Source organism: Sunxiuqinia sp. sy24, assembly GCF_052677165.1.
On record NZ_JBQYLH010000019.1, the window covers coordinates 1 to 57,671 of the forward strand.

Annotated in this window: 47 protein-coding genes and 1 tRNA gene (1 of these 48 running past the window's edge); 30 read left to right on the forward strand and 18 right to left on the reverse strand. The window is 42.1% G+C overall.

The annotated features are described in order from the left end of the window. Positions 1-140 precede the first annotated feature (140 nt). From ACUNWA_RS15585 to ACUNWA_RS15605, 5 genes are all read left to right on the forward strand, one after another. Complete coding sequence (locus ACUNWA_RS15585; protein WP_445592850.1) at positions 141-1,718, forward strand: O-antigen ligase family protein; 1,578 nt, start codon at positions 141-143, stop codon at positions 1,716-1,718. A 199-nt stretch (positions 1,719-1,917) separates the two neighbouring features. Next, the gene (locus ACUNWA_RS15590; protein WP_445592851.1) at positions 1,918-2,688 is read left to right on the forward strand and encodes a Rossmann-like and DUF2520 domain-containing protein; all 771 of its coding nucleotides are present in this window, start codon (positions 1,918-1,920) and stop codon (positions 2,686-2,688) included. A gap of 4 nt (positions 2,689-2,692) precedes the next feature. Beyond that, entirely contained in the window at positions 2,693-3,223 is a 531-nt protein-coding gene (locus ACUNWA_RS15595; RefSeq protein WP_445592852.1) for a KdsC family phosphatase, read from the forward strand. Further along, positions 3,223-3,804 carry a Maf family nucleotide pyrophosphatase gene (locus ACUNWA_RS15600; protein WP_445592853.1) on the forward strand — a complete coding sequence of 194 codons (582 nt, stop codon included), beginning with the start codon at positions 3,223-3,225 and terminating at the stop codon, positions 3,802-3,804. Before ACUNWA_RS15595 ends, ACUNWA_RS15600 begins: the two co-directional genes overlap by 1 nt. An 86-nt stretch (positions 3,805-3,890) precedes the next feature. Then, positions 3,891-6,038 carry a S46 family peptidase gene (locus tag ACUNWA_RS15605; protein ID WP_445592854.1) on the forward strand — a complete coding sequence of 716 codons (2,148 nt, stop codon included), beginning with the start codon at positions 3,891-3,893 and terminating at the stop codon, positions 6,036-6,038. 129 nt (positions 6,039-6,167) lie between these two features. Here ACUNWA_RS15605 and ACUNWA_RS15610 read toward each other — a convergent pair whose 3' ends face one another. The 3 genes from ACUNWA_RS15610 to ACUNWA_RS15620 all read right to left on the reverse strand — a co-directional run bounded on the left by ACUNWA_RS15610 (position 6,168) and on the right by ACUNWA_RS15620 (position 10,456). Further along, positions 6,168-7,151, reverse strand: a complete 984-nt coding sequence (locus ACUNWA_RS15610; RefSeq protein ID WP_445592855.1) for a hypothetical protein — start codon at positions 7,149-7,151, stop codon at positions 6,168-6,170. A 93-nt stretch (positions 7,152-7,244) separates the two neighbouring features. After that, positions 7,245-8,060 (reverse strand): hypothetical protein, encoded by an 816-nt coding sequence (locus tag ACUNWA_RS15615; protein WP_445592856.1) that lies wholly within the window; start codon positions 8,058-8,060, stop codon positions 7,245-7,247. 161 nt (positions 8,061-8,221) lie between these two features. Continuing rightward, positions 8,222-10,456 carry a hypothetical protein gene (locus ACUNWA_RS15620; protein WP_445592857.1) on the reverse strand — a complete coding sequence of 745 codons (2,235 nt, stop codon included), beginning with the start codon at positions 10,454-10,456 and terminating at the stop codon, positions 8,222-8,224. Between the two features lie 488 nt (positions 10,457-10,944). Between ACUNWA_RS15620 and ACUNWA_RS15625 the strand changes: the two genes are divergently transcribed. The 10 genes from ACUNWA_RS15625 to hutH all read left to right on the forward strand — a co-directional run bounded on the left by ACUNWA_RS15625 (position 10,945) and on the right by hutH (position 21,593). After that, positions 10,945-11,142: a hypothetical protein gene (locus ACUNWA_RS15625; RefSeq protein ID WP_445592858.1), complete on the forward strand. Its 198-nt coding sequence runs from the start codon at positions 10,945-10,947 to the stop codon at positions 11,140-11,142. Between the two features lie 25 nt (positions 11,143-11,167). Further along, positions 11,168-12,475: a glycosyltransferase family 4 protein gene (locus tag ACUNWA_RS15630; RefSeq protein ID WP_445592859.1), complete on the forward strand. Its 1,308-nt coding sequence runs from the start codon at positions 11,168-11,170 to the stop codon at positions 12,473-12,475. 22 nt (positions 12,476-12,497) lie between these two features. Further along, complete coding sequence (locus tag ACUNWA_RS15635; protein WP_445592860.1) at positions 12,498-13,739, forward strand: glycoside hydrolase family 57 protein; 1,242 nt, start codon at positions 12,498-12,500, stop codon at positions 13,737-13,739. Positions 13,740-13,783: 44 nt separating this feature from the next. Beyond that, positions 13,784-14,092, forward strand: a complete 309-nt coding sequence (locus tag ACUNWA_RS15640; protein WP_445592861.1) for an isoamylase early set domain-containing protein — start codon at positions 13,784-13,786, stop codon at positions 14,090-14,092. An 89-nt stretch (positions 14,093-14,181) separates the two neighbouring features. After that, on the forward strand, positions 14,182-15,042 hold the full coding sequence (locus tag ACUNWA_RS15645) for a sigma-70 family RNA polymerase sigma factor (RefSeq protein ID WP_445592862.1): 861 nt from the start codon (positions 14,182-14,184) through the stop codon (positions 15,040-15,042). A gap of 22 nt (positions 15,043-15,064) precedes the next feature. After that, positions 15,065-15,835, forward strand: coding sequence for a sensor histidine kinase (locus ACUNWA_RS15650; protein WP_445592863.1), 771 nt, complete (start codon positions 15,065-15,067; stop codon positions 15,833-15,835). A 137-nt stretch (positions 15,836-15,972) separates the two neighbouring features. Beyond that, a complete protein-coding gene (locus tag ACUNWA_RS15655; RefSeq protein WP_445592864.1) occupies positions 15,973-18,033 on the forward strand; it encodes an acetate--CoA ligase family protein in 2,061 nt (686 codons plus the stop codon). 84 nt (positions 18,034-18,117) lie between these two features. Beyond that, a complete protein-coding gene (locus tag ACUNWA_RS15660) occupies positions 18,118-18,474 on the forward strand; it encodes a DUF4870 domain-containing protein (RefSeq protein WP_445592865.1) in 357 nt (118 codons plus the stop codon). Positions 18,475-18,566: 92 nt separating this feature from the next. Continuing rightward, the gene (gene hisS, locus ACUNWA_RS15665) at positions 18,567-19,931 is read left to right on the forward strand and encodes a histidine--tRNA ligase (RefSeq protein ID WP_445592866.1); all 1,365 of its coding nucleotides are present in this window, start codon (positions 18,567-18,569) and stop codon (positions 19,929-19,931) included. A 165-nt stretch (positions 19,932-20,096) separates the two neighbouring features. Beyond that, a complete protein-coding gene (gene hutH, locus ACUNWA_RS15670) occupies positions 20,097-21,593 on the forward strand; it encodes a histidine ammonia-lyase (protein WP_445592867.1) in 1,497 nt (498 codons plus the stop codon). A gap of 34 nt (positions 21,594-21,627) precedes the next feature. Here hutH and ACUNWA_RS15675 read toward each other — a convergent pair whose 3' ends face one another. Genes ACUNWA_RS15675 through ACUNWA_RS15685 form a run of 3 tightly spaced genes read right to left on the reverse strand, consistent with a single transcriptional unit; the run spans position 21,628 to position 23,175 of the window. Beyond that, positions 21,628-22,092 (reverse strand): hypothetical protein, encoded by a 465-nt coding sequence (locus ACUNWA_RS15675; RefSeq protein WP_445592868.1) that lies wholly within the window; start codon positions 22,090-22,092, stop codon positions 21,628-21,630. A gap of 19 nt (positions 22,093-22,111) precedes the next feature. After that, positions 22,112-22,573 carry a hypothetical protein gene (locus ACUNWA_RS15680; RefSeq protein ID WP_445592869.1) on the reverse strand — a complete coding sequence of 154 codons (462 nt, stop codon included), beginning with the start codon at positions 22,571-22,573 and terminating at the stop codon, positions 22,112-22,114. A gap of 56 nt (positions 22,574-22,629) precedes the next feature. Then, on the reverse strand, positions 22,630-23,175 hold the full coding sequence (locus ACUNWA_RS15685; RefSeq protein ID WP_445592870.1) for an RNA polymerase sigma factor: 546 nt from the start codon (positions 23,173-23,175) through the stop codon (positions 22,630-22,632). 254 nt (positions 23,176-23,429) lie between these two features. Here ACUNWA_RS15685 and ychF point away from each other — a divergent pair, with 254 nt between their 5' ends. The 3 genes from ychF to asnB all read left to right on the forward strand — a co-directional run bounded on the left by ychF (position 23,430) and on the right by asnB (position 28,123). Beyond that, entirely contained in the window at positions 23,430-24,530 is a 1,101-nt protein-coding gene (ychF, locus tag ACUNWA_RS15690) for a redox-regulated ATPase YchF (RefSeq protein WP_445592871.1), read from the forward strand. 204 nt (positions 24,531-24,734) lie between these two features. Then, positions 24,735-26,045 (forward strand): sodium:proton antiporter, encoded by a 1,311-nt coding sequence (locus tag ACUNWA_RS15695; RefSeq protein ID WP_445592872.1) that lies wholly within the window; start codon positions 24,735-24,737, stop codon positions 26,043-26,045. A gap of 401 nt (positions 26,046-26,446) precedes the next feature. Continuing rightward, a complete protein-coding gene (gene asnB, locus ACUNWA_RS15700; RefSeq protein ID WP_445592873.1) occupies positions 26,447-28,123 on the forward strand; it encodes an asparagine synthase B in 1,677 nt (558 codons plus the stop codon). A gap of 303 nt (positions 28,124-28,426) precedes the next feature. Here the strand turns inward: asnB and ACUNWA_RS15705 are convergent, their stop codons facing one another. After that, the gene (locus tag ACUNWA_RS15705; RefSeq protein ID WP_445592874.1) at positions 28,427-28,999 is read right to left on the reverse strand and encodes a type 1 glutamine amidotransferase; all 573 of its coding nucleotides are present in this window, start codon (positions 28,997-28,999) and stop codon (positions 28,427-28,429) included. Between the two features lie 67 nt (positions 29,000-29,066). Between ACUNWA_RS15705 and ACUNWA_RS15710 the strand changes: the two genes are divergently transcribed. Then, on the forward strand, positions 29,067-30,125 hold the full coding sequence (locus ACUNWA_RS15710) for a DMT family transporter (RefSeq protein ID WP_445592875.1): 1,059 nt from the start codon (positions 29,067-29,069) through the stop codon (positions 30,123-30,125). A gap of 4 nt (positions 30,126-30,129) precedes the next feature. Here the strand turns inward: ACUNWA_RS15710 and ACUNWA_RS15715 are convergent, their stop codons facing one another. The 9 genes from ACUNWA_RS15715 to ACUNWA_RS15755 all read right to left on the reverse strand — a co-directional run bounded on the left by ACUNWA_RS15715 (position 30,130) and on the right by ACUNWA_RS15755 (position 41,068). After that, complete coding sequence (locus ACUNWA_RS15715) at positions 30,130-31,914, reverse strand: ABC transporter ATP-binding protein (protein WP_445592876.1); 1,785 nt, start codon at positions 31,912-31,914, stop codon at positions 30,130-30,132. Positions 31,915-31,937: 23 nt separating this feature from the next. Continuing rightward, on the reverse strand, positions 31,938-33,683 hold the full coding sequence (locus ACUNWA_RS15720; RefSeq protein WP_445592877.1) for an ABC transporter ATP-binding protein: 1,746 nt from the start codon (positions 33,681-33,683) through the stop codon (positions 31,938-31,940). A 74-nt stretch (positions 33,684-33,757) separates the two neighbouring features. Next, positions 33,758-35,128, reverse strand: coding sequence for a glutamate--cysteine ligase (locus ACUNWA_RS15725; RefSeq protein ID WP_445592878.1), 1,371 nt, complete (start codon positions 35,126-35,128; stop codon positions 33,758-33,760). Between the two features lie 95 nt (positions 35,129-35,223). Beyond that, positions 35,224-36,225: a glutamate ligase gene (locus ACUNWA_RS15730; RefSeq protein ID WP_445592879.1), complete on the reverse strand. Its 1,002-nt coding sequence runs from the start codon at positions 36,223-36,225 to the stop codon at positions 35,224-35,226. Between the two features lie 224 nt (positions 36,226-36,449). Beyond that, positions 36,450-36,523: transfer RNA gene (locus ACUNWA_RS15735), tRNA-His, on the reverse strand. A 494-nt stretch (positions 36,524-37,017) separates the two neighbouring features. After that, complete coding sequence (locus tag ACUNWA_RS15740) at positions 37,018-38,214, reverse strand: YeeE/YedE thiosulfate transporter family protein (RefSeq protein ID WP_445592880.1); 1,197 nt, start codon at positions 38,212-38,214, stop codon at positions 37,018-37,020. Between the two features lie 42 nt (positions 38,215-38,256). After that, on the reverse strand, positions 38,257-38,772 hold the full coding sequence (locus tag ACUNWA_RS15745; protein WP_445592881.1) for a YeeE/YedE thiosulfate transporter family protein: 516 nt from the start codon (positions 38,770-38,772) through the stop codon (positions 38,257-38,259). Between the two features lies 1 nt (position 38,773). Further along, positions 38,774-39,415, reverse strand: a complete 642-nt coding sequence (locus ACUNWA_RS15750; RefSeq protein WP_445592882.1) for a cytochrome b/b6 domain-containing protein — start codon at positions 39,413-39,415, stop codon at positions 38,774-38,776. 42 nt (positions 39,416-39,457) lie between these two features. Further along, entirely contained in the window at positions 39,458-41,068 is a 1,611-nt protein-coding gene (locus ACUNWA_RS15755; RefSeq protein ID WP_445592883.1) for a tetrathionate reductase family octaheme c-type cytochrome, read from the reverse strand. Between the two features lie 743 nt (positions 41,069-41,811). Between ACUNWA_RS15755 and ACUNWA_RS15760 the strand changes: the two genes are divergently transcribed. The 8 genes from ACUNWA_RS15760 to lon all read left to right on the forward strand — a co-directional run bounded on the left by ACUNWA_RS15760 (position 41,812) and on the right by lon (position 51,462). Then, positions 41,812-43,152 carry a hypothetical protein gene (locus tag ACUNWA_RS15760; RefSeq protein WP_445592884.1) on the forward strand — a complete coding sequence of 447 codons (1,341 nt, stop codon included), beginning with the start codon at positions 41,812-41,814 and terminating at the stop codon, positions 43,150-43,152. 116 nt (positions 43,153-43,268) lie between these two features. Continuing rightward, entirely contained in the window at positions 43,269-43,949 is a 681-nt protein-coding gene (locus ACUNWA_RS15765; RefSeq protein ID WP_445592885.1) for a DNA alkylation repair protein, read from the forward strand. Between the two features lie 97 nt (positions 43,950-44,046). Next, a complete protein-coding gene (locus tag ACUNWA_RS15770; protein ID WP_445592886.1) occupies positions 44,047-44,820 on the forward strand; it encodes a Bax inhibitor-1/YccA family protein in 774 nt (257 codons plus the stop codon). A 100-nt stretch (positions 44,821-44,920) separates the two neighbouring features. Beyond that, positions 44,921-46,087 carry a GNAT family N-acetyltransferase gene (locus tag ACUNWA_RS15775; RefSeq protein WP_445592887.1) on the forward strand — a complete coding sequence of 389 codons (1,167 nt, stop codon included), beginning with the start codon at positions 44,921-44,923 and terminating at the stop codon, positions 46,085-46,087. Positions 46,088-46,149: 62 nt separating this feature from the next. Continuing rightward, positions 46,150-47,325 (forward strand): GNAT family N-acetyltransferase, encoded by a 1,176-nt coding sequence (locus ACUNWA_RS15780; protein ID WP_445592888.1) that lies wholly within the window; start codon positions 46,150-46,152, stop codon positions 47,323-47,325. A gap of 81 nt (positions 47,326-47,406) precedes the next feature. After that, positions 47,407-47,670, forward strand: a complete 264-nt coding sequence (locus ACUNWA_RS15785; RefSeq protein ID WP_445592889.1) for a type B 50S ribosomal protein L31 — start codon at positions 47,407-47,409, stop codon at positions 47,668-47,670. A 76-nt stretch (positions 47,671-47,746) separates the two neighbouring features. Next, positions 47,747-48,931, forward strand: coding sequence for a GlmU family protein (locus ACUNWA_RS15790; protein WP_445592890.1), 1,185 nt, complete (start codon positions 47,747-47,749; stop codon positions 48,929-48,931). A 101-nt stretch (positions 48,932-49,032) separates the two neighbouring features. Next, the gene (lon, locus tag ACUNWA_RS15795) at positions 49,033-51,462 is read left to right on the forward strand and encodes an endopeptidase La (protein ID WP_445592891.1); all 2,430 of its coding nucleotides are present in this window, start codon (positions 49,033-49,035) and stop codon (positions 51,460-51,462) included. A 215-nt stretch (positions 51,463-51,677) separates the two neighbouring features. Here the strand turns inward: lon and ACUNWA_RS15800 are convergent, their stop codons facing one another. Together ACUNWA_RS15800 and ACUNWA_RS15805 are read right to left on the reverse strand one after the other, a co-directional pair. Next, positions 51,678-52,442, reverse strand: a complete 765-nt coding sequence (locus ACUNWA_RS15800; protein ID WP_445592892.1) for a LytR/AlgR family response regulator transcription factor — start codon at positions 52,440-52,442, stop codon at positions 51,678-51,680. Beyond that, positions 52,442-53,188, reverse strand: a complete 747-nt coding sequence (locus ACUNWA_RS15805; RefSeq protein ID WP_445592893.1) for a LytR/AlgR family response regulator transcription factor — start codon at positions 53,186-53,188, stop codon at positions 52,442-52,444. The genes ACUNWA_RS15800 and ACUNWA_RS15805 overlap by 1 nt, the downstream gene beginning before the upstream one ends. Before the next feature lie 202 nt (positions 53,189-53,390). On the opposite strand from ACUNWA_RS15805, the gene ACUNWA_RS15810 reads away from it, so the two are divergent. The 3 genes from ACUNWA_RS15810 to ACUNWA_RS15820 form a co-directional block, all read left to right on the forward strand. Beyond that, positions 53,391-54,503 carry an AI-2E family transporter gene (locus ACUNWA_RS15810; RefSeq protein WP_445592894.1) on the forward strand — a complete coding sequence of 371 codons (1,113 nt, stop codon included), beginning with the start codon at positions 53,391-53,393 and terminating at the stop codon, positions 54,501-54,503. A 256-nt stretch (positions 54,504-54,759) separates the two neighbouring features. Further along, positions 54,760-56,055, forward strand: coding sequence for a cytochrome c3 family protein (locus ACUNWA_RS15815; protein ID WP_445592895.1), 1,296 nt, complete (start codon positions 54,760-54,762; stop codon positions 56,053-56,055). Positions 56,056-56,077: 22 nt separating this feature from the next. Then, positions 56,078-57,671 carry the 5' portion of a 4Fe-4S dicluster domain-containing protein gene (locus tag ACUNWA_RS15820; RefSeq protein WP_445592896.1) on the forward strand. 1,382 nt of this gene lie beyond the right edge of the window, so the window shows 1,594 of its 2,976 coding nt (coding positions 1-1,594); it begins with the start codon at positions 56,078-56,080; its stop codon lies beyond the right edge, outside the window.

The window sequence follows — 57,671 nt, forward strand, 5'->3', positions numbered from 1 at the left end:
GGTACTGCAGAAATGTGGGAGAGTAGGTCATCGCCTTTCTTTTTAAACCCGCTGTTCTCCAGAGCAGCGGGTTTTTTATTTTTGAGACTTTGGATAATTTTAGGACAATCAAACTTAAGTTTTATACTTTTGATATCTGAATGATTCAATTGAAAAATATTAACTGGTTTTACGGTGTGCTTGTTCTATTAATGGTGGCATTACCTTTCTCCGAAGCACTCATCTCTATTTTCGGAGTATTATTGTTTCTTATTTCCTTTTGGTATCGCAGCAGAATCTCCTTAGCCAATCGATTCAAACAGAACAAGCCCTTACTTCTTTTTTCGACGATCTACTTGGTTTATATTATTGGTACCCTATTTAGCACTGACTTTAAATGGGCACTTTATGATTTGCAAAAAAATATTCCATACCTGATTATTCCTTTAGCTTTTATAATCGCAGGTCCCATTAAGTTGAAGCAACTGATCAAGCTATTAAAGCTGTTTGTCATCTCTGTTTCAGTATCTGCTTTAATAACCATTATCGATTTCTATTTGCAAGATGAAATTTCCGTGCTAAAGGCTCAGGAATTTGGTTTTATTCATCATATTCGCTTTAGTTTTCAGGTGGTCTTTTCACTAGTGATTAGTTCAGTGCTTCTCTTTCAGAACTGGTTAAAGACAAAAGTGGTCTTAAAAATTGCAACGCTGTCCTTACTGTTGTTTCTATTCCTTTTTCTTATCTGGCACCAATCGTTTACCGGACTACTTACGTTTATTGGAACAGCCACTGTCGGATTGTTCCTGCTGATCACAAGAATCAAGAGTAAAGTAGGACGAACACTCGCTTGGTTTACAATGGCATTTATCATTTTGGCACCGGCTAGTTACTTGTATTATGCTATCGATCGGTTTTATACCGTTGATTTGGTTGTTGATGCTGAACTGGATAAGCAGACTGCGCAAGGAAATCCCTATTACCACGATTGGAATAACCAGCAATTGGAGAATGGACACTATGTCGGTTTGTATTGGAATGAAACTGAAATGCAGAAGGCTTGGAATAAGCGTGCCAATTTGAAATACAATGAAATCGATAAGCATGGCTACCAAGTGAAATATACGCTGGTTCGATACTTAACATCCAAAGATTTGAGAAAGGATGCAGCTGGAGTTTCTCAACTCACAAAAGAAGATATTCAATACATAGAAGCTGGAATTAGCAATCATCTTCTGGCTAAAAAGGGTTTATCGCTTTATCCCCGTATTTACACCAGTATTTGGGAACTGGATACGTATTTTAAATCCGGTTACGCCAACCACCAATCGCTTTCGCAGCGAATTGAATATACGAAAGCAGCGCTAACGATTATTCAGGATCATTTCTGGTTTGGAGTGGGAACCGGTAACTGGAAGTCGGCCTATGATGAGGCTTATGTGAGAAATAAAGCACAGATGGATCCTGATCGATTTGCGGATGCCCACAATCAATATTTAAATTACATGGTAAAGTTTGGGCTTATCGGTTTGTTGTGGATCTTATTCGCAATTTGTTATCCGGTTGTACGTACCCAGAGCTATCTGAAACCGATTTTTTTCTTATTTCTGATCGGCATGTTCATTGCGAACTTTGGTGATTCAAACTTTGAAACGCATGTTGGGAGTAGTTTTTTTGTCCTGTTTTATTGCCTTTTTGTAACTAGTGACGAATCAGTAGAAAGCTTGCCAGATATCTGATTTGAGTAAGTTCCTAAGTTGAAGAATCAGTCAAGGGGAATTTATATAATACAGGCTTATTTTCATTCAATTGCCTTTTCGAATTTTAACGATGATATCTGAAGAATCTTGAAGTGATCTGATTTGAAATATGCTTTGCTTGAAATCCTGTTTCTGTATGGTTTTTTGTTACTTTGAAGATTGAAAAAGACGAACATTTATGATTCAAAATATAAGTTTGGTTGGAGCCGGAAACTTAGCGACCCAATTGGGGAAAGCGTTAAAACAAGCCGGACTTCACATAATACAGGTGTATAGTCGAACCGAAACTTCAGCAAAAGCGTTAGCTGCAGTTTTAGAATGTCCGTACACAACGGATTTGTCTACTTTGCTAAAAAGTGATTTGGTGATCGTATCGGTGAAAGATGATGCCTTGGAGCAGGTTTTGAGCCAAATTAAAGGAAGCTCCAAGGTGGTTCATACCGGAGGTAGTGTTCCCATGGATATACTCGCATCTTATTTCAATAAGTTCGGCGTGTTTTATCCCCTTCAAACCTTTTCGAAAAAGCGTGATGTTGATTTTTCAAGTATCCCAATTTGTTTGGAAGCCAACACGCCGGAGTTTTATGACGAATTGCAAAAACTGGCGGATCGCTTATCAAAAACGGTGAGCTTCGTCAATTCTGAACAGCGGAAGATTTTGCATTTGGCAGCTGTTTTTACCTGTAACTTTGTGAATCACTTTTATCAAATAGGGGACAGCCTTTTAGAGGATAAAGGGATGGATTTTAGTATGCTGCAGCCGCTCATTCTGGAGACCGCTCAAAAAGTAAAGGATTTGAAACCAATTGATGCTCAAACCGGGCCTGCCGTAAGATTTGATGAAACAATCATCAATAAACATCTGAATTTATTATCAGATAAGCCAGAACTGCAGAAAATCTATAGTTTTGTGTCTGAAAGTATTTATCAAACTAAAAACAGCAAATAGCACGATGGTATTTTTTAAGGATAAACTGAAGCAAGTTAAAGCACTGATTTTTGATATTGATGGCGTGTTGTCGCTGGATACCATGACCTTGAATGAACAAGGAGTACCCACCCGAACAGCCAATGTGAAAGATGGTTATGCCATTCGTAATGCTTTGAATATGGGTTATCAGGTAGGGATTATTACGGGCGGAAACCTGGAGCTGGTGAGAACACGGTACACGAATCTGGGGGTAGAACACATTTATATGGGGGTCCGCGATAAAATGAAATGCCTGAATGATTTTATGCAGAAAACAGGTGTTGCGCTGGAAGAAGTACTATACATGGGCGATGATTTGGTGGATTACCAAGTGATGCAAACCGTAGGAGTTGCTGTTTGTCCCTTGGATGCCGTCAGCGAAATAAAGGAAATTTCTTCTTATATTTCGGATAGGAAAGGGGGCGAAGGCTGTGCCCGCGATATTATTGAACAAGTTATGAAGGCTCAGGATACGTGGATTAATGAACACTCATATTTTTGGAGATCAATTTAATGGTACTACAGAATTTGGAAAAATATCAGCTTATACTGGCTTCTAAGTCGCCTCGGCGGAAGCGTTTGCTGGAAGAACTCGGACTCGATTTTAAAGTTCAAGTTTCGGATGTTAAAGAGTATTTCCCTCCCGAATTGGGAATGACGGCCATTCCTGAATATCTGGCTGAACTGAAGGGCACTGCCATACGCAAACAGATGCCGGATAATTGTTTGGTGATTGCCGCCGACACCATCGTATGGAAGGATGAAGAAGTGATTGGAAAACCTGCCACTAAGCAGGAAGCCATTGCCTTACTCAAACATTTGTCGGGAAGTCAACATCAGGTTATCACCGGAGTTAATATTCAATCTGTTAGACAGAAGTATTCGTTTCATGCTGTTACGGAAGTCTGGTTCGATGAATTGTCTGATGATGAAATTGAATACTACGTAGAGCGTTGTAAACCATACGACAAAGCAGGTGGCTACGGAATACAGGAATGGATTGGATTTGTTGGTGTTCAAAAAATTGAAGGCTCATTCTTTAATGTCATGGGACTTCCGGTTCACAAGGTTTACCAGTTCCTAAAATTATTCTAGTCAGCTTAGTAGCGTACTACGTTTTCACAAGCCAACCTTCAATACATGTGTTGTTGAATTTTTATTGCTGAAAAATTTCCCGATAAATGAAAAAAATAGTCCTTTTTGTTATTGTTGCAATGCTTTGTCTTTCGGGCACGGCTAAAGAGGGGATGTGGATCCCAACCTTACTTGAGAAGTATACGATTGAAGAAATGCAAGAGATGGGTTTTCGCCTGACTCCTGAAGATGTCTATAGTGTAAATCAGAGAAGCCTGAAGGATGCGGTTGTTATTTTTGGAACAGGATGTACTGGCGAGATAATTTCAAATAAGGGTTTGCTGCTGACCAATCACCATTGTGGTTTTTCGGCTATCCAGTCGCACAGCTCTGTTGAGCAAGATTATCTGTCGGATGGTTTTTGGGCCATGTCGCAGAACGAAGAACTGCCCAATCCGGGATTAACCGCCAAGTTTTTGGAGCGAATGGTTGATGTGTCTGATTCGGTTTTTGCAGGGACAGTATCTCTGGAGGGCGACTCCCTGGAAGCAAAGTTGGATGCTAATATCCTTCGGATTCAGCAACAAGCCGAAGAAGACGGAAAATATGAAGCGGTTGTCAAACCCTTGTTTTACGGCAACCAGTACTTTTTATATGTGTATCAGGTTTTCACTGATGTTCGTTTAGTAGGAGCTCCACCAAGGGCTATTGGCAAATTTGGTGGCGACACAGACAATTGGATGTGGCCTCGCCATACCGGCGATTTCTCTATTTTCAGGGTGTATGCCAATGAAGATAATGAGCCAGCGGCTTATTCGGAAGACAATGTGCCCTACAAACCCAAAAGCTGGTTGCCGGTTTCCATGGAAGGAATTCAGCCCAATGATTTCATGATGCTGATGGGGTATCCCGGTTCCACGCGGCAATACCTGCCTTCGCAAGCGGTGGATATGATCATTAATCAGAGTAACCCGGATCGCATTAAAATTCGCACAGCTATTCTTGATATTTTTTCAGAACACATGAAAAAAGATCCGAAAGTTCGAATTCAATATGCATCGAAGTACGCGAAAACGAGTAATTCATGGAAACGTTGGAAAGGCGAAGTCCGGGGATTGAACCGACTGAATGCTATCAAGCAAAAGCAAGCTTACGAAGCCAATTTTGAACTTTGGTATCTGCAAAGCGATACATTGGAGCAAGCCTATAAATCAGTTTTGCCTCAGTTCGAGAAATTGTATGTTGATTTGCTACCATACGACAAGGCCTATAACTATTACCAGGAGATTGTTTTTAAAGGAATTGATATTTTTAAACTGGCAGATTTTTTTCCTAGAAATGATAAGGGATGGAACCGCTTGGATGAAGAACGCCATCAGCTTGTTCGGAAGGCCCTGATCCTGAAAATGACAGAATATTTCGATGACTATGATCAGGAAACAGATCAGGAGCTTTTCACGGAATTGCTTCGACTTCTTCGGAGCGATCTGGATAGAAGCTTTCTGCCGAAAGAATTCACCAATCTTCTAGCCAAATACGATGACGAAAAGCTGATTCGTAAAGTTTATGAGAAGTCGGTTTTATCCGATCCCGAAAAGTTACAGGAGCTTGTTGCGGACTTTGACACTAAAGGAATTTCCAAATTACAAAAAGATCCGGTCATCGAATTGTACAATGCGCTGCGTGTGCACTACCAGCAGAATGTTGAGCTCGTTTATCAGTCGATTCAAGACAGGATAACAGACGTTCAACAGCAATACATGAAGGGAATTATGGCGATGGAAAAGAATTTCCAACTCTATCCCGACGCGAATTTCACTTTACGCGTGGCGTATGGTAAGGTTGAAGGTTACCAACCCCGTGATGGAGTGGAGTACGCTTACCAGACGACCTTGCAGGGAGTGATGGAGAAATACCAACTGGGAAACCCCGATTATGAGGTTCTTGAAAAACTGAAAGCCTTACACAAAACGTCCGATTTTGGTGAATACGGAATTGATGGTCAGATGCCGGTAGCCTATACCGCCTCTATCCATTCAACCGGAGGAAACTCGGGGAGTCCGGCTATTAATGCGAAAGGACAGCTGGTGGGACTGAATTTTGATCGCTGCTGGGAAGGTACCATGAGCGATATCATGTTCGACCCGGATCAATGCCGAAACATTATGGTTGATATTCGATACGTTTTATTTATCATTGATAAGTTTGCCGGAGCAGGCTATTTGCTGGATGAAATGGAACTGGTTCGCGAGTAACAAATAAGCTGAGAATGAATCAAAAGGAGATGGTCTAAATAGAGGCTATCTCCTTTTTGGTTAGTCGATTCAGGATTTCGCTAAAAAAAAAATGGATGACTAAGTTTACGCCACGCTGGTTTTTAAGTATTAATTTCCAAAGCGATAAATAATGGATAATTGTTGCGATTGGTCCAGATCATTTCCGTCAATCAGGTGAAAAGAAAGATTGAAACGGCCTTCTACGTGCTTGCTGGCAATAAAGCGCCAAATAAGATCGGTTCGCCAGTAGCTGTCAGCATCATAAAAACGATCGCCATTCATGATGGTGTGTCCATTGCCAAAATTTAGGGATGAGCGTAAAGCCAATTGCCTGACTTCACCATAAAACTCCGCCAGCAGGCTGTTTGCATTCTTATAGCCATCAGAAACATGACGTTCGCGATGTTTGGAGTAAAGCATTCCTAGTTTGACGTATGAATTCTCAAGCGGAAGCAGTTGATCCAGATCGGAGCCCAGGAAAAGAGCAGCACCCAAGTTATCGTGAATATTCTCGCCTTCGGGGCGCAGCGTAGTTCCGGCATAATGAAACAGCGTGATGTAGTTCTGAAAAAAGATACTTTGTTGGCGCATTTCTCCCGAAAAGCCAGCCATGAAGGTCTCTCGCTGGCTTACGGTCTGGTGTCCTGTCCAGTCCACGAAAGCACTTTGATGACCCCAGTCCCAGTTATATTTTCCGTACAAGCCTTCAATATTGGGGCGGTAGTATAAAAAGGTGTCGGTAATCAAAGCCAAAGGAAAATCAATCAAACCCATGCGCGGAAAAGCCCCGAAGTAAAATTCTTTTTGTTCATCCGAATAATGATAATAGGCGGTCAGTTTGGTTTTTTGATCCGCTATTTCACTTCCGAATTCGAACAAATGACTCAGGCCAATCCGAAATTCGTGTACCCCATCTACTGTTGTTCCAATGGCAAAGCTGGTTTGTTCTCCAAGGATGGTTTGCGAGTTGGCTACGCCGCTAAAATATTCGCGGTTATCCCCAATTCCATGAAATAAAACATCATATTCAAATTTTTGAGTAAAGCCGGTTACGGCCGTAAAAAGAAGGACAAATACTAGAATTGCACGCATGATTTCATAGAATTGAATGGTTTGTCCGACCCATTTGTTGGTCGTTTTACAAAGGAATAATAAAATTTTGAATTATAGGAATTCCACTAGCGGTCAATCGCACAGAATATACATGTCGCGTTTGGGGTTGATGCAAAGGACGGGGAGGTGCCCGGCTTTTTTCAGAATTTTCGTTTCAGGGAGCCCAATAATGAGATCGATCAGACTGATGTTTTTACTCGAAGGAATAATCAGTAAATCATACTTTTCGCTGTGGCATCGTTCCAGAGCTTGGTGTGGCAGGCCAAAGCTGCCTTTGCTGGTGCTTGTGACCCGAAAATCGAGATGCAGTTTCATATACAATTGTTCGATGAATTTCAAATTCTTTCGAATCATCGTGGAGTTGTCGGTTGATTTTTCGGTCGCGCTTAAAATGGAGACATCGGCTTGGTTGAAACGGCCAAAATAACTCCCCCAAAGCGAGGTGTCTTTCATCACTTTTCTGAAATCGACCGGCAGCATCACCTTTTTATAGCTTAACGATTCGGGGCTATCTCCTTTTACAAACAAAAACGGAATCTGGCTGACTTGCAAAGCCTGAATTTTAGCTTTTATGTTTTCTGACGTCAGAATTAACATCACGCCATCGTATTGTTCTGCAACGCGGTCAATGCAGCCGGCCAGATCACCTTTTAGTGTGAGGCTGGACATGGGAATGTCTGATACGTCTTTTTTTAGGCGATGAATAACGGTTGTTAATGCTTTCTGTACCGCTAGTTTTTCGGCTTTACTTTTCTTCTGCAGGGGATGAAAAAGGCATAACTCTTTGCGGAAAATAGTTGCTATTCGCAATCCATGAACGATTGCTTCATTCATCGACTCCGAAAAGTCGCAGTGAACCATGATTCGTTGTTCGGTAATATTTGTCATCTTAAGACCAAAACTATTCAAAAAAAAATTAAACCCGAAATGGATCTTGTATTGAAGGCGGAAGGCAAAGTAGAGTGAGACTTATGTTATCGACCTAGCTTAATTACTCAACTGGTTTTGATGACGTCAAGCATGACCTTCATCAATAAAGTTTTGATACTTTAGATCAACTGCTCTTGCTCTAGTTCAGTGCGGAGTTCAAATGCTTCGTCATAAAAGTATTTGAATTTGAGTTTCAGGGAAATGCTTTTTATTTTATCGAGTATTTTTCTTGCGCGTTTATGTTCTTTTTGATGAATTAAGAATTCAGCCTTTATAAGCATCAGTCTGATTTTTATGTAATATCTCATGTGCTTTGGGAAATAAAGATGCTTAAATTTTACCTGTTTGTAGAATTCAAGGGCTCTTTTTTCGTCCCCGCTTTCTAAAAGAGCTCTTGCATAAACAGATAGGAATAATTGATAGGAAATCAATAGTTGCAGGTTTGCAAGTTCGTAGTTGTCAAAAATATAGTTAGAAAGGTCAATAATTTCATTCGACATCTTTCCATAGTTTAAAGCAAATAGAATCCCAAATTCAAAGGTTGGAATTTCAGTTTGGTTCTGGATGCCATTTTTGATGAATTTGTTTGCCGTTTGGTAAACCATTGCCAATAATCTCTCATCCAATTTCTTGTTATAAACCGACTGGTAAATGATTTGTGGTATAAAATAGTAGGAAGTGTTTAATGGACTCTCTTCTTTTGGGACTGGGAGTTTTTTGATGTTATTATACTCTTTATGGCATTGATTTCGGTCATCGCTCAAAAAGTATTGCATGAAATTCATGAAATGGATGAAGTAAACACATTGAGGTGTTTGAATGTCTTGTGCCAATAGTTCAAGTTCATCTCCGGAAGTGAGCCCTAAACAGTCAAAGTCGAAGAATCGTTCGAAAAAAATAGTTTGTCCAATTTCTGATTGAGCGTAAACAGGTAGCAGAACTTTACGTATCAACGGTTTTTTTCTCATCTCATCACTCAAAATGGAGGTTAGGGTACTCCACCAATACAATTTGTAATGAATTGAAGGCGCTTCAGGAATCTTTTTCTTTTCAATCAGTGTGAAAATATCTTTTAGCAGTTCGATTCGCTCTTCTTTTAACAATATTTTTAAGATGTACTCAACGAGCGATCTTTGCAGCTTGGAGGATTTTTCATAAACTTTGATTTTATCTCTTAGTTCTTCTATTCTTAAGTTTTTGTCTTTTAATAGAATATTGGCCATGTAATAGGCATAAAGCGAATGGTGAGAAAAACTGACATAGGTTGTTAGTGAGAAATATTCGTCAACGAGTGAATATTCGTAAAAGAATCCAATTCGTATCAATTCAATATAGGCCAGTTTATCGGAGGAAGAGAGTTTCAGATCTTCCTTTTTTACTTCCATGCATTTTTGACTTTTAGAACATAAATCAAAATAGGAGTTTAAGACTGAGTATTTTTCGTTTAACAAGGGAGGGGTAAAAACCATCTTTTTGATATACAGGTTGAGTAAATCAATATCTCTCAAATCTTTATTGGTTTTTCCCGATAAAATGAATAAATGCAGTAAATAGGGATTCCTGAGAATATTCAGTAGGTCAGGATTGTGAAGTTTTAGGTCATTTACGTTGTCGGGCAGCTTTTTTTCTCGAAATACTTCATCAATCTCTTTGTTTTTTAATAAGGGGATGTTAATGAAATCCTGTTCGCTTCCTTGTAAAGGAACATTATACCATAGCCTTTGCATAAGCTGGTTTTTTTGAATTTTTTCCTGAAATATTCTCCAGGTTCTTGGAGTACAGGTTATCAAAACTTTAAACCAGTTGATATTTTCGTACGAGATTATGAGTTTCAGCAGATTGTCAATGAATTGACTTGTTTTCACGTCAGAGGAATAGATGTCATCGACTTCATCAATAATCAAAATAAATTTACCTTTTACAAGCTCCGGGCGATCGCGAAAAATAGTACTGAAACTATTTTGGGGATTATATTCAATCAAATTATACAGACGGTTGATTTTTTTGTGATTTGTCACAAGATTGTAAAGGATCGTGCCGTCAACCAAACAAAGAATATCGTTGGGATATAGAGCATTAGAGCCAGTAGAAAACTTTTCTACCAACTGAACAATAATCGGAGTTTTTCCGTAGCTATCAGGAGCAATAAAGGCCGTTGCAACTTGATGGGAGGATAAGAAACGAGCAATTTTCTTTTCAGCAAAATGACGAAAAGGAAGATTCTTATACCTGTTGCCCATTTTATTTTTTAGCGATTGTAGGCTTTTGTTGGTTATCTCGTTAGTTCGTTTTTTTAAACTATCCCAACTCTCCTCGTTTGAAAAGTGGTGCTTCTCTTTTTCAAAATAATTCATAAACTCTTGCCACTCACTAAACGTAAGGAAGATGGAGAGTGTATTAAGAGTAAATAGGGAGGGTGCGAAAGAGGATTTAATGATTCCGAAAACTCGCTTGAGAGTAGAGGGGCTTATAGGGCGTTTTGTTTCATCTTTTATGCGTTGAGCTAGCTCCTCGCAATCTTTTGCGTAAGATATACTTCGTCCAAATTTAGTTTGGACTTCATTTTTTAAGAGCTCAGTCATTAATATTTTGACTTCCTGGTTCATTGTCTCATTGGTTGGTTTCTATAGGTTAATTTAAGAAATATTAATGTCATTTACAACTTGAATTAACGGCTTATTTAGGATTTAAACAAATGTTCTCAATTTGATTTTTCATGAATGAATAAAATGAACAAAAACTGAACAGGAATAAATACGGCAATAAAGTTCAGTATCAATATTTTTGTGTTCGGGTGAGTAGAAATCGTGCCAATTTATTATATCTAAAATAATCAATAATTATGAGTGACCACAAAAATGAAGCTATTAATTTTTTAAAGCGAAAGGCATCTCACAGAACAAGTTTTCATAAAGTTGCCTTGCTACATCGCGTATCTAAACAAGTTGTTAATTCTTATCCAGCCAAAGTTCCCACAGGTGAAGACGTTTCATTTATTGTCGATTGGCAGTTGTCCGCTCATGAAAAAATTGAACGATGACTAATCTTATTATGCAGGTTTAATTATGAGAGTATTGATGTTTGGGTGGGAGTTCCCGCCAAATATTTCCGGAGGCTTGGGTACAGCTTGTTATGGTTTGACCAAAGGTCTTTCAAAATTGAATGATATTGAAGTAACGTTCGTTATTCCTAAAGTTTTTGGAGGGGAGGATCGAAGCAAGATGACGCTGATTGGTGCTGGTGATGTCCCAATTTTCAATCGCAGGGTGAAATTCAAGAAGTTTGGCGAGGTACTTGATTGTATCGAGGTTAGCTCAAAGTTGGTGCCTTATGTTGATCCGGAAGAATATGGAAGGCAAAGCTCTTACACTGTGGCAGAAACAAAATCGTGGATTGAAACCGATAATCAAGGAAAAGTCAAGTTCTCGGGCAAGTATGGTCCGGATTTAATGGCTGAAATTGCACGATATGCCTTGGTTGCTAATGTCATTGCTCAAGACAATGAGTTTGATGTTATTCATGCACATGACTGGCTGGCCTATCCCGCGGGAATAGCGGCTAAGCAAGTGTCGGGGAAACCTTTAGTCATTCATGTGCATGCCACTGATTTTGACCGGAGCGGTGGTCATGTTAATCCAAATGTGTTTGCGCTTGAAAAGCAAGGAATGGAGGCTGCTGACAAAATAATTACAGTAAGTAATCTTACCCGTAAGGTGGTGATTGATAAGTATGGAATTGACGCTGCTAAGATTGTAACGGTATACAATGCAGTCGAACCTTACATGAAAAAGCATGAAGCCCCGTTTAGAAAAGGAATTAACGAAAAAATAGTGACTTTTTTAGGACGGATCACGATGCAAAAAGGACCAGAGTATTTTATCGAGGCTGCCAGTCGTGTTTTGAAAGATTATGACAATGTACGTTTTGTCATGGCAGGCAGTGGTGACATGATGAATCGGATGGTCAAGCGTGTTGCTCAATTGAAACTGTCGAGCAAATTTCATTTTACGGGTTTCCTTAAAGGTGACGATGTTCTTCAAATGTTACAGATGAGCGATGTTTATATCATGCCATCGGTATCTGAACCTTTCGGAATATCACCATTGGAAGCGATGCAAGCCAAGGTGCCAGTTATTATCTCCCGCCAATCTGGTGTTGCTGAAATTCTGAGCAATGCGATTAAAGTCGACTACTGGGATATTGATGCCATGGCTGATGCTATTCACGGGATATTAGCACATCCGAAACTGTCAAAAATGCTAGTCAGGCAAGGTAGAAAGGAAGTCCACAATCTGACGTGGGAAGACTCGGCTATCGAGGTGAGTAAAGTCTATCGGTCTGCAATCCAGTCGAATGCGTCTTTTTTAAATTAGTCATAATCAATTTATCTTTTGTATGAAGTCGATTAATCTTTTTTTTCAAGTTCATCAGCCGATTCGGTTGACACGGTTCAGGTTTTTTGATATCGGGAATTCTGAATACTACTATGATGACTATCAGAATGAATACTTTACCCGGCAGATCGCTGAAAATTGTTACTTGCCTGCGAATAAACTAATCCTCGATCTGATCAATCATTACCAGGGACAGTTCAAACTGACATTTTCAATTTCAGGTACGGCAATTGATCAATTTAAAATCTATGCTCCGGAAGTTTTAGAAAGCTTCAAGGAACTTGCAGCAACAGGATGTGTTGAATTTGTAGCCGAACCTTACAGCCGCTCGTTAGCTTCTCTGATTGATAAAACTGAATTCAGAAAGCAGGTGCAACAGCATGCTGATGCCATGGAAACCATTTTCGGAATCCGGCCTACTGTTTTCTCCAATACCGGACTGATCTATTCTGATCAAATAGGAGCCGTGATTGCTGACATGGGCTATAAGGCCATCCTTGCACAAGGTTCTCCACATATTTTGGAATGGAGAAGTCCGAATTACCTCTATCGTAACGCTCTGCAACCTTCTTTGGCCGTATTGTTGAAAAACAATCAGTTGAGCGACGATATTGCTTTCCGGTTTGCTGATCCAAATTGGAGTGGCTGGCCGCTGGATGCCAATAAATTCGTTTCGTGGTTAAATGCAATCTCTGAAAAGGAGAAAATTATTAATCTTTTTATGGATTACGAAACCTTTGGTGAACGTCAAAAGTCGGAAACTGGAATTTTTGAGTTTTTGAGCTTTTTGCCATCAGCCGTATTTAAAAAGTCATCATTTAAGTTTAGCACTCCTTCCCAAATTATTGAGCAGCATCAATCCGTTGGTGTTATTCATGCATCGCATCCAAAATATCATGAAAAAATAACTTGCGATTTATATGATTGGCTCAGTAATGAACTCCAGCAAGAAGCATTTGAAAACCTGTGGAAGTTAAGTGATAAAATGCATAATTGCTTTGATATGGAACTGATAAGAGATTGGCAGTATTTGCAAACAAAGGATCATTTCTTTTATATGTCTACCGATAATGTTCGCGATGATAACTCCTTGGTGTCCTTTAATCCATTCGATAACCCTTATGAAGCATTCATTAATTATATGAATGTATTGAATGATTTCTCAATCAGATTGGAACGCCTGATGGAGAAAGAACAGCAACAAATGATTCAGTACGAAGAGAAAATTATGGCGTTTGCCTAAGAATACCAATAACCAAAAATGTAAAACTAAAAAGTCAAAGAACAATGAGTTTTAAAAAGCAATACTTAAAGAACAATGGGGTTTGCAAAGTGACTTTCAGCCTCAAAAATCGAGTTGAAAATATTGGGAATGTTCGGATTGCAGGCGATTTCAACGATTGGGATGTTAATTGTGAACCTATGAAAAAACTGAAATCCGGCAATTTTTCTCAAACGCTTAGGCTTGATTCCGGTAAGTTATACCAATTTAAATATTTAATCAACGATACAATTTGGGAGAATGAACCAGAAGCGGATCAATTTGTGCCCAATGGAATTGCCCATGGGGACGTAAACTCAGTGATCGAGCTTTAGTCGTGTGAACCGGTTTTGTTGACGGATTCTTCTGTTTGCGGAGCCAGGTTCACTTGGTTAATCTGTTCTTCGCTTTAAGACTAGATACGATGAGACAACTTAAAATAACCAAGCAGCTAACGGTAAAAGAATCTGATTCGTTAGAAAAATATTTGAAAGAGATCGGGAAATTTCGATTACTGACTGCTGAAGAAGAAGCTGAGTTGGCTAAACGGGTTAAGCTGGGCGATAGTGGTGCTCTAAAACAACTGGTACAAGCTAACTTGAGGTTCGTTGTTTCGGTGGCAAAGCAATACCAGAATCTTGGTCTTAGCTTGCCCGACTTGATCAATGAAGGAAATATTGGCTTAATCAAAGCGGTTGAGCGGTTCGACGAAACACGCGGTTTTAAACTGATTTCTTATTGCGTTTGGTGGGTACGGCAGTCTATCTTACAGGCCCTGGCCGAAAGGTCGAGGATTATTCGGTTACCACTCAATAAAATTGGATCAATCATAAAGGTGAAAAATGCCTTAGTGAAACTTGAGCAGGAATTCCAACGTGAGCCTTCACTTGAGGAGGTTGCCAGCCTACTTAAAATAACAAGTGCAGTTGTAGCGGATGCTCAAAAACTGTCGGTTGATCCTGTTTCAATGGATTCACGAATTGACGAAGATGGGGAAGCTAGCTTGTATGATGTGATTCTTAATGATGATTCGCCAAGCCCGGATCATAATTTGATTGAAAATTCATTGCGGCAAGAAATTGATCGGGTTTTGTCTAAATTGAATGATCGCGAAGCGAATGTGCTTCGACACTATTACGGCTTAAATGAATTACATAAAATGAGCCTTGCTGATGTTGCTACAGAAATGGGATTGTCTAAGGAGAGAGTCAGACAAATGAAAGAGCGAGCGATCAAGAAGTTGAAGGAAAACTATCAAAACAGATCGTTAAAGGGGTATTTGTAGAACGATTAGGTTGGGGGAAATTATGGAAAATCAATTTTTGAAAGAGTTTATTGCCAGCCAAAAGAAAGTGATTGAAAAGCTACAGGAGCGAAATGAAGAATTGGAGTGTTTACTCAATAGGCGGAATCAGCTTTTCCTGATTATGTCTCACGATTTAAGAAACCCGTTTAATAGTATTCTTGGCTTTTCTCAACTGTTACTAAAGCAAAGTGAACAGTTTGATGCTGAATCTCAGCACTTCATTCATTCTATTCATTCGCAGGCAAAGTTGACGTTTGACTTGCTTGAGCGGCTAATAGAATGGGCTAAAACGCAGTTTGATAACATTGAAGATTGTTTGGAGGAAGTGAACTTGTCGGAATTAGTGGAAGAAGTTGTGGCACCCTATGCTGAAGCCGCTACAATAAAAAGTATTTCAGTAACGCATGTCGGTGTAATTAAGAATAGTCTGCGTACCGATCCGGCAATTATTCGTGTTATCCTGGCTAATATGTTGAGTAATGCCATTAAGTATACATATCCTGCGGGAAAGGTTGATATTTATTCTACGAAAAATGACGGGCAGATAGAAATAAGCATTGTTGATAACGGCGTTGGAATGAGCCGGGAAGACATCGCTAATTTGTTCCGTTTGGGTAAAGAGTTTTCTTCTCCGGGTACGGCCAATGAAAGTGGGCTGGGAGTGGGCCTTTCCCTCTGCAAAGAGCTTATTGAGCGATTGAATGGACACATTAGGGTCGGAAGTGAGTTGGGGAAGGGCAGTCGATTCACGGTTTCGCTTCCTGATAAATGAGAAGAAAAGTCAGCCATCTGATGGTCAATAGACGCTGTCACCCCCCGGCAGCTCAAACGAAATTTCTGCTTCATCCTGAATAATATCAGGGACTAAGTGCAGGGAATTCGTATTTTTGATAAAAATAAACTGAATATATGCTGACAAGAGAACTCATTTGGCCGAAAAGCATTGCTGTTATTGGTGCTTCCAACGATGTGGCCAAACCCGGAGGGAAACTACTCAAAAACCTGCTCGATAATAATTTTGATGGCGATTTGTATGTTGTCAATCCCAAAACAGAGCTAGTTCAGGGCTTAATAGCATTTCCGTCTGTAGCTGAATTACCACCCGTTGAGACAGCAGTGCTGGCTGTTCCGGCCAAGCTTTGTCCAGAGATCACCTTGCAGCTGTGCCGTGATAAAAATACCAAAGGGGTCATCATTATTTCTGCTGGATTTAGTGAGGAAAGTGGAGCGGGAAAAAAGCTGGAACAGGAAATCGTGGAAACCGTTAATGCTTATGGCGCATCCTTAATTGGCCCCAATTGCATTGGAATTATCACTCCGGCACATGCCAGTGTTTTTACTACGCCAGTTCCCAGGCTCGACCAGATGGGCTGCGATTTTATTTCCAGCTCCGGTGCTACCGCTGTTTTTATCATGGAGTCCGGTATTCCTAAGGGCTTGCATTTTGCCAGTGTATTCTCCGTGGGCAACTCGGCGCAGGTCGGGGTTGAAGATGTACTGGAGTTTATGGATGATGTGTTTGATCCGAAAACCAGTACGCGGGTCAAATTACTTTATATTGAAAGTATTCAGAATCCGGACAAATTGTTGAAGCACGCGTCATCGCTTATCAAAAAGGGCTGTAAAATTGCGGCCATCAAAGCCGGAAGCAGCGATGCCGGAAGTCGTGCCGCATCGTCGCATACCGGTGCTATGGCTAGCTCCGATCTGGCCGTGGAGGCGCTTTTCCGAAAGGCGGGCATTGTACGCTGTTACGGTCGCGAAGAGTTGACGACTGTTGGCTGCGTATTTATGTGTAAAGAAATGAGAGGCAAACGCATGGCTATCATCACCCATGCAGGTGGCCCGGCAGTAATGTTGACTGATGCCCTGGAAGCTGGAGGACTAAAGATTCCGCAGATTCAGGACTCGCCGGCCAAGGAAAAGCTGAAAGGACAGTTATTTCCTGGTTCTTCGGTTGAAAATCCCGTCGATTTTCTGGCTACCGGTAATGCCGAGCAGCTGGGGACGATAATCGATGCTTGCGACAATGATTTCAAGGAAGTGGATGGGATGGCCGTTATTTATGGAAGTCCTGGTCTGTTTCCGGTTGGTGATGTGTATGAGGTGCTCAATAAGAAAATGCATACGTGCAAAAAGCCGATTTATCCCATCCTGCCTTCCGTGATCAATGTAAGCGATGATGTGGCTTATTTCTTATCTGAAGGCAATGTCAATTTTCCGGATGAAGTTTTATTGGGGCGTGCCCTGTCTAAAGTGGCTAGTACCCCGAGGCCACATACCGATGAGGTTTTTCTGGATGGGGTTGATATTCCCGAGATTCGACGGATTATTGATGAGGCTGATAATGGCTACCAACCGCCCGAAGTGGTTCACCGTTTGTTCGATGCAGCGGTAATTCCGCGTGTGAAGGAGCTGGTGGCCGTCACTCCCGAAGAAGCATTGGACGCGGCTGCTGAGCTCGGCTGGCCTTTGGTGATGAAAGTAATTGGTCCGGTACATAAAAGCGATGTTCGGGGCGTGGTGCTCAATGTGCATGACGAGGAAACGGTGCTGCATGAGTTTAAGCGCTTGATGAATGTTCCGGAAACGGAAGCCGTGTTGATGGCTGAAATGGCCTCCGGCATTGAACTGTTTGTTGGCGCAAAATACGAAGACCGCTTTGGGCACATTGTCCTTTGCGGAATGGGTGGCACGATGGTGGAAGTATTGAAAGATGTGACGTCGGGATTGGCTCCGCTGGGGATTTGCGAAGCTTCGTCGATGATTAAAAATCTGAAGTCGTATAAAATAATCAAAGGCTACCGCGGGCAAGAGGGGGCTGATCAGCGTAAATTCGCTGAAATAATTGTTCGGTTGTCCAGCATGTTGCGTTTTGCGGTAGAGATAAAAGAAATGGACATCAATCCCTTGTTGGGTAAAGGCGACAAAATACTAGCGGTTGATGCCCGAATTCGAATTGAGAAGTAATTTTAGACGGAGTATTGCATGAGTGATCGGTACTTCGTTTTGATTTAAGCTCATGCTTCTTTATCTTGTAGGAAAAAAATAATTATGCACAGAATAATAGATGATAGGGACGAGCGGATGTGGGGTATGCTTTGTCACCTGGCTGCTTTTGCCGGCTTGGTTATTCCCGTTGCGGGAAATATCGTAGGCCCTTTAATTATTTACCTGATGAAAAAGGATGACTACAGCTTTGTGGAAGATCAGGGGAAAGAGTCATTAAACTTCCAGATTACCGTTACTATTCTCATTCTTGTTTCCGGAATGCTGGTAATTATTGGCATTGGTCTTTTGCTTCTGGCCATTATCGGGATTGCAGCTTTTGTGTTTACCATTATTGCAGCAGTAAAAGCTAATGAAGGCGAATTTTACCGCTACCCTTGGTCCATTCGTTTTTTGAAGTGAAGAAAAAGGAAAAAGTATTGAAAAAAGCCAGATCGATTCTGGCTTTTCTTGTTTTTAGTTACTTTTGCAATTCCAATTTAGAAAAATAGATTATGGCTCAGAAACCTTCGATTCCAAAAGGAACACGCGACTTTTCACCGGTAGAGATGGCTCGCCGGAATTATATTTTCGACACAGTTAAAGAAATTTTTCAACGTTACGGGTTTCAACCTATTGAAACACCGGCTATGGAGAACCTTTCTACTTTGATGGGAAAGTATGGTGAAGAAGGAGATAAGCTGCTTTTTAAAATACTGAATTCAGGCGATTTCATTTCCAAAGTCTCTGAAGATGAGTTGCAGGAGCGCAACAGCATCCGCCTGACTAATAAAATTTCGGAAAAAGGTTTGCGTTACGACTTAACGGTGCCCTTTGCCCGCTTTGTGGTGCAGCACCGTAACGAGATTTCTTTTCCCTTCAAACGTTACCAAATACAACCGGTATGGCGTGCCGACCGCCCTCAAAAAGGACGTTACCGCGAATTTTACCAATGCGATGTGGATATGATTGGAAGCACATCCTTGCTCAATGAGCTGGAGCTGGTCCAAATCATCAACGATGTGTTCACACAGTTGAAAATGAATACGGTGGTGAAAATCAACAACCGGAAAATTTTGGCCGGTATTGCTGAAATCATTGGTGAAGCCGATCGCATGATCGACATTACGGTTGCCATCGACAAACTCGACAAAATTGGTTTGGAGAAAGTCAACCTGGAGCTGTTGGATAAAGGCGTGTCGCAGGACGCGGTGGATAAACTGCAACCTATTCTGAGGCTGAGTGGAAGCAATGCCGAAAAGCTGGATCAGATTGAAGGGGTGATTGGAGCTTCAACGGTGGGTAAAAAAGGGGTGGATGAAATGCGAACCCTGTTTGGTTACTTGTCCGGATTTGAGTTGACTACCGAAGTTGAACTCGACCTGACCTTAGCCCGCGGATTGAACTATTACACCGGTGCTATTTTTGAGGTGAAGGCAAAGGATGTACAAATAGGCAGCATTTGTGGCGGTGGTCGCTACGATGACTTGACTGGGATATTTGGCATGCCCGATGTTTCGGGTGTCGGTATTTCGTTTGGCGCTGATCGTATTTACGATGTAATGAATCAATTGGAATTGTTTCCTGAAGATAGCATTGCTTCAACGAAAGTGTTGTTTGTTAATTTTGGTGAAAAGGAAGAAGCCTACTGTTTACCCATTTTAGCTCGTTTGCGCGCCAATAAGGTGAATGCAGAGATTTATCCGGAAGCCGCCAAAATGAAAAAGCAAATGACTTGGGCTGATCGTAAGCAGGTTGCTTTTGTCGTAATGGTTGGCGAAGAAGAAATTAAGCAGGGTAAACTGGCGCTGAAAAACATGAAGTCGGGCGATCAGCAATTGGTAAGCCCCGAAGAACTGATAAAAATCCTTTCGGAGTAGTTCGAATTTGACGTTCTTGCTTGTATGTGGACAAGAAGAACAATACTAATTGGGCGTGATGATCGGCCTGTAAAGGGAGTCGGTAGCGACACGCGTTGCCCGTGACTTGAACTCTTTCTTTTTAAATTGAACAACGAATTGTTGAATGATTAAAACAAAAAAAAGATGGAGTCAAATTGTCATTATATCACCCCAAATCCCTTAAATTTCCAGCTCATTGAAGAGATTCTGGAAGAAAAGAAAAAGCTGATTCTTTCGGATGAATCAGTTTCGTTAATTCAAAAATCAAAAGCTTTTTTGGATCAGAAGCTGGCTCAAAGCGAAGATCCGATCTATGGCATAAATACTGGTTTTGGAGCCTTGTGCGATATCAAGGTTTCTAAGGCCGAATTGAGCAAGCTGCAGGAAAACCTGGTGGTTTCACATGCCTGTAACATTGGAGCCGAAGTTCCGCAGGATGTTGTTCGCCTGATGTTGCTATTGAAAGCACATGCCCTAGCCAAGGGTAATTCAGCGGTGCAGCTCAAAACAGTACAACGCATTCTGGATCTTTTTAATAATGATATTTTGCCTGAGGTTTTCGAACAGGGGTCGCTTGGTGCCAGTGGTGATTTAGCTCCTTTGGCCATGTTGTTTTTGCCCTTATTGGGACTGGGAACGGTAAATTATCAAGCTAAGAAAGTAAAATCGGCTGAGGTGCTGAAAGAGAAAGGGTGGGAGCCCATCCGGCTGGAAGCTAAGGAAGGATTGGCCTTGCTAAACGGTACCCAGTTTATGAGTGCCCATGGGGTTTTTACTTTGCTGAAAGCTTTTAAAGTCGTAAAATATGCCGATGTGATTGGGGCCATTTCGCTCGATAGTTTTGATGGGCTGATTGAGCCGTTTATGGCTCAGGTGCAACAAATTCGTCCACATACCGGTCAGATCGATACGGCAGAGAATTTCCGGAAGTTGCTCGATGGTAGTGAGCTTATCAAGCGTAAAAAGGAACATGTGCAGGATCCGTATTCTTTTCGCTGTATTCCGCAAGTGCATGGGGCGGTAAAGGATGCCGTGGAATATGTATCATGTGTGGTGGAGATTGAGATCAACTCCGTAACCGATAATCCAACGGTATTTCCTGATGATGATTTGATCATTAGCGGAGGGAACTTTCATGGCGAACCGCTGGCACTGTCTCTCGACTTTTTAGCGATAGCCATGGCTGAACTGGGCAGCATTTCAGAGCGACGAACGTACCGGCTGATTTCCGGAGAGCGGGGCTTACCTGAATTTCTGGTGGCTGATCCGGGCTTAAACTCCGGATTTATGATTCCGCAATACGCGGCGGCTTCCATTGTCAGCCAGAATAAACAGCTGTGCACTCCAGCTTCGGTGGATTCAATTCCCTCGTCCAACGAACAAGAAGATCATGTGAGTATGGGCGGCAATGCAGCCACCAAGGTGCTGAAAGTAACCGACAATGTGCTGAAAGTATTGGCGATTGAATTATACAATGGAGCGCAGGCCATGGAATTTCGAAAGCCCCTGAAAACTTCCGACTATTTGACTGGTTTCTTGGAGGAGTATCGCCAATATGTGCCCTTCGTCAGCGAGGATACACTGATGTATGAAGGAATTAATGAAACAATTGCCTTTCTGGAGAAAGGAAAATTTGCATAAAAAAAGAGGCCGAAATTTCGGCCTTTTTTGTCTTTTATCGGTTTCCCTTGTGTTGTTTTTGTCGGTACTCTTTAAGCATGTGCGACCTGAAATCATTTTCCATGTCGTAAAACTTAACCACTTTTTTTGCCGGAAGAGCTTTGAAGAATTTATCGTTGTATTCTTTCATTAGGTCTGCTTCTTTTTGAAACAGACCGATAAAGTCGTTCGATATTTTTTTGAGTTCATTTTCGTTTAAGCCTTCCAATTCGTCCATGGTTTGTCGTTCCATATGCCTTCTTTGCATATGAATATCGAAACGTTTCTCTTCAAACTCGTTGTAAACTGGCCAGAATTTTTGCGCTTCATCCGGCGTTAACTCCAACTTGGTGGTCAGAAAAGCAATTTTCTCTGCCCTTATTTTTTGCATCCAGTCATCGTTACGCTTAATCTCCGGTTGTGCTGCTAAATAGCTTGTCGTTAGGAGTAGGACTCCCAAAAATAAAATAAGTTTTTTCATCTTATTCATGTTTTTACTTTCAATTGTTTAATGAAGCATAAATCTCCGTCTCGTTCATCTCTGCAGATAAATAATCCAATAATTCTTCTGCGTCGACGTCTTCCTCAACTACTTCATCATCACTAAATAAATCATAGATTGAATGTGTTGAGCTGGAAAAATAAGAAAATAGCAGTTCATCTTCTGATAAAGTCTTCGATTCTTCCATGGGCACATCCGATGTTTTTGCCAAATAAGAGGGCAGGAAAACACTCAGAGGATAATAAACCAGCATGAAAATTAAGGCAAAACTGGCGGCCATCGCTAATAGCGGTTTGAGCATCCGGATGAGTTTGCCTTGCGACGAAACTTCTTCTGTTTCCCCGTTAATTCTGGCTTCGATCCGATCTTCCAGCGAATCAAAATAACCTTCTGGCACCTTAAAAGGAGGTTTGGAGGGTTGATTTTTTAATTCAGTCCATATGTCTTTCTTTTCTTTCATCGTCGTTTTGACTCTTTGAGTTTGAAAAAGTTTAATGTTACTCGTAAGCTCTTTTTCTATTCTTCTGATTTTAAGTATTCTTCAACTTTCTTCACGGCATGGTGATAGGATGCTTTTAGTGCTCCGGCCGATGTTTCGAGTATCTTTTCCATGTCCTGATATTTGATGTTATCGTAGTAGCGCATGTTAAAAACTAGCCGTTGCTTGTCGGGTAAGCGGGCAATGGCTTTTTGTAATTTGTACTGAATATCATCACCATCGAAATAAGGATCGGTCTCCAGGTTTTCTAAAATGTAGGTGTTGGTTTCTTCGTGGCTTATAAAAGCCCGCTTCTTTTTTTGTAAGATAAAAGTCAGCGATTCGTTGGTCGCAATCCGAAACAGCCAGGTAAACAAACCGGATTCCTCTCGAAATCCGTCAATGTTTCGCCAAACTTTGACAAAGGTATTTTGCAAAACATCATCGGTATCATCATGGCTAAGCACAATCTTGCGGATATGCCAGTACAGGCGTTCCTTGTATTGGGATACCAACGCACGGAAAGCAGCTTGTTTGGTACTTTCGTTTTTTAGTTCAGCTATAATTTGCTGGTCGCTTTTCATGAATTTGCCGGATGATTTAGTATGATAGATTCGTTTTCTTCGTGAAAGTTTAATCGGGCTCCGCAATTTAGTAGAGCGTTTTTGTTTTTTGTTGGTGAAAAGCACTGTGTAATGAAAGGCGGACTAGTGATATAGTTGCTTTCATCTCGCTTATTCAGACTGCATTGTTAAATTATTATCCAAGGCAAAAATTGGATGTCCAAAAATAGTCAAAAAGGATTAACTTTGCCCCTCAATTTTTAAGAAGAGAAAGAATGGCTTTAAAGTGTGGTATTGTAGGACTTCCGAATGTGGGAAAGTCAACCTTGTTCAATTGTTTGTCAAATGCAAAAGCGCAATCGGCAAATTTTCCTTTTTGTACGATTGAACCCAATATTGGGGTGATCACGGTTCCGGACGATCGGCTGATTAAACTGGAGAAGTTGGTTAACCCAGAGCGTGTGTTGCCTACAACCGTTGAAATTGTTGATATTGCCGGTCTGGTTCGTGGCGCGAGCAAAGGCGAAGGATTGGGAAATAAGTTCCTTGGTAATATCCGCGAAACAGATGCCATTATTCATGTGTTGCGTTGTTTCGAAAATGAAAATATAACCCATGTTGATACAACGATTGACCCGGTTCGTGATAAAGAAACCATCGATATTGAGTTGCAGCTGAAAGATTTGGAAACGGTTGAAAGCCGCATTGCGAAAGTCGAAAAGCAGGCTCGTACCGGCAATGATCCGGAAGCCAAACGCATGTTTAAAGTACTATCAATATACAAGGAGGTTTTGCTTCAGGGAAAATCGGCGCGTACTGTTGAGTTGGATGAAAGTGATGCTAAGCTAGCTAAAGATCTCCAGTTGCTGACCAATAAGCCGGTTTTATATGTATGCAATGTGGATGAAGCGGCTGTTGTAGATGGAAATGCTCATGTGGAGGCTCTTAAAGAAGCCATAAAAGAAGAGCGGGCCGAGATGCTAATGATTGCTGCTGCTACGGAAGCTGATATTGCAGAATTGGAGGACTTCGACGAGCGTCAACTATTTTTGGAGGACTTGGGCTTGACAGAGTCCGGCGTGAATAAGCTGATTAAAACAGCGTATCAGTTACTTCAGTTAGAAACTTATTTTACCGCTGGAGTTAAAGAAGTTCGGGCATGGACCTATCATAGAGGATATAAAGCACCTCAGGCTGCTGGAGTTATTCACTCTGATTTTGAGAAAGGATTTATCCGGGCCGAAGTCATTAAATACAACGACTTTGTGACTTTAGGCTCAGAACAAGCTTGCAAGGAAGCAGGTAAAATGGCTGTCGAAGGAAAGGAGTATGTTGTTCAGGATGGCGACATCATGCATTTCCGTTTTAATGTGTAAATACATTTTTAGAATATTATAAGGGACTTAGGTCCCTTTTTTATTTACTCGACCTGATGGAGTGGGGGTTTGCTTTGGATTTAGAATTGAACTAAATAAGCTCAAACAGCGAACGTCAGCTGATGTTATAAAATATATTACAATTTTGTTGGAGAATATTTTTTTATTTTCGACATCGAATCAAAAACGAATAAGATTTAGATTATGAACCATGGAACTGTAGAAAGTATGCCCTTATGGTTATCCTTACCGTTTGTGGCTATGTTGCTCTTTATTGCAATAGGTCCTTTATTTTTCCATCACTGGTGGGAGGAAAATATAAATAAGTTAAAAGTGTCATTGATTTTGGGAGTACCATTGGCAATCGTTTTGATTGTTAAAGGCCTGCATCATGAGCTTATCCACCAAATGCTTTTTGATTATGTCCCTTTCATTATTTTATTGGGAGCACTGTTTGTGATTACCGGAGGTATTCACTTGAAAGGTGATATCGAAGCCAAGCCGGCAGTCAATACTCTTTTTCTGGCTATCGGAGGTTTACTTGCTTCATTTATGGGAACTACCGGAGCAGCGATGTTGTTGATTCGTCCGGTGATTAAAACCAACTCGGAGCGTAAGTTTAAAGTACACACCATTCTCTTTTTTATTGCTATTGTGGCTAATGCTGGTGGAATGTTGACTCCGCTGGGAGATCCACCCTTGTTCTTGCTGTATTTAAGAGGTGCGCCCTTCTCCTGGTTTTTTGGCTTAGTTGGCCCTTGGCTTTTTGCCAATATTCTACTGTTGCTGATTTATTTCATCTTCGATACGTATTACCATAAAAAAGAGTCTCCAGCATCCATTGCTGAGGATCGTTCGCATGTGGAGCCTATCAAACTGAAAGGGAACCTAAACTTTGTCTTTTTGATTGGTGTCGTGTTGGCTGTTGCTTTTTTGAATCAGCAATACATTCATGCTATTCATGAAAATCATTACCTGGGTTTTATTCGTGAAGGTGTGATTTTACTGATGGCCATTTTATCTTTGGTATTCACCAACAGCAAAATGCGCTACCAAGAGAATAGATTTACCTGGGCACCAATTATAGAGGTTGCCTATCTATTCCTGGGGATTTTTATTACGATGGTTCCGGCTTTGCTTTACTTAAAAGAAAATGCCCATTCATTTGGTCTGTCGACCCCCATGCATTTTTACTATGCCACCGGAACCCTAAGTTCTTTCCTGGACAATGCGCCAACTGCTGTGTCTTTTCATAATTTAGCCCTGGGGATGGTTGATCAGTTTGGTGGTGCAAAACTGGTTGCTCACATTCCTGAAGTGCTGTTGAAAGCCATCAGTCTGGGTGCTGTGTTTTTTGGAGCCATGACCTATATTGGTAACGGACCAAACTTTATGGTGAAGGCGATTGCCGAAGAGAATAAAATTGATATGCCAAGTTTCTTTGGCTATATCTTTAAATTCTCAATCATTATTTTATTGCCAGTTTACATTGTAACGCAGTGGATCTTCTTGTAGAAAACGAAATACATTTTAAAATAAAAGAGCAGTTCATGTATGAGCTGCTCTTTTTTTTGTTCCTACGTTGCATTGTTTATTGGATCAGGGATTGGTGTTGCTCTTATTGGGGGTGGGTGGCGTTTTTCGTGATAAAATAGGGTTAAGCCTATGTGTTTTTAGTTGCTGTGTTTTGCTTTTTGCTCTTAGTTATAAATTTAGCCTTCTGCTTTTCGGGGGGGGGCTTATTAATTCGTGTTTTCAAATTGAGTGAAAAAAGCCTGTAATGTGATATTTGTGACATTAAAAGCTATTGTTTTTGTGTTAAAACGTCAATTTGTGGTTTTAAATAAGAACAAAATGATTAGTTTTGAGTTCTTGTAATATCAAATTGATAACTCATTTTTTAAATTACTGGCAATATGTGTGGAATAGTAGGTGTATTTGATTTGAAAACAGATGCTCAGGAATTGAGACCTCAGGTCTTGGAGCAATCAAAAAAGCTAAGGCATCGAGGACCAGACTGGTCTGGCATTTATTGTGGGCAAAAAGCGATTATTGCCCATGAGCGTTTATCTATTGTTGATCCCGAGTCAGGAGGTCAGCCTTTGTATAGTGACGATCGGAAACTTATCCTTGGGGTGAATGGTGAAATTTACAATCATCGCGAAATTCGTGAGCAAACCAAAGATTCTTATGCGTATCAGACTGGGTCAGACTGCGAGGTTATTTTGGCTTTGTATAAGGAAAAAGGGGTTGACTTTCTGGATGATTTGAATGGTATTTTTGCCTTTGCCTTATACGATGAAGAAAATGATGCGTACCTGATAGGGCGCGATCATATCGGTATTATTCCGCTCTACATGGGCTGGGATAAATCGGGGAACTTTTATGTCGGTTCGGAACTGAAATCGTTAGAGGGCGTTTGTACTAAAATTCAGGAATTTCCGCCGGCTAGTTATTTGTATAGCAAAGATGGTGAAATCAAACGCTGGTGGACCCGCGACTGGACGGATTTCGAGAATGTTAAGGCTAACGAAGCCAGTATTCCAGCCTTGAAAAAGGCAATGGAAGAAGCTGTGCATCGGCAGCTGATGTCTGATGTGCCGTATGGGGTGTTGCTTTCAGGAGGGCTCGATTCTTCCGTGACCTCAGCTTTGGCGAAGAAATTTTCAGCTAAACGTATTGAGGAAGGGGATCAGAAAGATGCCTGGTGGCCGCAGTTGCACTCTTTTGTTATTGGGCTGGATGGTTCGCCCGACCTGGAAGCTGCCCGTAAAGTGGCTGATCATATCGGAACGATTCACCATGAAATTCATTATACCATCCAGGAAGGCCTGGACGCTATCAGAGATGTCATCTACCACATCGAAACGTATGATGTGACGACTATCCGGGCATCGACTCCGATGTATATGCTGGCACGGGTTATTAAATCGATGGGGATTAAAATGGTGCTGACCGGTGAAGGGGCAGACGAGATTTTTGGTGGCTACCTGTATTTTCACAAGGCACCTAACGCCAAGGAATTTCATGAAGAAACGTTGCGTAAGCTGAATAAGCTTAACCTTTACGATTGTTTGCGGGCCAATAAGTCATTGGCGGCCTGGGGTGTTGAGGGGCGTGTTCCTTTTCTGGATAAAGAATTTATCGATGTTGCTATGCGCTTAAATCCTGAAGCGAAAATGGCCGGAAGTGGCCGCATGGAAAAATGGGTGGTCCGCAAAGCCTTTGAAGACCTGTTGCCTGAAAGTGTGACTTGGCGACAGAAAGAACAGTTCTCCGATGGTGTGGGTTATGGCTGGATTGACACCCTAAAAGAAATTGCGAAAGAGCAGGTTTCGGACGAGAAGATGACCAATGCCAGCTTCCGTTTTCCAATAAATACCCCACGATCGAAAGAAGAATATTTGTACCGCAGTATCTTTGAAGAGCATTTTCCATCCGATGCAGCAGCTTCCTGCGTGCCTTCCGTGCCTTCGATTGCTTGCAGTACCGCCGAAGCCCTCGCCTGGGATGTCTCGTTTCAAAACAACGCAGACCCATCGGGGCGTTCTGTTAGCGGTGTTCATGAACAAGCCGTTATTTTTGAAAAATAGTTTGGGGAGAAACTTAAATGGAACTATCGCATTGCGGTTGAGACAATGCACATTTTGCCAAAAATGAGTGAAAGTCGGTGTCTGAGGGCACTGGCTTTTTCGTGTTTTAATTTTTGCAGTGCCTGGCCTTTTTGTTTATACGCAGAAAGGCCGCTGGTTAGACGGCCTTTCATTCATGAGTAACAAATATGAAGATTGCTCTTCAGATTTTATCATGCTAATTAAAGCAATGTTTTTATTAATTGGTACCTCTAAAACTAAAAAAGGATCAAAAAGTAATGTGAACTTATCTTTCAATTCAGATTAGTCTGCAAAGTCTGCACAGATGGTTACAAAATTCTCAATGAGCTTTGGGTTCAGGTATTCCGGGTGGAACTGAAAAGTATACAGGGGCTTTTTAGTATGCTTCATGGCTTGGTTGTAACAGGCCGATGACTGGGCTAAATGAATAAAATTGTGGGGCAAACTGATGGAGTCATTATGCATTTGCCGAGCGATGAACGTTTTTGGGAAATCTTTAAAAATAGGATCGTCCTGAACAATTTCTACGGAACAATCGCCTGATTCCGGTTCAAGGCTGCGAAGGTACTCCGCGCCATACATGGCTCCGGTGATGTGGTGGCCAGCGCAAATGCCCATAATTGGTTTTGGAAAGGATTTGATCCACTGAAAATAGGGCTGATGGTGTTCCACGATGTCATCGCCTTGAGGCGAGCCTGAAATCAGGATGCCTCTGTAGTTTGACCAATCGGTGTTGAGGCAGGATCGGTAGTTTTTCAGGTCATAAGTCACCTCCTTTTTTTGAAGGATCTTAGCAATGTTTTCAGCAAATTCTGTAACTGCGGGTTCGGCGCTATTGAGGATTAATAATCGCATATGTTTTTTTTATTTTCGAAGATAAAAGAATCTCCTGCAATCAGAAAAGATGAAGAGGAAAAGCTGAATGATATTTGGTTGGGGCTTGAATTATTTAATTATTTTTGAGCCAATCGAAATTATTCTCTCTAATGATATTAATGGTTATTCACGACAGACTACGGTCCAGTTTATCTTTCCCTTGTCGAGCAAAGGAGGACTTTTCATAATGGCGGCTTATTGGGGCGAAATTGCCGCTTTGTTAACGGCTGTGTTTTGGACCGTTACCAGTATGGCTTTTGAGTCAGCAGGTAAAAAAGTGGGGTCGCTGGCTGTTAATCTGATTCGTTTGGTTATCGCGTTTTTTATTTATTCTCTTTATACGCAGCTCTCACGCGGCATGTGGTTCCCGTTCGATGCAACCTTATACCAGTGGGGCTGGTTGGCCTTGTCTGGCTTAATTGGTTTTGTTATTGGAGATTTACTTTTATTTCAGGCTTTTGTTGTTGTTGGTGCCCGCATCTCCATGCTAATCATGGCAATGACACCACCGTTCACAGCTTTCATTTCTTATTTCATGCTGGATGAAGTCTTGTCGCCCATGAATTGGGTAGGCATGGGCATTACCCTCTGGGGAATCAGTATGGTTATTTTGAAGCGGGAAAACAGTACATTGAACGGGGGGCAGAAAATTCGAAAGCGTTTAACTTCAGCATACAGTGTGCCCGGTATTCTGCTTGCACTGGGTGGAGCGCTCGGACAGGCAACTGGTCTGGTATTGAGTAAAAAAGGGATGGGAGATTACGACGCTTTTGCGGCCTCGCAAATTCGGGTAATGACCGGAATCGTAGGGTTTGCGGTGCTGTTTGTTTTTATGAAGCGCTACCAGCGGGTGTGGGCTGCCTTGAAAAACACCTCGGCGATGAAGCGCATTACGCTTGGCTCCTTTTTTGGTCCTTTCTTAGGCGTCTCCTTTTCACTTCTTGCCGTTCAACATACCAAGGCCGGTATTGCCGCTACGATTATGGCCATTGTTCCGGTGTTGATCATTCCACCTGCTATCCTTATTTTCAAGGAAAAGGTCAATTGGAAAGAAATTGTCGGAGCCGTCATTACGGTGCTGGGTGTGGCTGTCTTTTTTATCTGATTTTTTATTCTACGCCTTTATTTTCCTCTTCAAACTGATGCAATAATTGCGCGTATTTTCCACCTTGCTTTTGTAGTTCGTCGTGGTTCCCGCGTTCAATAATCCGACCGTCTTCCAAAACGAGAATTAAGTCTGAATTTTTGATCGTACTGAGTCGGTGAGCCACCGCGATAACGGTTTTCAGCGAGAAGATATTGGCAATGGCTTGCTGGATGTATTGTTCGGTCAGCGAGTCTACCGCACTGGTTGCTTCATCCAGAATGATTAGTTCGCTGTTGCTGCAAATGGCACGCGCAAACGAAATCAGCTGGGCCTGTCCTTTCGAAAGGTTGTCACCATTATCTTGAATAACAAAATTGTATCCGCCAGGCAGTTGGTGAATGAAATGGTTGGCAAAAACGAAGGAGGCAGCCTGTTTTACGTCGCTTTGGGAAATGGACTCGCGGCCTAGCGATATGTTGAATTCAATAGTATTGTTGAACATGAAAATATCTTGCTGCATGACCGATATTGTTTCCCGAATCTGAGCCAGTGGCAGGTCGGTCAATTCAATCCCGTTGATTCTGATTGAGCCTCGATAGCCGGTGTAGGTTTTTGCCAGCAGTTTGATGATGGTTGATTTTCCGGACCCCGTTGTTCCGACCAAGGCCAGGCGGTCGCCTTTTCGAAGTTTGAAGGAGATGTTTTTCAAAACATCGGGCGTATCTTCAGAATATCGGAAGGAGACCTTGTTAAATTCAATTTCGTGGAGTGGCAGGGCCTGAGGTTTTGCCTTTGTACGATCTTCTGTGGGATCTTCTACTTGCTGCTCAAACAGTTCGTTGATGTGTTCCAGGGCTGACAAGGCCCGCTGGATGGTCGAAATCTGCTGGGCAAACTGCTTAACTGGAACAAAAAGACGTTCGAGGGTGGTTACAAATACAATAAGCACACCCATGGTGAAGCCGTAATCCCAAATTTGAACGGCACCATACCAAATAACCAAAGCCGTGGCAACGGAAGTGATACCTTCAACCAGCGAGTACAGGGCTGAATCGTATACGTTCGACTTGTTTTGGGCGTCGCAATATTGCTTGTTCAACGCATCGTATTTCTCCCATGCTTCATTTTCAGCCGCATAAAGTTGAATGGTTTTCATTCCGTTTAGGGCTTCCTGCAGGTAGGCAGCTGACTTGGCCAGACTGGTGCGTGAGTTGTTGTAAGCTGCTCTTATCTTTTTTCGAAGATAACGCATCACCAGAATAATAAGAGGCACGACTAGTAGTAAAACCAAGGTGAGTCGCCAGTTGAGGAAAAAGAGGTAGCCAACCAAGGCTAGGGTTTTGATGCTGTCGGCCAGTAAACCCAGTATGCCAGTGGCAAACGATTCTGAAATGGATTCCATGTCGCTGGTTAGTCGCGACAAGGTGACTCCAATTGGCTTTTTATCGAAATAGCTTAGCGGGAAGCGCAAGGATTTTCCAAACAGTTTTTTGCGTACATCGACAATGGCCAGCCCACCTGATTTTGAAAACGAATAGCTGTAAATGCCATCAAATAGTAAGTTGACAATGAGAACAACAGCAAGAAGAATAACCTGTAATAGCAGGCCTTCTACATTTCCCGGGACAATGTAGTTGTCCACAATATTTTCGACCAGCCATAAAAAAAGGATGCCGGCTGTGGTTGTAATCGGAATAGAGGCGATACTGAGATAAAGCCACTTTTTATGTGGAACAAAATAGCGGGCAAACCGCCGAAGCAGTTGCCAGTCTTTTGTTTTGAGAATTTTTTGGCTTGCGTTTATCATTGCACTTGTGTTGACGTGTTCAATTAGTTTTCTTGTTGTAAGGTCAATATTTCCCGATAAAAGTCTGATTGGCTCAGGAGTTCCTGATGACTTCCCTTGGCAGCCATTCGCCCATCTTCGAGTACCAGAGTGAAATCCGTTTTTTCCAGCACACTGATCCGGTTTGAGATGACGAGCAGGCTTTTTGCCGCTCGCTGATCAAAGATTTGTTTGATTAGGAAGCGTTCCGTATCGGTGTCTACGGCCGAAAAAACATCGTCCAGGATAAGCAGGTCGCAAGGGGTGTAAAGTGCTCGTGCCAGGCTGATACGTTGTTTTTGTCCTCCGGAAAGCATAATGCCTTTTTCGCCCACCAGTGTTTTTTCCTGATGTGTAAAACGAGTCAGTTCATCGGCAAATGCACTTTTATAAATGACCTCTTCGAAATTATTTCGCTTTGTAGCTTTCGTTGATCCGAAGGTAATGTTGTTTTCAATGCTATCAGAAAAAAGAAAAACCTCTTGGCTAACGGTGCGTACCGCAGAACGGATTGTTGCGCTCTTTAGCTCGGCAGCATCTTGCTCACCAAAAAAGATCATGTCTTTTTCGGGGCGTAAATAGCCATTCAAACAGTTGATCAATGTTGTTTTGCCGGAGCCTACCTGGCCGGTGATGCCAACGACCTGTCCGGGGTTGATGGAAAAGGAGATGTCTTGCAAGGCCGGTCGGTCGCCATTGTGATAGGTGAAACTTAAGTTTTTGACTTCGATACCCGATTGGAAAAGCTGCTTTTTCTCTTGCTGCTGAAGTAGCTGCCGATGTTCGTCCGGTCCTTGGCGATCCATAATAGTTTGCAGGCTGCTTATGCCCACAAAACCTTGCTGGAAAATGGTGAGTACCCAGCCCAGTCCCATGATGGGGTGACTCAATAGGGCGGCATAAGCGATGTATGCAGTTAGTTCTCCAATGGTGAACTTTCCGTTTATAACGTACATTCCGCCAACAAGCAGCACCACAATCTTGAGGATTTGTCCGAGGTTGGCGAGCATGGGCATAATGAACGATCGGATCCAGGTTATTTTCATGGTCGCCTCAAACAGGGAAATGTTTTCCTTTTGAACTTCCTGTTCGGCGTAATCATAAATATTGTAGCTTTTGATGACACTATTCCCCGACAGAAAAGAAATGGTTTTTCCGGAGAGCTTCTGAAGAATATTCATTTGCCGACGTGTATTTTTCACCATTACAGCCATCCCAATGCGCACCACCACAAAGATGACCACCATCGGAATAAAGCAGTACAGTGTTAGGGCGGGAGAGAGGTGCCACATCTTATAGGGTGTTAGCGATAGGGAAAACAAGATGTTGCCAATCTGTAGAAAGCCAAATCCGGTGATCAGTCGCACTCCGTTAATATCATTGTTGATGCGGGAGATGATGGTCCCGGTGGAATTTTCATCGTAATAATCCTTACCAAAGGAGGATAGCTTTTTGAAGAGTTCGCCTTTCAGTTGTTTTTCGACGAGCCGGGCTGGAATGAAAATCAAGATTCGCGAGAGGGAACGCACTACGATTAAGGTTGCAGCCAGACCAACAATGATCAATACATTGTTGGTAAAATCTGATTCGTTGCCCAAACGCCCCAGAGCGATGAGGTCGATGGCGCGTTGTATATATTCGGGAATGGAAACCGATACCCAGACGGTAAGGGCCAGAAAGAGAATTCCTCCGGTGTACCACCAACGGTATTGATGCATGTAGTTGAGTAAGAACTTCAGTTTTGAAAACATGGTTCGTTTATGTGCTTTTATGCTTATCTGTTCCCGTGCATGTCGGATCTTTCAGATAGCGAGTCAGTATTTGTTTATTCGTTTGGACAGCTTTGCAATTGTAATCTCTGCCAGTTGTATAATAGTTCCCTTACATCTTCATGGTAAGTGGTGTGGTAGCGGTCTAGCAGCCTTTCGGCTTGGGTGACACCACTTGCTGTTATATCACGTACCGGATCGAGGTATTGACTTTCGTCCTCGGAACCGCACAGTTGTGACCGGCGGGTGAGTCCAGCCAGGGCGATCCGGTAGAGTTGTATCGCTATTTGGCCAACATGGATGTTTCCACTGGAGGCATTTAAGCCGGCCTTGGGCACCTGAGCTCTGATGGCTTGCATGGTTTCGATGTCCCAATTCGAGATCAGTTCGTAGGCTTCGTTTCGACTTTTCGTATCATACAACAGTCCAACCCAAAAGGCTGAAAGTGCCGCAATGTGATTCACGCAGCTGGCATCGGCCCCGCGCATTTCAATAAATTGCTTTAGTCTAACATCGGGGAAAACCGTAGAGGCATGTGTTTCCCAGTCGTTCATGGTTGGTTTTAACGTGTGTTTACCATCCATAAAATCTTTAAATGTCATTCCATTGGCTGGAAGAAATTGATTATCGCGGTAAATGAAGTACATGGGGACATTCAGAAGATAGTCAACCCAGTGTTCGAAGCCAAATCCTTCATCAAAAATGAAAGGCAAAAAGCCACAGCGGTCAGGATCGGTGTCATTCCAGATTTGTGCCCGATAACTTAAATAGCCATTTGGTTTTCCTCCGGTGAAGGGTGAATTTGCAAAGATGGCTGTTGCGATAGGCTGCAAAGCTTGTGCTATACGCATTTTCTGAATCATATCTGCTTCGCTGGCATAATCCAGATTGACCTGAATGGTGGCTGTATTGGTCATCATCTCCAGCCCCAGTTTTCCTTTAGTGGGCATGTAGCTACGCATAAGTGCATAACGGGATTTGGGCATCCAGGGCAGCTCGTCAACACGCCATAGCGGATCAACGCCCATGGGCAGGCTAAAAAAGCCAAACTTGTGACAAATCATTTTCAGCTCTTCAAAATGCTTTTTGGTTTCCATGTAGGTCTGGTGGATGGTGCTGAAATTTTTGCCTGACAGCTCAAATTGTCCTCCTGGCTCCAGGGTTATGGAAGCACCGTCCTGACTTAGTCCAATGATTTTGTCTTGCTCCATAATGGGGTCCCATCCGTATTGTTGCATGTGTCTTAGAATCGTTCGGATCCCTGATTCTGATGCGTAATCCAGTCGCTTTAAGGAGCTTTGCTCGTAAAGGAATTTTTCGTGTTCGGTACCAATTCCCCATTTTTCAGGAGGCTTGTTCCCGCGCTCAAAATAAGCAACCAGTTGCGATTTATGTTGTATCTCTTGTTGTTTTTCGATTTCCGTCATGATGCCAAATTACTAATTAACATGAGCCTGAAGTTGTCGTTCTCATGTTGGATTTGCTTGTCGATTAATCATATTGTTAACCGAGCAAGCGTAATTTATTTTGAATTCAGGATGCTGTCAAGGACATATTTTTCCACATGCCGATTTTTGCCAATGTAGGGAAAATCGTGCATCGACAGCATGGCCGGCGCGTTTAGCTCGACTACAATGTAGTTTTCAGTTGATGGTGTTCGATCAATCGCTTGAATGATGATATCAATTCCGGCGATGTTGAGGCCTCCCGCCTGTGCTGCCTTAATGGCTACTTGTTTGTAAAAGTCCGGCATGTCGTCGGTGACATCAATGCTGTCTCCGCCTGTGCTCAGATTCGAGTTTTTACGTAAAGACACTTTTTCTTCTGGTTTCAAAATACTATCCGGATTTAATCCCAAGGCTTTGAGGTGGCGAAGCACTTCATCGTCAATCGTAATCTTTAACAACGGATGTCGGTAATCGGTTCCTCTGCCTCTGTTTTTTAGCTCAATCAATTGCCGAATTGTATGCTTGCCGTCGCCCGAAATATTGGCTGGTTCGCGATAGGCAATGGCTCGTACCTGGCTGTCAACAACCAGGAAACGGTATTCTCGGCCGGTGAAGTACTCTTCCACAATCACTTTATCGGCATGCTGAAAAGCCCGCTTGATGGCTTCCTGAAGCTCATCGGTTGTTTGGATGTTGGTGCTTACGGCAATGCCGTGATCGGTGTTGGCCGGTTTTACTACTGCCGGAAAATCAATCGTGCCGAGCTGCTCGGCTGTGTAATCCCGCTGTAGCAAAACTCCTTTGGCTTGCCTGATGTTTCGTCGTTTCAGAAATTGCCGGGTCATCCATTTATCATTTGAAATCCAGTAGGCAATCAGGCTGTTTGCGTCAGAAATGGTTCCTTCATGTATAATGTATTCTTTGTTGTTGAAGGTAACGGCCAGCAGGTTGTTGTTGGCGTCGATGATCTCGAAAGGCAATTTGCGCCTCAGGATTTCGGAAATGATGATTTGAGTGGTCGCTTCAAAATTTTCATAGCCGGAAAGGGGAGTGAAGTTGTATGTTGAATTTTCCATTTCGTGGTATCTCCTGTGTTTCTTAAATTCAAAATTAGGAATAAACGAGCGAAATAAACTGTGCTGGAGTTTTAATCCGTTTTGTAGGTATTTATTTCGTTTAGTCCGTTTGGATTGGTTGACTAAAGAAACTAAACAAGCAAGAAGCCTGTCTGTTTATGTCTGGAACAAAAAAAGAAAAAACCCAATCAATTGTTAAACAATTAATTGGGTTAATTTTCTTGGGTGGATGATGGGATTTGAACCCACGACCCCTGGAACCACAATCCAGTGCTCTAACCAACTGAGCTACAACCACCATGTTTCGATGCTTTAGGCATCGTTGCTATTCGTAAGCGGGTGCAAATATAACATTTTTATTTTTCCTGAAATAGTTTCATCAACATTTTTGAAAAATATTTTTGAAAAATGTTGATGAAACGAAATGGGGGCATATGGGCTGGCGGCAAGATTTCAAGGAGGATTCAGGGGGATGTCTTGTTTTAATGTGATGATAAACAGAGGGTTGTTTGTTGGTCTGATTTGGCAGGTGGGGTTTGAACAGGTTTTGATCAGTATAAATGAACAGGGGTGACTATTTCTTTATTAAAAGACGGGTGAAAATCGGGGACGGATAATCAACAGACTCGGAAATTTGACCGATTGGTGGCTTTTTTTTAGGTTTGTTTATGAAAAGGCAAAAGAGAACGACAACAAGAAGAGCGAACCAATTGGTTCGCTCTTCTTGTTGCAGATGTCTGAGGCGTTCTGATTTTTATAGGCGTATAAAACTTCGACTTTGTGGGTATTTCGTTAACATCCACCTTTGACTACAGCGGTTTTTATCTCTACAGGTTTATTCAGGTTGCTCATGGCTTCAACCAGCTTATCCATATCTTCGGCTAGTTTTTTTCGGTAGTGATAGGTGTTCAAGAGCTCTTTAGATGCAGTGGCTGCTGGTGGATTTATGTTGGAATAGATTAGCCTGAATTCGGCTGAAGAGTCTTTGAGTAGGCAATTGGCGGACTTTCCTGCGTAGTTTGATAATAAATAGGCTTTTTTAGCCAGACTTTCGCCGTCAGCGTAGAAATAATTGGTTTTAATTTTCTGATCAAATATTTTCTGCCATTTCCGATCCATAATCTCATCAGCAGGAATGTTGATCGCCAAAGGAAGGTGATACTCCTCGAATGCCTCGGGAGATCGTACATCAATAATGTTGATCTGATGGAAATTATTGGCAATTTCAAAGGCCAGCTGATCTGAGCTGACTTCGTTGAAGGGATATTCGGCATGTCTTTGGGGGGAGCTTACCCGATTTTCGATTATTTCTTCCGTTGAAGGCGTGAAGCCGACGATTCCAATCAGAAAGAAGCCAAGGACTCCGGCGACCACGTAATTGATTCGTTTCTTTGGGGTAACTTCTGTTGGGTGCTTGGTCACTTTATTCTCAATTAAGTGCGTCAGGTAAAAAGCGATTAGGGCAATGGCAGTGAGCAGTACGGCAAACACCGGTTTTGATAAGCCCAGCTGCTCGTTTATAAGCAAGGGGCCCCAGTTTTCGGCCAGGTAGATGTCTTCGAAAAATGGAAAGCTTTCGGCAAATGCCACGATGCCAAGTGCCGAGCCAAACACAAAGGCGACGCCATCGAGCTTACCGATCGCGGCCGCACAGATACTGGTTCCGGGGCAAAAACCTCCGATAATAAAACCAAGTCCCATGATTGCTCCGCCTAGCAGGGCTGACCATAAAAACGTCGGGTTGATGTAGATTAGGCTCAATTCGAGTATTCCCCAGTGCCCGAAAAGCAGAACTCCAATCATGGCTGTTACGCCGGCGGTGAAGAATACTTTTAAAACGGTGAAGTCATATCCGTAGAATAAACCCGCTAGTTTTTTTGTTGACGAAAAGCCGGCTTGTTCCAATACAAAGCCAAACCCGATGCCTGCAAGCAAGGCAATCATCAAGTTAAATTCGTTGCTAATAAGATAAGGTACTAATGGTCCCATAATCTATTGAATAATTGATTTACTGAATGATTGAATGTGATGTTAAAGCCAGAGTTTTCGGAAAAAATAGGCGAAAAAATATCCCGTTCCGAAGATGGCCAGCATGGTGATGATGCCTCCAAGCGACATGACACCCATTCCGCTTAAGGCTGCTCCGCTGGTGCAGCCTCGTCCCAGCTGCGAACCCAGACCAAAGAGGAAACCGCCAATGATTGCTGCGACAATCCGGGTTAGGTTGGTTATTTTGGGGCCGCGTTCCAGTTTTAAACCCATCCGGTTGCTGATTACGCCCGAAAGGAAAGCCCCGATAATGACACCCATAATTTCAAAAAATAACCAGTCTTTTAATGGCCCGCCAGGATGCGTTTCAGCATAGTTGGACAGGTAGGGTGTGCTGGCCGTGTGTGAGGGTGCCAGGTCCGAAATTAGGGTGAGCACGACGCTTTTGACACCTCCGCTGGCTCCCAGTCCGCGGCCCGTGATGTAGATAGTAACTAACAGAACCAGTCCCAGTAAGAAACCGGCTAAATAAGGATTCATATATGGTTTTGGTTTCATCTTATTGGATGTTTTTTGGTGATTCATTTTCAATAGGAGTATCTTCCAGATCTTCATAGCCAGTCAGCATCGCCTTGATGTTGGAGGTAGGGGTGTCTCCAGTAGTGGTCATGTACACATGCACGATCAGGAATACGATGAGGAGGATGGCTCCCAGCGTATGCCAAAAGGCAATGTCTTCCAAAGGGTATTCTTCGACGACCACGAGATTGTTTTGGTCAATTGTTTTATAAAGCAAATAGAAGATGCCGGAAACAACAGTCATCGGAATTAATATGAGCTTGAAGCTCAGGTAGACCATGCGCTGTAAGGGGTTTAGCTTGCTGAGTTCTGTTTTTGTTGTTGGGTGTTTTTCGCCTTTGAAGATTCCGAACAGGTAATAGAATACTTGTTCTTTTAGTTTTTTCGTTGTTGGAATGTACTGCTTCCATTCGCCGGTTGTGATGTGCCAAAAAATAGCAAATACAATCAGGCCAATGAGCATCCAGGAGGCAACCCGGTGAAACTGGACCGCTTTCTCGAACCCGAAGATTTCGAAAGCCCCATGCACTTCAAAACCAGTCAGAGCCAAAAACATGATGAGTGACGCTTGAGTCCAGTGCCAGAAGCGTTCAAATCCTTTGTAGATATATACTTTTCGCATTGTTTGATAAGTTAATTTGAAGTGAATTTTAATCTTTTGGAATTAGTCGGTTATATCAGGCTGGTCATAGTCAATGACCTGCTTTTCGTATTTATTTTTAATGATGGTGGATAACACCCGCATGAGTCCATGCCCGATAACGGCAACAAGAGCCAAAACGATCAGCCAGCTACCTGCTGTGTCAAGTGGTTTATTGCGGTCACGCCCGGGAATGTAAAAACCGGTTAGCTCGGCCAGGCGTCCATCGCGCGAGTGGCATTCCACACAGCTCAATGCTTGTTCTTTGGGAGCCACCATATGATTGATGGGCCAGTACATTTCTGTTTCAATGAACCCATAATCGCCGCTGAATGGTAAGCCTACATCGTGCATTCCAGCAGCGGCTGCTTTCTTCCAGTCAAAATCTTTCCAGAAAGCACTGTCGCCTTGGTTGGCTGCATAGAGTTTGGGTTGAATCAGTCGCTTAAATTCCTTATCGTATATTTGATCGCCCACATGAATCTTTACAGGAATGATTTTAGAGTTTCTGTCGTTGTAAGATCCGTTCAGCGTGTTGATTTGCAAGGGGACTGTCGTAATGCTGTCGCCCAGGTGGTATTGGTCTGCAGTTCCATTGAACCAGACATAATCGGGTTTGACATTTTTCTCCCATTTAAAAGAACCTTTAATGGATAGGTACCGATGGTTGCCAATGGAGTCTTCCTCTGAATATGGCTGGCCATCTTTTAGCTTTCCGGCTTCCGACCATTTCCAAGCCATTTTAGTGGCATTTACCTTGGCGTATTCCGGAATGTGACAGGTCTGGCACGATACTTTGGAGCCGTGTCGGTTGAGTACGTGGCTGAAGTGCGGTGTTGTGGAGTGGCACTGTTCGCAGGTGGCCCGGTCAGTATTGCTTGTCGATACCGAATAAAGCTTGCCTTTGATTTGATGATTTTCAGCGGTGTGGCAATCTACGCAAGTCATGTTCATTCCGTTGACAGCCATGTGAACATCCACCTCGCGGGTGGTTGATAATTGTGCCACTTCCAGGTCGCCATGCTTGACGTTGTTTCCACCACCACTGAAGAAATGGCAGGAGCCACAATTATTGCGCTGCGGAATACCAACCGATTGGGCTACTTTTTCGAGATTAACCGTTCGGTCAGGATAGCCTGCCATGGAAGATCCTTTTTGGTATTCTTCGCTATTGTCGTGACAGACCATGCAATCCACATTCAAGGCATTGTTGTAGTCAAAATGATTGTCATTCATGCCATAGCCAATATGGCAGGCCGCGCAGGCTTGTTGATTGGAGTTGGAGCCAATACAGAAATTGTTGAGGACCGTGTTTTTTCCGGAGGCTGAAATTCCGCGCCCTTCAACATACGAAAGGCGTTCCCAGTTCCAGTGCGACGAGGCCATGACCTCTTTGTGCGTTTCTGTGTGGCACGAGATACAGGCCTCGGTGACTTCCTGAGGGGTTTTAAACTTTCGTTGTAGTGCCGGAAGTTTGCTGTGATCGACTGAAGACGTTGGTTTGATGGCATATTCCTGCTTGAGGGTTTCCAGCTTGAGGTTGTACGACGCTTCTTGGTGAAGTACATTGACCAGAACAAGAGCAGCAATAATTGCGATGACGATAAAAAGTATGTTTTTATACATGACTTTCATAGTGTAGGGTTTAATTTGAGCCAAATTCGTTGAACTAAAGTTCTTGTTTTGCATACAAATATATCTATATTTATAAATAGACCTATGATAATGTATGGATTGATGGATATTTGTCCGGTTTTGTCCTGTTCTTGTAGTTGTTGTGTTCCTGTATGTGTGTCTTTGTGAGGGCTTTGTGAAGTAGTTTAAAAGCGCTCTAAATTACGGGTTTATTCAATGTTTTTAATGTATTTTTGTATCGTTTTGTCTTTTTATTTAGGCTTGTTTGGTTAATTCTGATTCAGAAAATTCTTGCTAAAATGGACTGATTTGCTCTAAGCGGGAAGGTTGTTTTGTGCAATCGCTTCGATTTCTCTAGTTGATGTGTGTTTGGAAGTTGTCCTTTCCGGAAATTAGCTATCTTGAACCTCGTTCTATAGGCATATGCAGCGTTGTTTTCATTAAATGCAATTTCGGCTAACTCTTTTCGATATATGGGGTGGAGTCTTTGTAAATGAGAACAGCTCTGCGCGGACTGAACAGTTGTCGTAATTGAATTTATGCCTCTGCCGTCATCTCGAGGATGATGATGTATATATTTGCGAAGGTTTTGGCCGATCACTTTTTTCAGGAATAGATCGGTTTTGAAGCGTGCTGATTTTTTGTTTGTATTGCATGAGGGAGCAACTGTCAGTCTATGAGCTGAAACACTTTCTCTGTTATGAAATGCATTTGGTTTAATGACGCAGAGAAGGAAGAAGAACATGATTTTTCTACGAAAATACATAACAACAATTTCCAGTTTGCAGTTTATTCAGTTGCTGCGGTTTGCTGTTTTATTTCTGGTTGGGGTGGTTTTGGTTCGCTTTTATCCCCGGCATGAGATCGGGCAGTACGAATCTTTTTTATTTATTGCCGGAGCGCTTTCCTTCTTTTGGCTTCGGGGTGTGCTACAAACATTTTTGGCATTGGATGATGAGGAGGCTAAAATGGATGTTGATGCCCGAAATCAATCGTCAAACCTTTACTTTAACAGTTTTTTGTTATTGCTTGGATTTAGTACGCTGTCCGTTTTGTTTTTGCTGGTTTTCAAGCAGCAGTTTCAAGCCATGCTCAATGGGAGCGCTGAGGTGCCGTATTTTTATTGGCTGCTGGCTTATCTCTTTTTGGCGTCACCCTCAAATTTTATTGAATATATTTTCCTCAAGAAAAATAAGACTTATGCCATTATTGTTTACGGTCTGGTTTCCTATGGATTGCAATTGTTGCTGGTCACTTTGCCGGCATTGGTCGGTTGGCCTATTGTGTATTCCATTCAGGCATTGGTCCTGGTCAGTGGGCTGCGTTTTATTTTTCTTTTAGGAGTTTTGAAACGCTACTCTTGTTTTATTTTGTCCTGGCCATTTTTGAAACGTCACCTTAAACTATCCTATCCTTTAGTCGGAAGTTCTTTGCTGAGCGGTTCTGGGCAGTATATCGACGGTGCTATTGTGTCGCACTTTTACAATCCGGAATTGTTTGCCGTTTTTCGGTATGGCGCGCGTGATTTTCCCTTGGTTATCATCATGGCGAATGCCTTAAGCCATGGCATGATCCCATCTTTTAGGCGGCTGCCCCTAGTCGAAGTGTTGGCTCAATTAAAAGCGAACTCAGCGCGCTTGATGCATTGGCTTTTTCCTCTGACACTTGTTGTTCTGGTGTTCTCGAACCTGCTTTTCCCCTTGTTTTTTACTTCGGGATTTGCCTTTAGTGCTAAAGTATTCAACGTCTATTTACTCTTGATTACCTTGCGGTTAATTTTTCCGCAAACCATTTTGATTGGGAAGCAAATTACAACTGTCTTTTTATTTGTATCATTTGGAGAAATTGTATTAAACGTTGTGCTGAGTTTGATTTTTGTTCAGTTTGTTGGCTTGATCGGCGTTGCTTATGCGACTCTTATAGCGCATCTATTTGAGCGGATCGTGCTAGTTCTTTTGGTTCGGAAAAAACTCCATATTAGCATGGCCGAATATGTTCCTGTTTCTCTGTATTTTGCGTATAGTATTGTCTTTTTAGCTAGTTATCTTATTGTTGATTTTCTTGTTTTTCCCTTTTTCTCCTGAATCGAAATAGAATTTAACATCCCGGTAATAAACTGCATGAATAGTTTCAGGCAGCTAATCTATTCGCTATTTTTGCTAATCCATTTTTTGTGGGAACGAATTTGAAATTTAGAGCTATGGATATACTTCTTGACGATCCGGTGGTCGATAAACAGTTTATGGAGATTCTGGCGAAAATCAGAGGACTGAAAAACGGCGAAACAGTTGCCCAGATGAAACGCATGGGCTTGCAGTATAAAATTAACTGGGGAGCTTCTGTTATTTCATTGCGTGAGCTTGCCAGAAACTATGATAAGAACCATTTGCTGGCACTGAAACTTTGGAACAAACAGTGGCGCGAAAGCATGATTATGGCCACGCTTCTGGATGAGCCTGAAAAGGTGACGGAGGAGCAGTTGGATTTTTGGACCAAAAGTTTTCTGACAACTGAAATTGCCGAGCAGGCAGTTGCCAACCTGTTTGTTCATTCGAAGTTTGCTTACGTTAAAGCACTGGAGTGGTGCCGCGGCAAGAAACACCTGGTGCGATATACAGGACTGCAGCTGATGGGCCGTCTGGCTATGGTGGATAAACAGGCGATCGATGAAATGTTTGAACCCTTTTTCGAGGTGATTCAGCCTTTGATTAAGGATCCGGAGTTGGGACAGGTTTTTTACCGGAGTATGACGATCCTGATTAATCGCAGCGATGAGCTTAGAGATGCGTGCCGTTCTTTTTTGGAACAGGCGAAGCAACTTGAGGAGGAACAGGCTCGAAAAATGGCTGTATTGTTACTCGAAGATATTGCCGAATTTTAGCCGTTTTGACAAATAGTGTAAGCGACGCAAAATGGCAGTCTGCATAAATTTGGTATAGTTTTTATAGGAACAGACAAAACAATTTAAATAACGAATTATGAATTTGACGAAATCATCGAACCCTGCCTTATCAAACTCGGTGTTTAATAAAGTGCAAACCGGAGTTCAGACTGAGGTGATGACCATTGAGGGAACCGTGAATAAAACGGGTCTGATGTTCTTGATATTGGCATTTGCTGCCACATTTACCTGGCGGAAGTTTTTTGGAGCGTATGAATTTGGATCTCCCGAAGGTGCTTTTTCGGTTGTTGCACCTTGGCTTATTGGCGGTGGTATTGGTGGGTTTGTAGTCGCCATGATTACCGTGTTCAGTCCACGTTATGCGAACATTACAGCGCCTGTTTACGCCGTTTTTGAAGGACTTTTTCTCGGTGGGCTTTCCGCTTTTTTTGAAGTTCAGTATCCTGGTATGGTCATGCGGGCGGTCGCTTTGACTTTTGGCGTGTTTTTTATCATGCTGTTCTTGTTCCGTTCAGGAGGAATTCGTGCAACCGGGAAATTCCGCATGGCGATTATTGGCGCCACTGGAGGGATTGCCTTAATTTATTTCATCAGTTTTATTGCCGGCCTATTTGGAGCCAATACCGGGTTTTTACATGGCAACAGCCTGTTTAGCATTGGATTTAGCTTAGTAGTGGTGGCTATTGCTGCGTTGAATCTGATTTTGGATTTTGATTTCATTCAACGCGGTTCTGAAGCACGCGCCCCCAAATTTATGGAGTGGTATGGTGCTTTTGGCTTGATGGTCACCCTGGTTTGGTTGTACATCGAAATTCTTAGATTATTATCCAAATTAGCTAGTCGCGACTAAAAATCAGAATATTGAAAATAGTACAGGGACTTTGGTCCCTGTTTTTATTTTCTTGCGATAAGTATTATTTTCGGTGCTTTTAAAATCAAGATACAGGTAAATGCAGTTAGTAAAGGTAGAGGACAAAAAGCAGGTTGATATTTTCCATCAGCTTCCTTACTTAATTTACAAGAACGACAAGAACTGGATTGCGCCACTGCGCATGATGGTGGAAGATATTTTCAATCCCCAAAAGAACAACGCTTTGCAAAAGGGGAATGCTTGCCGATGGGTAATTTATAAAAATGAGCAGCCGGTTGGGCGTATTGCGGCCTTTCATACATCCGGATATGCTGCTCAGTTTGAGCAGTTGACCGGAGGGGTTGGCTTTTTCGAAAGCGTTGACGACCAGAAGGTCGCGGATGCCTTGTTTGATGCCGCAAAAACATGGCTGAAAAGTGAAGGTATGGACGCGATGGATGGCCCCATCAATTTGGGAGAGAACTTTTTTCATTGGGGCCTTTTGGTTGATGGATTTATGCCCCAAAGTTTTGGCATGAATTACCACCCGCAATATTATCACCAACTGTGGGCGAATTATGGCTTTCAAACTTATTATAAGCAATTCAGTTATCATCTGAATATTACCAGTCCTGATTTACCTGAGCGTTTTTGGAAGATTGCTGCCTGGATGGCGAAAAAACCAGGTTATCATTTTGAGCATTTCAGGTTTAAAAATCGGGACAAATACATTGCCGACTTTATTGAAATATACGAGAAGGCCTGGAAAAAACATGATAACTATAAGCGCATTGATCGGCAGGATTTGCGCGATATGATTAGCCAATCGAAATTTATTCTAGAGGAAGATTTTATTTGGTTTGTCTACCGCGATGGAAAGCCAATCGCTTTCTTTATGATGATTCCTGATGTAAATCAGTTGATTCAGTATTTTCCTAGCGGAAAAATGAATCTGCTAAAAATGCTTCGGTTGTTTTATCTGAAACGGAAAAAGGTTATTAGCCGTTGCCGGGTGTTGGTAATGGGAGTTGTGCCTGAGTTTCAAAAGTCAGGTATTGAATCGGCTATCTTTTATCAGCTGCGTCAGGTATTGTTGAAAAAAGATTGGTATGATGAAATGGAACTGAGTTGGGTTGGGGATTTTAATCCGAAAATGATTTCCATTTTTGAGGCCGTTGGCGGGAAGAAAATGAAAACCCATTTAACACTCCGCTATCTTTTTGATCGGCAAAAGGAGTTTAAGCGCTCGTCAATAATCGAAGACTAAGGAAGGTCTTTATCGAAGAATATTTTTTATTGTATCTTGTCACCAAAACTAGTACTGATCACATGCAATTACATACTGTAAATAATTCAGAAACCACGAAGCAGTTTCATCAGCTGCCACATCTTATTTATAAGAATGATTCAAACTGGGCTGCCCCCATTCAGGGGATGGTGGAAAATACCTTTAAACCAGAGAAAAATCCTTCGTTTAAAAACGGAGAAGCTGAGCGTTGGGTGGTTTTAAATGAAACAGGAATACCCGTTGGCCGTATCGCCGCTTTCGTTAATTACGACAAGGCCAAAACCTTTGAACAACCCACTGGAGGTTGTGGCTTTTTTGAATGTATTGACGATCAGAAAGTGGCTGACTTATTGTTTGACACTGCTCGTGAGTGGTTGAACGAACGAGGTATGGAAGCAATGGATGGCCCCGTTAATTTTGGTGAAAATTACATGAACTGGGGATTGTTGGTTGACGGTTTTATGCCGCAAGGGTATGGAATGCCGTACAACGCGAATTACTATCAGATGTTATTCGAGAATTATGGCTTTAAAATGTACTTTAAGCAGTTTAGCTATCACCTGGATTATTCCGTTCCTTTTCCGGAGCGATTCTGGAAAATAGCCGGCTGGGTAGCCCAAAAGCCTGGGTACAGTTTTAAGCATTTTGATTTCGATAATGCGGAAAAGTTTATCAAAGATTTTTGCCATATCTACGACGAAGCCTGGCGTTTTCATGAGCACTTTAAACCATTGGATCCACAGGATTTGCGCGATTTCATTCAGAGTTCAAAAGGCGTGCTTGATCCGGAAATGATTTGGTATGCCTACCATGATGATGAGCCCATTGCCTTGTTTGTGATGGTGCCGGACATTAACCAGATTCTACAAAAACTAAACGGCAAATTGAACTTTATCAATATGTTGAAGTTCATGTATTACAAAAAGAAGAAAGTGATTACCCGGACGCGTATTCTGATTATGGGAGTATCACCAAAATACCAGCGTTCAGGAATCGAATCGGCTATTTTCTGGCATCAGGATAAACTGATGAAAAAGAAACCTCAGTACACCGAAGTGGAGCTCTCATGGGCTGGCGATTTCAATCCGAAGATTGTTTCCCTGTATGAATCGGTGGGAGGCAAGCATGTGAAAACGCACTACACCATGCGTTATTTGTTTGACAGGAATAAACCCTTTGTGCGGGCTCCCATCATAGGAGCTGAAAAAGAGCAATAAAAAGAGAAATTTCTTTGGAAAATAAGAAACAGTACTTATCTTTGCAACCCGATTGAAATAATGTTGAAAAAAGAATCAGCAATGAAAAAAGAAATACATCCGGAAAATTATCGCCTAGTAGCGTTTAAAGATATGTCAAATGGCCAGGTTTATTTGACTAAATCAACCGTTAACTCAAAAGAAACTGAAGTGGTTGACGGAGTTGAGTATCCATTGATTAAAGTGGAGATCTCGAGTGGTTCTCATCCATTTTATACAGGGAAAATGAAACTTGTTGATACCGCTGGACGTGTTGACAAATTCATGAACCGGTATAAAAAGCACATGGATAGTAAAAAGAAATAATCTTAGAATTATTCTATATATAAGCTTCGCTTTTTGCGAGGCTTTTTTTTTGCCTTACTTTTGTAAAAAACTCAATATGAATATCATTTTACACGATGGGCATGTGTTAGAAAACCTTCTTCCTCTTTGTTTTACACGCCCGGTTGCTGAACTAAGAACCGGTATCTTGACAATTAGAGAAAAGTGGGAACGTAGAATGCCAGGCAATTATTCGTGGAAAACGGAAGCTTATTTGCAGGCGAAGTATTCAATGCAGCCCACCTCGGACAATTGGCTTGTTATGGCGAATATTTGTCCCACTGACAGTTTGGTTAAGCAGGTTATGCAGCTTGGTCAAGGAAGCGGGATTTCTTATCAGGGGCATCCGGTGGCTGCTCGTTTAGATGATGTTTCTTTGGGGGCCTTTCTATCCGGAGAGCTCACAATTGAGTGGGATGAATTTTCGGAAGCTTTGGACGTGATCAACTATCCGTGGGATTTGATTAGCTTGAATGGAAATCAAATTCAGCATGATTTTGATTTGTTGACAGCCAACCGCGAGTCGGAGCCAATCAGTCAGACAAACCAGCTGATTCACCCTGAAAATATCTTTGCCGAGCCCGGCGTTAAAATGGAATATGCAACCATCAATGCCACGAACGGACCAGTATACCTGGGCGAAGGGAGTGAGCTGATGGAAGGCAGTTTGATTCGCGGCCCTTTAGCCTTAGGGGAGCATGCAACCATTAATATGGGGAGTAAGATTTATGGTGGTACCACCATTGGCCCGAATTGTAGGGTTGGAGGCGAGATTAGTCAGTCTATTCTGATGGGGTATTCGAATAAAGGGCATGGCGGGTTTTTGGGGCATTCTATTTTGGGGGAATGGTGTAATTTGGGAGCGGGAACTAATGTTTCCAATTTGAAAAATAACTATGATCCGGTGAAGGTTTGGAATTATAGCTCCGGAAGGTTTATTAAAACAGGCTTGCAGTTTGGCGGGCTGATTATGGGCGATCATTCAAAGGCGGGTGTTAACGCGATGTTTAATACCGGAACGGTGGTTGGCGTGGGATGTAATATTCATGGTACCGGATTTCCCCGACAGTTTGTACCGTCTTTTGCCGATGGAGGCCATGGCGGCTTTAAGCTTCATCAGCTCAAAGCTGTTTTAACTACAGCAAGGCGGGTGATGGAACGCCGAAACAAAGCTCTAACCCCTGCAGATGAAGAGATTCTCACCCAGGTTTTTGATCAAACAGCCGCCTTTCGTAGTTTTTAGCAGTACTGCCCTATCTTGGCATGGCTATTGACTTGTGTTACCCCTGATTTATTGAAAATGGTTTTACGCCAGTTTGTCACAACGATACAGAAAAAGATACAATGGGAAAAAATAGAGGACAATCACTTGGAGATGTGATTTTTACAGGAATAGGAGATGATGATTCGGAAATTATTCCAATCATCGCTGATGGAACAGAAGAAGAACTGAAAAACTTTCAGGCACCTGAAATACTGCCAATTTTACCGCTTCGGAATACTGTCTTGTTCCCGGGTGTGGTGATTCCAATTACTGTGGGAAGACAAAAGTCATTGAAATTAATACAAGATGTTTTTCGGGGCGATAAGTTGTTAGGTACCGTAACTCAGATTGATGGGAGTGTTGACGATCCGGATCAGAAGGACTTATATAAAGTTGGAACAGTAGCGCAAATTCTGAAGATTTTGGAAATGCCGGATGGTTCTACTTCTGTTATCATTCAAGGGAAAAGAAGATTTGAAGTGGAAAATTATTTGGAAGAATTTCCTTATTTCAGGGCTCAGGTTACTTTATTAGATGAAATTCTCCCCACAGAAGATAATGTCGAATTTAATGCAGTCGTAGGCTCATTGAAGGACTTATCGATCAAGGTTGCTCAGTATTCGAGTAATGTGCCGCCCGAAGCGACCTTTGCTGTTAAAAACATTGAGAACTCTACCTTTCTGATCAATTTCATTTGCTCAAATACGGATTTGAGTGTGGATGAAAAGCAAAATCTATTGGAGATTGCGGATGTTCGGGAACGAGGAATTCAAGCCATTTCTTACTTGGTGAAGGAAGTCCAGATGCTGGAGCTGAAGCATGACATTCAATCGAAAGTGAAAACGGATCTGGATCAGCAGCAGCGCGAATTTTTGCTCAACCAACAAATGAAAACCATTCAGGATGAATTGGGTGGTAATCCGATTGAGCAAGAGGTTAACGAGATGAAGGAAGCTGCCAAAGACAAAAAATGGAGCGAAGAGATCGCTAAGTTTTTTGAGAAGGAGGTGAATAAACTTCATCGCTTAAATCCCGCGGCAGGAGAGTACTCCGTTCAGTTTTCCTATTGTCAGACTTTGCTTGAATTACCTTGGAATGAATACTCGGAAGATAATTTTGATCTGAAGCATGCAGAGCAAGTACTGGATGAAGATCACTATGGTTTGGAGAAAGTGAAGGAGCGGATTTTGGAACATCTGGCCGTTTTGAAATTGAAGAAGGACATGAAAGCGCCGATCTTATGTTTGTATGGCCCTCCGGGAGTTGGTAAAACTTCGCTGGGGAGATCGATCGCCCGTGCTTTGAATCGAAAATATATACGCATGAGCTTGGGTGGACTGCATGACGAAGCTGAAATACGTGGACACCGCAAAACATACATTGGTGCTATGCCCGGACGTATTCTGCAGAATATTAAGAAAGCGAAAACATCGAATCCGGTTTTTATACTGGATGAGTTGGACAAGGTTTCCAGCGATTTTCATGGTGATCCGGCATCGGCACTACTAGAAGTGCTCGACCCGGAGCAGAATAGTGAGTTTCACGATAATTACGTGGAGTTGGACTATGACTTGTCGAATGTGATGTTTGTGGCAACAGCCAACACTCTGAATACCATCGCTCCACCCTTGCGCGACCGTTTGGAGCTAATTGATGTGAACGGCTACATTGTGGAAGAGAAAATTGAAATTGCTAAAAGGCATTTGATTCCAAAGCAACTGGAAAATCATGGCGTGAAGAAAAGTCAGGTGAGTTTTTCCAAGGATGTACTGGAATACATTGTTGAAAATTATACGCGTGAATCGGGAGTGCGTGAGCTGGATAAAACACTGGCCAAAGTCGTGCGTCGGATTGCTAAGAAAATTGCTTTTGAGGAATCTTTCAACAAGAAGTTGACCAAAGATGATGTTCGCGAATACCTCGGAGTGGTGCTGTATACTCGAGAAAGCTATCAGGGGAACGAGATTCCCGGCGTGGTGACCGGTTTAGCGTGGACAGCCCATGGCGGCGAAATCTTGTTTGTGGAGTCTAGCTTAAGCACCGGTAAAGGGGGATTAACCTTGACCGGAAACCTGGGAGAGGTCATGAAGGAATCAGCCATGCTGGCTCTGGAATATCTTAAATCGCACCGCGAGGAACTGGGCATTGATCAGAAAGTATTCGATGAGAATAATTTTCATATCCACGTTCCGGAGGGAGCTATACCCAAAGATGGTCCTTCGGCAGGAGTAACCATGGTTACATCGTTGGCATCAAGCCTTTCAAAAAGGAAAGTGCGCAAGAATGTGGCGATGACCGGCGAAATTACCTTGCGAGGAAAAGTACTTCCTGTAGGTGGAATCAAAGAGAAGATTCTGGCCGCTAAGCGAGCAGGAATTAAGGAGATTATGTTGTCAGCGGATAATCAAAAGGATCTGGAGGAGATCAAAGATGTTTATCTGAAAGGACTGAAGTTTCATTTTGTTAAAACGATTCAGGATGTACTTGACTTTGCTTTGTTGAAAAGCTAGGCTGATCTCATTTCGATTAAAACGACATTTTTATTTTTTATAATCAGGCTCTTTGAGGAGTCAGATGGATTAAAAGCAGTTGAAGACAAGGAGATGGTGTAAACCAATTGTTTTCAACTGTTTTTTTTGTATCCGGTCGTATTCAGAATTTTCTTTCTACGAAAACGACTGAATAGTGGCCTTGAGTGTGAGGTTTAAACCGCTATCAGCCTTGCTTAGTTGATCGGAAAACAGTTCATTTTTTCAAAGAAGGAGATGGTTGACCGGTTGATGGGTTCTTCCATCATCGTGTCCTGATGGGCTAAGATGCACACCTTTCTTTTTCGGTCAATGCGCCGGAGAAATTGGAGGTTGATATAGGTGTCGCGGTTCGCTTTCACCAGACTAGGGGAATTGATTAATGCAACAAGCTTGTGCATAAGCATTGTTACCCGTTCGGTATGTCCATTGGTCAGGCTGATGTAATTTTTGTTTGCTTGTGTTTTGATCGCCATAATTTCATCAGGATCCACTAAAATAATCCCCGACTCTGTAGATAACTTCAGTTTTTGAGTGGGTTGATTGTTTCGGATAAAGAAATCCATGTTGCGTTCAAGCGCTTTACGTTTTTCCCGCGTTTTATAACGATTGATTACAGAAATGAGTTCTTCTGGTCCAAAGGGTTTGACCAAATAGTCCAGTGGCTGTACTTCCAGTGTTTTAAAGGCATACTTACTATGTGCAGTTGTAAAAACAATCTCAGTTGTCAGTTGATTTTCTTTAATAGCTTCAGCAACTTCAATTCCATTGGTCTCAGGCATATCGATATCTAAAAATACGATGTCGGGCATTTGTTTTATCAACAGTTTTATGCCTTGCTTGGGAGTCATGGTTTTATCGATGACTTCAATTTCCCGGAATGCTTTTAAATAAATTTCAAGCAACGAGATGGCTTCTTCGTCATCATCAATAATTATGGCAGTTATGGTTTTATTGTCCATTATTCTATGTTGTTATCAATCTTACAAAGTTCTCTAATTTGTTTCTTAGAACCATAAAGCTTGATCTCTTTTTTTTGCGCAATGAGAACGCATGAACTGTCGTGCCGGTTGACACTTCTTAACTTATCAAGGTTGATTAGAAAGGAGCGTCCAATTCTGAAAAAATGATAGCTTTCCAGAAATTCTTCCATTCTTTTCAAGTATGAATTAGCCAGTTCAATATCGCCATTATCCAAATGGATGTGCGTGTAGGATCCCTCGGCTTCGCAATATAAAATATCCTTCGGATCAACAATGCTATAGCTGGATGTTGACGATAGCTTCAGCTTGGTGGTTTGCTTGGTTTGGTTAACAAGCTCATGAAGGTCTTTTTGCTGCATCGAAACTCTTCTCTCTTCTATGGCAGTTACCACCGTGTTGAGTTTTCGGAGATCAACTGGTTTCAATAGAAAATCATACACTTCGTTTTTGATGGCATCAATAGCCATGTCCTGATGAGAGCTGACAATGACAATGTTGGTGTCCATTTTCTCTTTTCGAATCAGAGAAATAAACTCTAAACCATTTTTTCCGGGCATCACCAAATCCAGAAAAACAATGTCAGGACGGATATTCATGAATTGAAAAAGCGCCGATTCCGCACTGTCTGCTTCTTCAATCAGCTCAATATCCGGATGTTCCTTAAGTATGTATTTTAAAAGATCACGATCTGCTTTTTCGTCATCAACAATTAAGACTTTGAACATAGTGTTGTATCGTTATCCGTTAGAAATACAAAATTATTAAAAAATAAATGATTGCAGATCACATATGATAAGTTCGAAGCAGTTAGTCGTTGGTCTTTTCGAGTTATCTGGTACTTGTTCTGAGAGGCTGAGCTAGTTGTGCAATTTTGCACGACTCTTTTAAACTTCAATTAATACGGTATATTTGTAAAAAAATCTTTTTATGATAAAAGTTGAGGGTAAAACCAGAAATATATTGTTTCTGATTGGGATTCTGGTTATGGTTTTTTTGGTCTGGTATTTCAGTTCACTCGTGACTTATATTCTGATTTCAGCCGTATTATCACTGGTTGGTCGACCGATGGTTCGGTTCTTTAGCGGACTTAAGTTGGGCCGTTTTTCTGTTTCCAATTCAGTCGCTGCCTTTTTGGCCTTGATCATTCTCTGGATCTTTTTTATTGGCTCTTTTCGCTTTTTGATTCCGCTGCTGATCAATGAATTTGAACAGCTTTCAACCATTGATTTTAATTCTATTTTTGAAGTTATTGAAAATCCAATCCGGCAGTGGATGCATTTTATGGGTGAAGATACGGGGCCTGAAAATCATGGTCGTTTTGTCGAGCTGCTGAAGACTCAATTTGGCGATCGGGTCAATTTTTCTCAGCTCACCGATGTGTTTGGGTTTGTTGCTGGCACCGTCGGCGAATTATTTATCTCCTTTTTTTCAGTGTCTTTTATTACCTTTTTCTTCTTGAAGGAAGAGACGATGTTTCGCGAAAGTATCTTGCTCATTGTACCTTCGGACTATGAAGAGAAAGTAGGCCGTATTTTATTCTCAATTTATAATTTACTCCGACGTTATTTTATTGGTTTATTATTTGAAGTAACCATGGTTGGTTTTTTGGTAACCTTGGGGTTGACCATTGTCGGAATTGGTTTTAGTCATGCTGTTGTTATCGGTTTGTTTTGTGGCTTGTTTAATGTTATTCCATATCTCGGACCTTGGATGGGGGCTGCTGTGGGCCTTCTAATTGGTATTGCCATTAACCTGAACGCTGATTTTATGGCGCACACCTTTCCGTTGCTAGGATTCATGCTTCTGGTTTTCGTGACCGTACAGGTTATAGACAATATTCTTTTCCAGCCGTTAATTTATTCGAGCAGTGTTAAAGCTCATCCCTTGGAGATCTTCCTGGTAATCATGGCCGCTGGAAGTGTTGCCGGCATTTTAGGTATGATTCTGGCCATACCTGCTTATACAATTGTTCGGGTTATTGCTAAGGAGTTTCTCGATAACCTCAAAATTGTAAGAAAGCTAACCGAAAATCTCAATTAATGCATTGAATTTATCTATCGCTGAACTTGCATTGATAACTTAACTCTATGCTTGATTCTTTTTATTTGTTTTAATCTCGTTCAGCGTCAGCAGTTTAGTGCGCGACGTCTGCTTTTGTCTTCTACAAGCAGCATCTAGGTGTTATCTGGGGATAATTTTTTAACTTGAGCTTGAAAACCTTAAAGTATAAAATTTGTTAATTCTCATGAGTTGCAAAATCCTAAGGTTTGAAAAAAAACTTACTAAAGCTTGTAGAATGAAACTAATGTCCCCTGTTTTACAGAATTACGGGTTTTCTTCCCCACTTTTTCTGTTTATTCTCTCCATCTCCATTTTTGTTTTCTCAGTTACAGCTTCCGCTGAAGCAGAAAAAACCTCAAATGAAACAGATTCAGCTACCTTTGAAACAAGCATGCCTGAGCTTGACTCGGCAGTAGTTGACACGACTGCCGACAGAGATCAACAGCCTGTGCAAGCAGCAACAGCCGGTGCCGAAAAGCAAACATCAAAAGTAAAAAGCTATAGTCATTACCGAAACGATATTAAGCGTGGCGAGCGTTTTTTTCGGGGACTCTTGCCGCACAACAATAAACAGGCTTCCTGCGTATCGTGCCATAACCTGGTGCCTTCAGATACTTTAAACTGGAACCCATCAGCGGTGGAGATTGCTGGCAAGTATGTTGACATGGACTTTGCCTCTTTTCAAGCAGTGGTGACGGAGCCATCCGGAGGCAAGATGGCCGAAGTGCACGATAGCTATGAATTTGAAACGGCAGATCTAAAAACGGTCAAGGCGTACTTGGATGATTTAGCGATGCGCGGGCCAAAACCTTTAAAACCTGATATTAACCGTTTACTCTTGTTTCTTTTTCTGGGAATGATCATTACCTGGGCTTTGTTGGAATTAATTTTCTTTCATAAAATAAAATACAAAGCAATCCCGCTGATCATTTTTCTGGGAGTATTCGGCTTTCAAGTGAATATGATTTATGAAGAAGGAGTCAGCCTCGGTCGCTCTCCAGGATATCAACCCGATCAACCTATCAAATTTTCGCATAAAGTTCATGCCGGACAAAATCAGATCGATTGTAAGTATTGCCACTTTACGGTAGAAGAGAGTAAGTCTGCCGGAATTCCTCCCACTGATCTTTGTTTGAATTGTCACTCGGTTGTGCGTGAAGGAACCCGTTCCGGGAAATTTGAAATCGCCAAACTGATTGATGCGGCTGAAAACAATAAGCCGGTGAAATGGGTACGTATCCACGATTTGCCCGATCATGTCTTTTTTAGTCATGCACAGCACGTCAACTCGGGTAAGTTGGATTGCATTGAATGTCATGGCGAGGTAGCCGAGATGGATGTCTTAAAACAAGTAGAAGATTTGAGTATGGGCTGGTGTTTGGATTGTCACCGAACAACAGAAGTCCAATTTGCTGATAATAATTTCTATGAGTCCTATGAAGAGCTTCATGAGCAATTGAAGAGCGGCGAGATCAATAAGGTAACAGTTGACATGATTGGTGGAACAGATTGTATGAAGTGCCATTATTAATAAACTAACAAACCTAATTAGAATGAAGGAACAATATTATAAGAGCATGGATGATCTGATTTATGATGCGCGTCTGGCTTTGGAAGAAGCAGATTCGGGTGATCGGAAATCCATTCTTCAAATGAAAATGGAAGCAAAAACAGAAGGGACTTCACGTCGCGATTTTTTGAAACTATTTGGCTTCACCATCGCTTCGGCAGCTATTGCTACCAGTTGTGAGCAGCCGGTTCAAAAAGCTATTCCTTTTCTTATTCAACCTGAGAAAATTATTCCTGGCGAAGCCAGCTATTTTGCGTCAACTTATTTTGATGGCATTGATTACTGTAGCATTCTGGTAAAAGTCCGTGACGGTCGCCCCATTAAGATTGAGGGGAATACCTTATCTTCGGTAACACGAGGTGGAACCAATGCCCGAACGCAAGCATCGGTTTTAGGCCTTTACGATAATAAACGGCATAAAAACCCCAGCTTTGACGGGAAAAAAATAAGTTGGGACGAATTGGATGAGAAAATCATGCTTTCGCTGGATGAAATTAAGGAGAAGCAAGGAAAAATTGTGATCCTGACCTCGACCATCATCAGCCCATCAACTCAAGCGGTCATTCAGGAATTTATCATAGCGCATCCCGGAGCCGAACACATTCAATACGATGTACTTTCTGCGTCCGGTATTTTGCAAGCCAATGAGCAAAGCTTTGGAAAAGCTTTTATCCCGTCCTACGATTTTAGCAAAGCAGATCTGATTGTGGGTTTCAATGCCGATTTCCTTGGTAGTTGGCTTTCGCCTGTTGAGTACACAAAGCAATATTCAGAACGCCGAAAATTGGTTGATGGTCAACGATCAATGTCCCGGCACCTTCATTTTGAAGGCGGCATGTCATTAACCGGATCGAATGCTGATGAACGTATTCAGCTTCGGCCTTCACAGGAGAAATTGGTGATCGCCAGTCTTTATAATGAACTTAAAAAATTAAACGGAGAGCAGCCCGAAAGCTTGCCTGCTTCGCCAGTTGATGTGGTAACAGTAGCTGGTGAATTAGCTGCCAAAAAAGGCAGGTCGCTTGTGGTGAGTGGAAGCAATGATACGGAAACGCAACTGCTGGTGAATGCTATCAATGAGCTGCTCGGGAACTATGGAAATACAATCCACCCCGATGTGCATTTAAAATTGCGTCAGGGAATGGATGCGGATATGGCTCGTTTGGTGGATCAAATGGAAGCCGGCGAGGTGGAAGGGCTGATTTTGTATGATGTTAACCCCGTTTACGATTATCCACAGGGCGAGCGCTTCCAGATGGCCTTGCAACAAGTGCCGCTGAGCATTGCCATGCCAATTCTTGGAGAAGAAACTTCGGAGCATGTGCAATACATTTGTCCCGATCATCATTACCTGGAAGCCTGGAACGATGCTGAAATTAAATCAGGTAGCTATTCGCTTGCTCAACCAACCATCCGGCCAATCTTTAAGACGAGGGCTGCACAGGAAAGTCTCCTGAAGTGGGCTGGAAATCCGGTCGATTTTCACACGTATATTCAGAATTATTGGGAGCAAAATATTTATCCGCTGGCCCAAAGCGGCCAATCATTCGTTGATTTTTGGAACAGCAAATTACACG

Excerpts from the sequence above, each read along its gene's own strand:
- ACUNWA_RS15695 (WP_445592872.1), top strand. The coding sequence starts at position 24,735 with ATGAACCATGGAACTGTAGAAAGTATGCCCTTATGGTTATCCTTACCG.
- ACUNWA_RS15600 (WP_445592853.1), top strand. The coding sequence starts at position 3,223 with ATGGTACTACAGAATTTGGAAAAATATCAGCTTATACTGGCTTCTAAG.
- ACUNWA_RS15680 (WP_445592869.1), bottom strand. The coding sequence starts at position 22,573 with ATGAAAGAAAAGAAAGACATATGGACTGAATTAAAAAATCAACCCTCC.
- ACUNWA_RS15710 (WP_445592875.1), top strand. The coding sequence starts at position 29,067 with ATGATATTTGGTTGGGGCTTGAATTATTTAATTATTTTTGAGCCAATC.
- ACUNWA_RS15800 (WP_445592892.1), bottom strand. The coding sequence starts at position 52,442 with ATGGACAATAAAACCATAACTGCCATAATTATTGATGATGACGAAGAA.
- ACUNWA_RS15610 (WP_445592855.1), bottom strand. The coding sequence starts at position 7,151 with ATGCGTGCAATTCTAGTATTTGTCCTTCTTTTTACGGCCGTAACCGGC.
- ACUNWA_RS15590 (WP_445592851.1), top strand. The coding sequence starts at position 1,918 with ATGATTCAAAATATAAGTTTGGTTGGAGCCGGAAACTTAGCGACCCAA.
- ACUNWA_RS15720 (WP_445592877.1), bottom strand. The coding sequence starts at position 33,683 with ATGTTTTCAAAACTGAAGTTCTTACTCAACTACATGCATCAATACCGT.
- ACUNWA_RS15660 (WP_445592865.1), top strand. The coding sequence starts at position 18,118 with ATGCACAGAATAATAGATGATAGGGACGAGCGGATGTGGGGTATGCTT.
- ACUNWA_RS15755 (WP_445592883.1), bottom strand. The coding sequence starts at position 41,068 with ATGAAAGTCATGTATAAAAACATACTTTTTATCGTCATCGCAATTATT.
- ACUNWA_RS15640 (WP_445592861.1), top strand. The coding sequence starts at position 13,784 with ATGAGTTTTAAAAAGCAATACTTAAAGAACAATGGGGTTTGCAAAGTG.
- hutH (WP_445592867.1), top strand. The coding sequence starts at position 20,097 with ATGGAGTCAAATTGTCATTATATCACCCCAAATCCCTTAAATTTCCAG.
- ACUNWA_RS15645 (WP_445592862.1), top strand. The coding sequence starts at position 14,182 with ATGAGACAACTTAAAATAACCAAGCAGCTAACGGTAAAAGAATCTGAT.
- ACUNWA_RS15620 (WP_445592857.1), bottom strand. The coding sequence starts at position 10,456 with ATGAATTATTTTGAAAAAGAGAAGCACCACTTTTCAAACGAGGAGAGT.
- ACUNWA_RS15725 (WP_445592878.1), bottom strand. The coding sequence starts at position 35,128 with ATGACGGAAATCGAAAAACAACAAGAGATACAACATAAATCGCAACTG.
- ACUNWA_RS15605 (WP_445592854.1), top strand. The coding sequence starts at position 3,891 with ATGAAAAAAATAGTCCTTTTTGTTATTGTTGCAATGCTTTGTCTTTCG.
- ACUNWA_RS15765 (WP_445592885.1), top strand. The coding sequence starts at position 43,269 with ATGGATATACTTCTTGACGATCCGGTGGTCGATAAACAGTTTATGGAG.
- ACUNWA_RS15770 (WP_445592886.1), top strand. The coding sequence starts at position 44,047 with ATGAATTTGACGAAATCATCGAACCCTGCCTTATCAAACTCGGTGTTT.
- ACUNWA_RS15815 (WP_445592895.1), top strand. The coding sequence starts at position 54,760 with ATGAAACTAATGTCCCCTGTTTTACAGAATTACGGGTTTTCTTCCCCA.
- ACUNWA_RS15675 (WP_445592868.1), bottom strand. The coding sequence starts at position 22,092 with ATGAAAAAACTTATTTTATTTTTGGGAGTCCTACTCCTAACGACAAGC.
- ACUNWA_RS15785 (WP_445592889.1), top strand. The coding sequence starts at position 47,407 with ATGAAAAAAGAAATACATCCGGAAAATTATCGCCTAGTAGCGTTTAAA.
- asnB (WP_445592873.1), top strand. The coding sequence starts at position 26,447 with ATGTGTGGAATAGTAGGTGTATTTGATTTGAAAACAGATGCTCAGGAA.
- ACUNWA_RS15775 (WP_445592887.1), top strand. The coding sequence starts at position 44,921 with ATGCAGTTAGTAAAGGTAGAGGACAAAAAGCAGGTTGATATTTTCCAT.
- ACUNWA_RS15750 (WP_445592882.1), bottom strand. The coding sequence starts at position 39,415 with ATGCGAAAAGTATATATCTACAAAGGATTTGAACGCTTCTGGCACTGG.
- ACUNWA_RS15760 (WP_445592884.1), top strand. The coding sequence starts at position 41,812 with ATGATTTTTCTACGAAAATACATAACAACAATTTCCAGTTTGCAGTTT.
- ACUNWA_RS15655 (WP_445592864.1), top strand. The coding sequence starts at position 15,973 with ATGCTGACAAGAGAACTCATTTGGCCGAAAAGCATTGCTGTTATTGGT.
- ACUNWA_RS15650 (WP_445592863.1), top strand. The coding sequence starts at position 15,065 with ATGGAAAATCAATTTTTGAAAGAGTTTATTGCCAGCCAAAAGAAAGTG.
- ACUNWA_RS15780 (WP_445592888.1), top strand. The coding sequence starts at position 46,150 with ATGCAATTACATACTGTAAATAATTCAGAAACCACGAAGCAGTTTCAT.
- ychF (WP_445592871.1), top strand. The coding sequence starts at position 23,430 with ATGGCTTTAAAGTGTGGTATTGTAGGACTTCCGAATGTGGGAAAGTCA.
- ACUNWA_RS15630 (WP_445592859.1), top strand. The coding sequence starts at position 11,168 with ATGAGAGTATTGATGTTTGGGTGGGAGTTCCCGCCAAATATTTCCGGA.
- hisS (WP_445592866.1), top strand. The coding sequence starts at position 18,567 with ATGGCTCAGAAACCTTCGATTCCAAAAGGAACACGCGACTTTTCACCG.
- lon (WP_445592891.1), top strand. The coding sequence starts at position 49,033 with ATGGGAAAAAATAGAGGACAATCACTTGGAGATGTGATTTTTACAGGA.
- ACUNWA_RS15635 (WP_445592860.1), top strand. The coding sequence starts at position 12,498 with ATGAAGTCGATTAATCTTTTTTTTCAAGTTCATCAGCCGATTCGGTTG.
- ACUNWA_RS15745 (WP_445592881.1), bottom strand. The coding sequence starts at position 38,772 with ATGAAACCAAAACCATATATGAATCCTTATTTAGCCGGTTTCTTACTG.
- ACUNWA_RS15715 (WP_445592876.1), bottom strand. The coding sequence starts at position 31,914 with ATGATAAACGCAAGCCAAAAAATTCTCAAAACAAAAGACTGGCAACTG.
- ACUNWA_RS15595 (WP_445592852.1), top strand. The coding sequence starts at position 2,693 with ATGGTATTTTTTAAGGATAAACTGAAGCAAGTTAAAGCACTGATTTTT.
- ACUNWA_RS15685 (WP_445592870.1), bottom strand. The coding sequence starts at position 23,175 with ATGAAAAGCGACCAGCAAATTATAGCTGAACTAAAAAACGAAAGTACC.
- ACUNWA_RS15585 (WP_445592850.1), top strand. The coding sequence starts at position 141 with ATGATTCAATTGAAAAATATTAACTGGTTTTACGGTGTGCTTGTTCTA.
- ACUNWA_RS15705 (WP_445592874.1), bottom strand. The coding sequence starts at position 28,999 with ATGCGATTATTAATCCTCAATAGCGCCGAACCCGCAGTTACAGAATTT.
- ACUNWA_RS15740 (WP_445592880.1), bottom strand. The coding sequence starts at position 38,214 with ATGGGACCATTAGTACCTTATCTTATTAGCAACGAATTTAACTTGATG.
- ACUNWA_RS15805 (WP_445592893.1), bottom strand. The coding sequence starts at position 53,188 with ATGTTCAAAGTCTTAATTGTTGATGACGAAAAAGCAGATCGTGATCTT.
- ACUNWA_RS15730 (WP_445592879.1), bottom strand. The coding sequence starts at position 36,225 with ATGGAAAATTCAACATACAACTTCACTCCCCTTTCCGGCTATGAAAAT.
- ACUNWA_RS15625 (WP_445592858.1), top strand. The coding sequence starts at position 10,945 with ATGAGTGACCACAAAAATGAAGCTATTAATTTTTTAAAGCGAAAGGCA.
- ACUNWA_RS15810 (WP_445592894.1), top strand. The coding sequence starts at position 53,391 with ATGATAAAAGTTGAGGGTAAAACCAGAAATATATTGTTTCTGATTGGG.
- ACUNWA_RS15615 (WP_445592856.1), bottom strand. The coding sequence starts at position 8,060 with ATGACAAATATTACCGAACAACGAATCATGGTTCACTGCGACTTTTCG.
- ACUNWA_RS15790 (WP_445592890.1), top strand. The coding sequence starts at position 47,747 with ATGAATATCATTTTACACGATGGGCATGTGTTAGAAAACCTTCTTCCT.